The sequence below is a fragment of the Polaromonas sp. YR568 genome, from assembly GCF_943369415.1.
GTDB lineage: Bacteria > Pseudomonadota > Gammaproteobacteria > Burkholderiales > Burkholderiaceae_C > Polaromonas.
Map to the genome: position 1 here is coordinate 1 of NZ_CALRNF020000038.1, position 55,738 is coordinate 55,738.

Annotated in this window: 51 protein-coding genes (1 of these 51 cut by a window edge); 26 read left to right on the forward strand and 25 right to left on the reverse strand. The window is 65.5% G+C overall.

Going from position 1 to position 55,738, the window contains the following annotated elements; genetic code table 11:
• The 7 genes from ACLV74_RS20825 to argS form a co-directional block, all read right to left on the reverse strand.
• Positions 1-963: THUMP domain-containing class I SAM-dependent RNA methyltransferase (locus ACLV74_RS20825; protein ID WP_411881326.1), on the reverse strand; the 963-nt coding region annotated here is incomplete at its 3' end.
• Between the two features lie 8 nt (positions 964-971).
• Entirely contained in the window at positions 972-2,507 is a 1,536-nt protein-coding gene (locus ACLV74_RS20830; protein WP_411881327.1) for an RNA polymerase factor sigma-54, read from the reverse strand.
• A gap of 132 nt (positions 2,508-2,639) precedes the next feature.
• A complete protein-coding gene (gene lptB / locus ACLV74_RS20835) occupies positions 2,640-3,422 on the reverse strand; it encodes an LPS export ABC transporter ATP-binding protein (RefSeq protein ID WP_411881328.1) in 783 nt (260 codons plus the stop codon).
• Positions 3,423-3,437: 15 nt separating this feature from the next.
• Positions 3,438-4,067 (reverse strand): lipopolysaccharide transport periplasmic protein LptA, encoded by a 630-nt coding sequence (lptA, locus tag ACLV74_RS20840; protein WP_411881329.1) that lies wholly within the window; start codon positions 4,065-4,067, stop codon positions 3,438-3,440.
• Between the two features lie 165 nt (positions 4,068-4,232).
• A complete protein-coding gene (locus ACLV74_RS20845) occupies positions 4,233-4,892 on the reverse strand; it encodes a thiol:disulfide interchange protein DsbA/DsbL (RefSeq protein WP_411881330.1) in 660 nt (219 codons plus the stop codon).
• 105 nt (positions 4,893-4,997) lie between these two features.
• Positions 4,998-5,645: an SPOR domain-containing protein gene (locus tag ACLV74_RS20850; protein WP_411881331.1), complete on the reverse strand. Its 648-nt coding sequence runs from the start codon at positions 5,643-5,645 to the stop codon at positions 4,998-5,000.
• Positions 5,646-5,708: 63 nt separating this feature from the next.
• A complete protein-coding gene (gene argS / locus ACLV74_RS20855) occupies positions 5,709-7,394 on the reverse strand; it encodes an arginine--tRNA ligase (RefSeq protein ID WP_411881332.1) in 1,686 nt (561 codons plus the stop codon).
• Positions 7,395-7,539: 145 nt separating this feature from the next.
• Between argS and ACLV74_RS20860 the strand changes: the two genes are divergently transcribed.
• Entirely contained in the window at positions 7,540-7,878 is a 339-nt protein-coding gene (locus ACLV74_RS20860) for a hypothetical protein (RefSeq protein WP_411881333.1), read from the forward strand.
• A gap of 26 nt (positions 7,879-7,904) precedes the next feature.
• Here ACLV74_RS20860 and ACLV74_RS20865 read toward each other — a convergent pair whose 3' ends face one another.
• Positions 7,905-8,828, reverse strand: coding sequence for an HTH-type transcriptional regulator ArgP (locus ACLV74_RS20865; RefSeq protein WP_411881334.1), 924 nt, complete (start codon positions 8,826-8,828; stop codon positions 7,905-7,907).
• Between the two features lie 124 nt (positions 8,829-8,952).
• Here ACLV74_RS20865 and ACLV74_RS20870 point away from each other — a divergent pair, with 124 nt between their 5' ends.
• Together ACLV74_RS20870 and ACLV74_RS20875 are read left to right on the forward strand one after the other, a co-directional pair.
• Positions 8,953-9,585 carry a LysE/ArgO family amino acid transporter gene (locus tag ACLV74_RS20870; RefSeq protein WP_411881335.1) on the forward strand — a complete coding sequence of 211 codons (633 nt, stop codon included), beginning with the start codon at positions 8,953-8,955 and terminating at the stop codon, positions 9,583-9,585.
• A gap of 58 nt (positions 9,586-9,643) precedes the next feature.
• Positions 9,644-11,962 (forward strand): tetratricopeptide repeat protein, encoded by a 2,319-nt coding sequence (locus ACLV74_RS20875; RefSeq protein ID WP_411881336.1) that lies wholly within the window; start codon positions 9,644-9,646, stop codon positions 11,960-11,962.
• Here the strand turns inward: ACLV74_RS20875 and ACLV74_RS20880 are convergent.
• The gene (locus ACLV74_RS20880) at positions 11,959-12,408 is read right to left on the reverse strand and encodes a DUF2214 family protein (RefSeq protein ID WP_411881337.1); all 450 of its coding nucleotides are present in this window, start codon (positions 12,406-12,408) and stop codon (positions 11,959-11,961) included. The two genes, ACLV74_RS20875 and ACLV74_RS20880, sit on opposite strands and share 4 nt — an antisense overlap.
• 39 nt (positions 12,409-12,447) lie before the next feature.
• Positions 12,448-13,368: a LysR family transcriptional regulator gene (locus ACLV74_RS20885; RefSeq protein ID WP_411881338.1), complete on the reverse strand. Its 921-nt coding sequence runs from the start codon at positions 13,366-13,368 to the stop codon at positions 12,448-12,450.
• 230 nt (positions 13,369-13,598) lie between these two features.
• Here ACLV74_RS20885 and ACLV74_RS20890 point away from each other — a divergent pair, with 230 nt between their 5' ends.
• Positions 13,599-14,336, forward strand: a complete 738-nt coding sequence (locus ACLV74_RS20890; RefSeq protein ID WP_411881339.1) for an IclR family transcriptional regulator — start codon at positions 13,599-13,601, stop codon at positions 14,334-14,336.
• A gap of 16 nt (positions 14,337-14,352) precedes the next feature.
• On the opposite strand, the gene ACLV74_RS20895 is transcribed toward ACLV74_RS20890, so the two are convergent.
• Positions 14,353-15,279, reverse strand: a complete 927-nt coding sequence (locus tag ACLV74_RS20895) for an aldose 1-epimerase (protein WP_411881340.1) — start codon at positions 15,277-15,279, stop codon at positions 14,353-14,355.
• A gap of 5 nt (positions 15,280-15,284) precedes the next feature.
• Positions 15,285-16,205: an SMP-30/gluconolactonase/LRE family protein gene (locus ACLV74_RS20900; RefSeq protein ID WP_411881341.1), complete on the reverse strand. Its 921-nt coding sequence runs from the start codon at positions 16,203-16,205 to the stop codon at positions 15,285-15,287.
• A gap of 127 nt (positions 16,206-16,332) precedes the next feature.
• Between ACLV74_RS20900 and ACLV74_RS20905 the strand changes: the two genes are divergently transcribed.
• Entirely contained in the window at positions 16,333-17,145 is an 813-nt protein-coding gene (locus ACLV74_RS20905; protein ID WP_411881342.1) for an SDR family NAD(P)-dependent oxidoreductase, read from the forward strand.
• A gap of 192 nt (positions 17,146-17,337) precedes the next feature.
• On the opposite strand, the gene ACLV74_RS20910 is transcribed toward ACLV74_RS20905, so the two are convergent.
• Positions 17,338-18,297, reverse strand: a complete 960-nt coding sequence (locus tag ACLV74_RS20910; protein ID WP_411881343.1) for a LysR family transcriptional regulator — start codon at positions 18,295-18,297, stop codon at positions 17,338-17,340.
• Between the two features lie 105 nt (positions 18,298-18,402).
• Between ACLV74_RS20910 and ACLV74_RS20915 the strand changes: the two genes are divergently transcribed.
• The 10 genes from ACLV74_RS20915 (at position 18,403) to ACLV74_RS20960 (ending at position 31,253) form a co-directional block, all read left to right on the forward strand.
• Entirely contained in the window at positions 18,403-19,854 is a 1,452-nt protein-coding gene (locus tag ACLV74_RS20915) for an aldehyde dehydrogenase family protein (RefSeq protein WP_411881344.1), read from the forward strand.
• 66 nt (positions 19,855-19,920) lie between these two features.
• Complete coding sequence (locus tag ACLV74_RS20920) at positions 19,921-20,886, forward strand: ABC transporter substrate-binding protein (RefSeq protein ID WP_411881377.1); 966 nt, start codon at positions 19,921-19,923, stop codon at positions 20,884-20,886.
• Between the two features lie 64 nt (positions 20,887-20,950).
• Positions 20,951-22,021, forward strand: coding sequence for a multiple monosaccharide ABC transporter substrate-binding protein (gene chvE, locus ACLV74_RS20925; RefSeq protein ID WP_411881345.1), 1,071 nt, complete (start codon positions 20,951-20,953; stop codon positions 22,019-22,021).
• A 58-nt stretch (positions 22,022-22,079) separates the two neighbouring features.
• Positions 22,080-23,651: a multiple monosaccharide ABC transporter ATP-binding protein gene (gene mmsA, locus ACLV74_RS20930; RefSeq protein WP_411881378.1), complete on the forward strand. Its 1,572-nt coding sequence runs from the start codon at positions 22,080-22,082 to the stop codon at positions 23,649-23,651.
• 1 nt (position 23,652) lies between these two features.
• Positions 23,653-24,882 (forward strand): multiple monosaccharide ABC transporter permease, encoded by a 1,230-nt coding sequence (mmsB, locus tag ACLV74_RS20935; protein WP_411881346.1) that lies wholly within the window; start codon positions 23,653-23,655, stop codon positions 24,880-24,882.
• Complete coding sequence (locus ACLV74_RS20940; protein ID WP_411881347.1) at positions 24,879-26,405, forward strand: sugar ABC transporter ATP-binding protein; 1,527 nt, start codon at positions 24,879-24,881, stop codon at positions 26,403-26,405. Before mmsB ends, ACLV74_RS20940 begins: the two co-directional genes overlap by 4 nt.
• Positions 26,398-27,447, forward strand: coding sequence for an ABC transporter permease (locus ACLV74_RS20945; protein WP_411881348.1), 1,050 nt, complete (start codon positions 26,398-26,400; stop codon positions 27,445-27,447). Before ACLV74_RS20940 ends, ACLV74_RS20945 begins: the two co-directional genes overlap by 8 nt.
• Entirely contained in the window at positions 27,444-28,484 is a 1,041-nt protein-coding gene (gene yjfF / locus ACLV74_RS20950; protein WP_411881349.1) for a galactofuranose ABC transporter, permease protein YjfF, read from the forward strand. The genes ACLV74_RS20945 and yjfF overlap by 4 nt, the downstream gene beginning before the upstream one ends.
• A 21-nt stretch (positions 28,485-28,505) precedes the next feature.
• On the forward strand, positions 28,506-30,242 hold the full coding sequence (locus ACLV74_RS20955) for an IlvD/Edd family dehydratase (protein WP_411881350.1): 1,737 nt from the start codon (positions 28,506-28,508) through the stop codon (positions 30,240-30,242).
• A gap of 81 nt (positions 30,243-30,323) precedes the next feature.
• Entirely contained in the window at positions 30,324-31,253 is a 930-nt protein-coding gene (locus ACLV74_RS20960) for a dihydrodipicolinate synthase family protein (RefSeq protein ID WP_411881351.1), read from the forward strand.
• Between the two features lie 35 nt (positions 31,254-31,288).
• On the opposite strand, the gene ACLV74_RS20965 is transcribed toward ACLV74_RS20960, so the two are convergent.
• The 8 genes from ACLV74_RS20965 to atzF form a co-directional block, all read right to left on the reverse strand.
• The gene (locus ACLV74_RS20965) at positions 31,289-32,011 is read right to left on the reverse strand and encodes a GntR family transcriptional regulator (protein WP_411881352.1); all 723 of its coding nucleotides are present in this window, start codon (positions 32,009-32,011) and stop codon (positions 31,289-31,291) included.
• A complete protein-coding gene (hpxZ, locus tag ACLV74_RS20970) occupies positions 32,008-32,388 on the reverse strand; it encodes an oxalurate catabolism protein HpxZ (protein ID WP_411881353.1) in 381 nt (126 codons plus the stop codon). Before hpxZ ends, ACLV74_RS20965 begins: the two co-directional genes overlap by 4 nt.
• Positions 32,385-33,821: an AtzE family amidohydrolase gene (locus ACLV74_RS20975; RefSeq protein ID WP_411881354.1), complete on the reverse strand. Its 1,437-nt coding sequence runs from the start codon at positions 33,819-33,821 to the stop codon at positions 32,385-32,387. Before ACLV74_RS20975 ends, hpxZ begins: the two co-directional genes overlap by 4 nt.
• On the reverse strand, positions 33,818-34,027 hold the full coding sequence (locus tag ACLV74_RS20980; protein ID WP_411881355.1) for an AtzG-like protein: 210 nt from the start codon (positions 34,025-34,027) through the stop codon (positions 33,818-33,820). The genes ACLV74_RS20975 and ACLV74_RS20980 overlap by 4 nt, the downstream gene beginning before the upstream one ends.
• A 4-nt stretch (positions 34,028-34,031) precedes the next feature.
• Complete coding sequence (locus ACLV74_RS20985; RefSeq protein WP_411881356.1) at positions 34,032-34,853, reverse strand: ABC transporter ATP-binding protein; 822 nt, start codon at positions 34,851-34,853, stop codon at positions 34,032-34,034.
• A 169-nt stretch (positions 34,854-35,022) separates the two neighbouring features.
• Positions 35,023-35,856, reverse strand: a complete 834-nt coding sequence (locus ACLV74_RS20990; protein ID WP_411881357.1) for an ABC transporter permease — start codon at positions 35,854-35,856, stop codon at positions 35,023-35,025.
• Positions 35,857-35,858: 2 nt separating this feature from the next.
• Entirely contained in the window at positions 35,859-36,878 is a 1,020-nt protein-coding gene (locus tag ACLV74_RS20995) for an ABC transporter substrate-binding protein (protein ID WP_411881358.1), read from the reverse strand.
• Positions 36,879-36,929: 51 nt separating this feature from the next.
• Positions 36,930-38,678: an allophanate hydrolase gene (gene atzF, locus ACLV74_RS21000; protein ID WP_411881359.1), complete on the reverse strand. Its 1,749-nt coding sequence runs from the start codon at positions 38,676-38,678 to the stop codon at positions 36,930-36,932.
• Positions 38,679-38,895: 217 nt separating this feature from the next.
• Between atzF and ACLV74_RS21005 the strand changes: the two genes are divergently transcribed.
• Together ACLV74_RS21005 and ACLV74_RS21010 are read left to right on the forward strand one after the other, a co-directional pair.
• Positions 38,896-39,603, forward strand: a complete 708-nt coding sequence (locus ACLV74_RS21005) for a haloacid dehalogenase type II (RefSeq protein ID WP_411881360.1) — start codon at positions 38,896-38,898, stop codon at positions 39,601-39,603.
• A gap of 47 nt (positions 39,604-39,650) precedes the next feature.
• Complete coding sequence (locus ACLV74_RS21010; RefSeq protein WP_411881361.1) at positions 39,651-41,888, forward strand: malate synthase G; 2,238 nt, start codon at positions 39,651-39,653, stop codon at positions 41,886-41,888.
• A gap of 333 nt (positions 41,889-42,221) precedes the next feature.
• On the opposite strand, the gene ACLV74_RS21015 is transcribed toward ACLV74_RS21010, so the two are convergent.
• Positions 42,222-42,719, reverse strand: coding sequence for a hypothetical protein (locus ACLV74_RS21015; protein ID WP_411881362.1), 498 nt, complete (start codon positions 42,717-42,719; stop codon positions 42,222-42,224).
• A gap of 349 nt (positions 42,720-43,068) precedes the next feature.
• Here ACLV74_RS21015 and ACLV74_RS21020 point away from each other — a divergent pair, with 349 nt between their 5' ends.
• The 3 genes from ACLV74_RS21020 (at position 43,069) to ACLV74_RS21030 (ending at position 46,485) form a co-directional block, all read left to right on the forward strand.
• Positions 43,069-45,657, forward strand: a complete 2,589-nt coding sequence (locus ACLV74_RS21020; RefSeq protein WP_411881363.1) for a DUF1631 family protein — start codon at positions 43,069-43,071, stop codon at positions 45,655-45,657.
• Between the two features lie 98 nt (positions 45,658-45,755).
• A complete protein-coding gene (locus tag ACLV74_RS21025) occupies positions 45,756-46,193 on the forward strand; it encodes an OsmC family protein (RefSeq protein ID WP_411881364.1) in 438 nt (145 codons plus the stop codon).
• A gap of 13 nt (positions 46,194-46,206) precedes the next feature.
• A complete protein-coding gene (locus ACLV74_RS21030; protein WP_411881365.1) occupies positions 46,207-46,485 on the forward strand; it encodes a hypothetical protein in 279 nt (92 codons plus the stop codon).
• Between the two features lie 15 nt (positions 46,486-46,500).
• Here the strand turns inward: ACLV74_RS21030 and ACLV74_RS21035 are convergent, their stop codons facing one another.
• On the reverse strand, positions 46,501-46,836 hold the full coding sequence (locus ACLV74_RS21035) for a hypothetical protein (RefSeq protein WP_411881366.1): 336 nt from the start codon (positions 46,834-46,836) through the stop codon (positions 46,501-46,503).
• 213 nt (positions 46,837-47,049) lie between these two features.
• Here ACLV74_RS21035 and ACLV74_RS21040 point away from each other — a divergent pair, with 213 nt between their 5' ends.
• The gene (locus tag ACLV74_RS21040; protein ID WP_411881367.1) at positions 47,050-47,868 is read left to right on the forward strand and encodes a transferase; all 819 of its coding nucleotides are present in this window, start codon (positions 47,050-47,052) and stop codon (positions 47,866-47,868) included.
• A gap of 14 nt (positions 47,869-47,882) precedes the next feature.
• Here ACLV74_RS21040 and ACLV74_RS21045 read toward each other — a convergent pair whose 3' ends face one another.
• A complete protein-coding gene (locus ACLV74_RS21045; protein ID WP_411881368.1) occupies positions 47,883-49,298 on the reverse strand; it encodes a putative zinc-binding metallopeptidase in 1,416 nt (471 codons plus the stop codon).
• Between the two features lie 254 nt (positions 49,299-49,552).
• Here ACLV74_RS21045 and ACLV74_RS21050 point away from each other — a divergent pair, with 254 nt between their 5' ends.
• Genes ACLV74_RS21050 through ACLV74_RS21060 form a run of 3 tightly spaced genes read left to right on the forward strand, consistent with a single transcriptional unit; the run spans position 49,553 to position 52,032 of the window.
• Positions 49,553-49,744 (forward strand): 4-oxalocrotonate tautomerase, encoded by a 192-nt coding sequence (locus tag ACLV74_RS21050; RefSeq protein ID WP_411881369.1) that lies wholly within the window; start codon positions 49,553-49,555, stop codon positions 49,742-49,744.
• A 15-nt stretch (positions 49,745-49,759) separates the two neighbouring features.
• A complete protein-coding gene (locus tag ACLV74_RS21055; protein ID WP_411881370.1) occupies positions 49,760-51,235 on the forward strand; it encodes an MFS transporter in 1,476 nt (491 codons plus the stop codon).
• A 2-nt stretch (positions 51,236-51,237) separates the two neighbouring features.
• Positions 51,238-52,032: a class II glutamine amidotransferase gene (locus ACLV74_RS21060; RefSeq protein ID WP_411881371.1), complete on the forward strand. Its 795-nt coding sequence runs from the start codon at positions 51,238-51,240 to the stop codon at positions 52,030-52,032.
• 3 nt (positions 52,033-52,035) lie between these two features.
• Here ACLV74_RS21060 and ACLV74_RS21065 read toward each other — a convergent pair whose 3' ends face one another.
• Positions 52,036-52,656, reverse strand: coding sequence for a histidine phosphatase family protein (locus tag ACLV74_RS21065; RefSeq protein ID WP_411881372.1), 621 nt, complete (start codon positions 52,654-52,656; stop codon positions 52,036-52,038).
• A 148-nt stretch (positions 52,657-52,804) separates the two neighbouring features.
• On the opposite strand from ACLV74_RS21065, the gene ACLV74_RS21070 reads away from it, so the two are divergent.
• Both ACLV74_RS21070 and ACLV74_RS21075 read left to right on the forward strand, forming a co-directional pair.
• Positions 52,805-55,033 carry a TonB-dependent receptor gene (locus ACLV74_RS21070; RefSeq protein ID WP_411881373.1) on the forward strand — a complete coding sequence of 743 codons (2,229 nt, stop codon included), beginning with the start codon at positions 52,805-52,807 and terminating at the stop codon, positions 55,031-55,033.
• Positions 55,034-55,044: 11 nt separating this feature from the next.
• Positions 55,045-55,738: the 5' portion of a PepSY-associated TM helix domain-containing protein gene (locus tag ACLV74_RS21075; RefSeq protein WP_411881374.1), read on the forward strand. 620 nt of this gene lie beyond the right edge of the window; only the first 694 of its 1,314 coding nucleotides appear in the window; the start codon lies at positions 55,045-55,047; the stop codon falls past the right edge of the window.

The window sequence follows — 55,738 nt, forward strand, 5'->3', positions numbered from 1 at the left end:
GGCCACACCGGCCACGTCGATGCGCTCGCCGTAGGGCGGGTTCACCAGCATCACGCCCGAGGGCGCGGGCGGCATGCGCTGCAAGGCATCGCCGCCGCGGAACTCCACCGCATTGGCCACGCCGGCGCGCTCGGCATTGCGTTCGGCGAAGTCGACCATGCGGAAGGACACGTCGCTGCCGAACACCGGCGCCGTGGACTCGGTGATGGCGGCTTCGGCCTGGTCCAGCAGGCCGTCCCACACATGGGCCTGAAAAGGCAGGTACTTCTGGAAGGCGAAGCGGCGGTTGATACCGGGCGCGATGTTGCAGGCGATCTGGGCCGCCTCGATGGCGATGGTGCCCGAGCCGCAGCAGGGGTCGTACAGCGGCACGCCGTCCTTGCAGAGCTGGTCCCAGCCGCTGGCGGCGATCATCGCGGCGGCCAGCGTTTCCTTCAGAGGCGCGTCGCCCTTGTCTTCGCGCCAGCCGCGCTTGAAGAGCGGCTCGCCCGAGGTGTCGATGTAGATGGTGACGTTGTCGGTCGTCAGGTGCACGTAGACGCGCACGTCGGGCCAGCGCGTGTCGACGCTGGGCCGCACGTCGTCGAACTTGGCGCGGAAACGGTCGGCGATCGCGTCCTTGATTTTCAGCGCCGCGAAGTTCAGGCTTTGCAGCGGGCTGTGCTGGGCGGTGATCTCGACCTTGAAGGTCTGCTTGGGCGTGAACCAGATTTCCCAGGCCACGTTGGCGGCGGCGTTGTAGAGATCCTGCTCGCTGCGGTACTGGTTGTGCTGCAGCTCGATGAGCACGCGCTGCGCCAGGCGGCTGTGCAGGTTGAGCTGCAAGGCGTCGCGCCAGGAGGCCTGCAGTTGCACGCCGGCGCGCCAGGCCTTGCCCTCGATGCCGGTCACGCGCTGCACTTCGGTGGCCAGCAGGGCCTCGACGCCGGCGGCGCACGGTAAAAATAACTGGAGTTGGTTCATGAGGAGATCTAGAGAGACTTGCGCAGGTTGGCGGGGGCAATACGTAGCGCCTCGCGGTACTTGGCCACGGTGCGGCGCGCGCATTCAATGCCCTGCTCCTTGAGCATTTCGGAAATCTGGTTGTCGCTGAGCGGTTTCTTGAGGCTTTCGGACGAGACGAACTGCTTGATCAGCGCGCGCACCGCCGTACTGGAGGCATTGCCGCCGGTTTCGGTGCCCAGCGCGGAGCCGAAGAAGTACTTGAGCTCGAAGGTACCGAAAGGCGTGCCCATGTACTTGGCCGTGGTTACACGCGAAATCGTGGATTCATGCAGGCCCAGCTCGTCGGCGATTTCGCGCAGCACCAGCGGGCGCATGGCGAGCTCGCCGTGCGTGAAGAAGTTTTTCTGCCGCTCGACGATGGCGCTGCTCACGCGCAGGATGGTGTCAAAGCGCTGCTGGATGTTCTTGATGAACCAGCGCGCCTCCTGCAGGCGCTGCTGCAGCGCCTGGCCGCCCTGGCCCTTGTGCTGCTTGAGGGCGTTGGCGTAGATGTCGTGCACGCGCAGGCGCGGCATCACGTCGCCGTTGAGCGAAACCTTGAAGCCCCGGCCCGACTTGATGACGATGACGTCGGGCACGATCAGGTTGCGTTCCACGTTGACGAAGCGGCGCCCGGGCTTGGGGTCCAGCCGGCCTATCACCGCGATGCCGCCCTTGATGGCGGCCTCGGTAAACCCGCACAGGTGCGACAGGCGCTTCACGTCGCGTTTGGCCAGCAGCTCCATGGGTTGCCTGCACATGGCGATGGCGGCGCGGGTTTCCTCGCAGTCCTTGCAGTCCAGCAGCTGCAGGCCCAGGCACTCGGCCAGGTTGCGCGCGCCCACGCCGGCCGGCTCCATGTGGTGCAGCAGCTTGAGCGCCATGGCAAAACGCTGCTCGAGTTCCTCGGCCTGCTCCAGGTCGCTTCCTGCCAGGCCCGCCGAGAGCGAGGCCAGGCTGTCTTCAAGGTAGCCGTCGTCGTTGAGCGACTCGATCAGGAAATGCAGGGCGGCGCGGTCCTCTTCGGACAGGCGCAGGCCCAGCGACTGGCGGTGCAAATGGTCTTGCAGCGACTCGTGGCCGCCCGTCAGGTCGGAGGCCTCGGTGTCGCCCTCGTCGTTGTTGTTCTTGCGCGCCGGCGCATCGCTGCCCCATTCGCTGTCGTCGGGCGTGGTTTCCACCGATCCGTCGCCTTCCCAGCTTTCCTCCAGCTTGGGCTCCGCGCTGACCTCGGCGTCGCTGGCAGGCGAGGTCCCGGTATCTTCCGTGCCGCCGCTACCCGGCTCCGCCGCCGATTCAAACTCGCGGCTGTCCTGGCTCACCGGCGTGTTGACGTGCTCCAGCCCGAACTCCTCGCGCACCGCGGTTTCTTCCGACACCTCGAGGAAAGGATTTTCGTCGAGCATCTGCTCGACCTCCTGGCTCAGCTCGAGCGTCGACAGTTGCAGCAGCCGTATCGACTGCTGCAACTGGGGCGTCAGCGCGAGGTGCTGCGAGACGCGGAGCGAGAGGCCCTGCTTCATGTCAAGGAGCTTTGATCGAAGCGCAGAAAAAGTTCGAGCAGGGGCCGCGGAACTGGCTTTGCCAGGCCGCAGGCGCCGCCCCCTCGGGGGGGGAGGGAGCTACACGAAGTGAGCGACAACAGGGGGAAGCCATCACATCTTGAAGTGTTCGCCGAGATAGACGCGGCGCACATCGGCGTTGTTGACGATCTCGGAGGGCGTGCCCTGGGCCAGCACGTGGCCGTCGCTGATGATGTAGGCATGATCGCAAATGCCCAGCGTTTCGCGTACGTTGTGGTCGGTGATCAGTACGCCGATGCCGCGCGATTTCAGGAAGCCGATGATGCGCTGGATCTCGATCACGGCGATGGGGTCGATACCGGCAAAGGGTTCGTCGAGCAGGATGAAGCGCGGCTGCGTCGCCAGGGCGCGCGCGATCTCGACGCGGCGGCGCTCGCCGCCGGACAGCGCCGGCGCCGGCGAATTGCGCAGGTGGTCCACGCGCAAATCCTGCAGCAGCGAATCCAGGCGCGACTCGATGTCGGCCCGGCCCAGCGGCTTGCCGGTCTCGTCCAGCTGCAATTCGAGGACGGCGCGCACGTTTTCTTCCACCGTGAGCTTGCGGAAGATCGAGGCTTCCTGCGGCAGGTAGCTCAGGCCCAGCCGGGCGCGCAGGTGAATCGGCATGTGTTCCACCGACTCGCCGTCGATGGAGATCTCACCCGCGTCGGCGCGCACCAGGCCGACGATCATGTAGAAAGATGTCGTCTTGCCGGCGCCGTTGGGCCCCAGCAGGCCCACGACCTCGCCTTTTTGCACGGCCAGCGAAACGTCCTGCACGACCTTGCGGCTGCCGTAGGATTTTTGCAGCCCCTGCGCAACGAGGCGGCTGGGCGTTGCGGCCTTGGCCGCCGAAGTGTCAGTCACCACATCCATCTGTGCAGGTTCTTTCTAGTTCTTTTCATTGCCCAGCGTGGTGCTGGGGCGCAGTGTGGTGGGCGGGCCGGCGGGCGCGGCCGGGGTGCCCGGCGCGGACGCGGCGGCGCGCGGCGACAGCATGGCGCGAATGCGCCCGCTCGGGTTGGCGGCGGTGCTGTTTTGGGCGCCGCCGTCCACGGTGAAGACGTCGGTGTTGTTGTCGTAGACGATCACGCCGCCTGTGGTTTCGTCCACCAGCGTGGCGCCGTTGTAGCGGCGCACCACGGCACGCTTGATGAATTTGACGAGGTCGGCGCGGCTGTCGTATTCAATCCGCTCGCCTTCGCCCTCGATGTATTCGTCCACGCCGTCGCGTTTTTTGCGGTAGAAGGCCAGCTTGCCGGGCGCCGCGATGGAGACCGCCTGCTGGTAGCCTTCCGGATCCTGGCTGACGTCGACGCGCGCGCCGCGCACGATGGTCGTGCCCTTGGTGATCACCACGTTGCCGGTGAAGACGCTGGTTTGCTTCAGGTCGTCATAACGCAGGGCGTCGGCCTCGGCGTTCATGGGCTTGTCCCGGTCGGCTTTTTCAGCCCAGGACGGAAACGCCGCCCCCAGCGCCAAAGCGGCCGGCAGGATGAGGGAAATAAGGGGGTGTTTCATAAGGCACGAATCTTGCTGCTTGGGAGTTGGGCCATTGTAGCCATGCAAGCTACGGGAATGGCTTGCATGGAGAATTATTAGGGGCATAAAAAAACCCGCCGGGGAAAGCGGCGGGTTTTTGGCGTGGGGCAAGGGGCACGGCCCATACGGCCGTTCACGCGCTTGTTACTTGGTTTTGCGGGCCTGGGCGATCAGGAAATCCGTGACCTGCAGTGCGCGCGGCATGCTCTGCGCCAGCGAGCCCGAGGTGTAATAACGCCCGGCCACGCCCAGCGCCGGCACGCCGTCGACCTTGTAGAAGTCCTGCAGCTGCGTGGCCTTGCGGGCCTTGGTGGTGACCGAAAAGGAGTTGTACATCTCGACGAACTTGGCCTTGTTGAGGCCTTGCTTTTCGGCCCAGGCCGCCACCAGTTCGGGCGTGTTGAGCGCCTGCTTTTCCATGTGAATCGCGGCAAACACCTTTTTGTGGAGCTCCTCGACCTTGCCCATGGCTTCGAGCACGTAATACAGGCGCTGCTGGGGTTCGAAATCGGGACGGAAGGACACCGGGACGCGCCGCACGCTCACGTCTTTGGGCGCCTGTTTCACCCAGGCTTCGAATTGTGGCTCGAAGGCATTGCAGTGCGGGCAGCTGTACCAGAAGAACTCCACCACCTCCACCTTGCCGGCGGGGGCTTCGGTGGGTGCCGGCTTGTCCAGCGTCAGGTAGTCCTCGCCGTCCTTGAAGGCCTTGGCCTGGGCTTGCGCCAGGTTGGGCAGGGCGCTGCCGCCCAGGGTGGCGACGGCCGCAGAAGCGGCTGAAAACGAAAACTCACGGCGTTGCATCAGATTTTTCTCCTGGAATGACAGAAATAGCGTGGAAACCGCCGCTCCGGACGGCCGCCTCATGGTGCGGGGCACAGGGGTTTGTACACCGGCCTCGTGAAAAGTTCAGCGCTGCACGCGGACCAGCGCGGTTTCAATGGAATTGTTGTCCAGCCGTTCCTTGGCCTTGTCGGCATCTTCTTTTTTGTCGAAAGGCCCGAGGCGCACGCGGTAGACGGTGCGGCCGGCCTGCTCGCGCTCGCTGACCTTGGCCTGCATGCCCAGCAGCAGGAGCTTGGCGCGCTGCTGCTCGGCGTCCTCGGGCGTGCGGAAGGCGCCGGCCTGGATGAAGTAGCTGAAAGGGTCCACACCAGGGCCGGACGACAGGCCTTCAACCTTGGCCTTGGCCAGCTCGCCCAGCGGGTCGGCCGCGGCTGCGGGGGCAAGGGCGGGCCTGGCGGCGGTTTTGGCGGGCGCCGAGGCGGCGGCCTTGGGCCCGGCGGCGGGATCGGGGACGGCTGTGCCGGTCACTTCGGTGGCGGCCGGGGGGACCGCAGGCTTGGGCTGGTTCTTGCCGGCCAGCGGCGCGTTCGGGTTCCAGTCCTTGTTCTTCTTGGCTTCCACGGCATCGCTGTCGGGGTTGCGCGCCTGGCTTTTGTTCATGAAAGGCACCGGCACTTTGGTGATGTAGACCGCCACGGCCAGCGCGGCGCCCAGGCCGATCAGCGCGCCAATGATCAAACCCAGCAGGGTTCCGCCTCGTTGTGTGTTCATACCTTGCCCACGTTCATTGCCTTGTCCTGAAAATCCGGGTGTCTCCGGCGCTTGTCGCATTGTTTACATCTTGCGCGGGGCGCTCACGCCCAGCACCGCCAAGCCATTGTGCAACACCTGCGCGGTCGCCGCGACCAGCGCCAGGCGAGCCCGCTTGACGGCCTCGTCATCGACCAGGATGCGCTCGGCATCGTAGTAGCTGTGGTAGCTCGCGGCCAGCTCGCGCAGGTAAAACGCGACGTCGTGCGGCGCCAGCCCCGCGGCCGCATTGGCGAGCATGTCGGGGTATTTGGCCAGCAGCAGCATCAACGCCTGCGCCTGCGGGCTGTCCAGTGCCGACAGGTCGGCCGACTTCAGGCTGGCTTCGTCGCCGCCTTGGCCGGCCCAGGTGGTGAGGATGGAGCAGATGCGCGCATGCGCGTACTGCACGTAGTAGACCGGGTTCTCGTTGTTCTTGGCCAGCGCGAGGTCGATGTCAAAGATGTATTCGGTGTCGGGCTTGCGGCTGAGCAAAAAGAAACGCACGGCGTCGGCGCTGGTCCACTCGATCAGGTCGCGCAGCGTGACGTAGCTGCCGGCGCGCTTGGAGATCTTGACCTCTTCGCCGTTGCGCATCACGCGCACCATGGTGTGCAGCACGTAGTCGGGGTAGCCCTGGGGAATGCCTTCGCCCACGGCCTGCAGCCCGGCGCGCACGCGGGCGATGGTGCCGTGGTGGTCCATGCCCTGGATGTTGATGGCCTTGCCGAAACCGCGCTCCCATTTGGCCAGGTGGTAGGCCACGTCGGGCACGAAATAGGTGTACGTGCCGTCGCTCTTTTTCATCACGCGGTCTTTGTCGTCGCCGTACTCGGTCGACTTCAGCCACAGCGCGCCGTCCTGCTCGTAAGTCTTGCCGGCGTCTTTCAGTTTTGCCACCGTGGCATCGACGCGGCCCGAGCTGTACAGGCTGGACTCGAGGTAGTAATTGTCGAACTTCACCGAGAAAGCCTTGAGGTCCAGGTCCTGCTCGTGGCGCAGGTAAGCCACGGCGAACTGGCGTATCGAGTCGATGTCTTCCACGTCGCCCGAGGCGGTGAATTCGCGGTCGTCCGATTTGACCGTCTTCTTCGCCAGGAAGTCGGCCGCGATGTCGGCGATGTAGTCGCCGTTGTAGGCCGACTCGGGCCAGCCGGCGTCGCCGGGCTTGATGCCTTTGGCGCGCGCCTGCGTGCTGGTCGCCAAGGTCTGGATCTGCACGCCCGCGTCGTTGTAATAGAACTCGCGCCACACCTGCGCGCCCTGCGTGGCGAACAGGTTGCAGATCGCGTCGCCCAGCGCGGCTTGCCGGCCGTGGCCCACGTGCAGCGGCCCGGTCGGGTTGGCCGAGACGAACTCGACCACCATGCGCTGGCCGCTGTCCGCGGCTTGTGTTCCGTAGGCGGCACCGGCCTGCAGCACCTCGCGCACGGTTTCCTGCTTGGCCGCGGGTTTGAGGCGTATGTTGATGAAGCCGGGGCCGGCGATCTCGATGGCGTCCACCCAGCGCTCGAAAGCCGGGGCTTTCAGAAGGATGGCACGCAGGCTTTCGGCCATCTGGCGCGGGTTGAGCTTGAGCGGCTTGGCCAGCTGCATCGCGGCCGTGCAGGCGAAGTCGCCGTGAGCCGCGACCTTGGGGGATTCAAACGCGGCTTTGTCGCCCGCGCCGGGGGAAAGTTCTTCCAGGCCCGCGGCCAGGGCCGAGAGCAGGTCTTTTTTAATCGAGAGCATCGAGTGATTTTACGGTTAAGCCAGGCGCCGCCTGGTGACCGGGGATGCCCGGCCGTCGAATTTGACGAGCCAAGCCCAGCCTTATGTGTTTGAATTTCGGCGGGAACTCAATTCTGATTTTCCGCGTTTTCCACTGGGATCCATCATGAAACAACTATTGTCCCTGGCCGCTATGGCCTTTGCCCTGTCGATGGGCCTGTCGTCCGTGGCCCATGCGGCGGGCGCCGAAGCCGAGTGCGCGGCCAAGTCCGCCGAGAAAAAGCTGGCGGGCGCCGCCAAGGCCAGCTTCGAGAAGAAATGCATTGCCGACGCCGGCGGTGCGCCCAGCGCCGCGTGCGCGAAATCCGCCGCCGACAAGAAACTCTCCGGCGCCGCCAAAACCTCGCATATCAAGAAGTGCACGGCCGACGAAAAAGCCGCCGCGGCCCCCGTCGCGGCCGCGCCCGCCGCCAAACCGGCTGCCGCCGCTTCCGCCAAAAAATAAGCGGCCCGAGGCCGGCATGGCCGGCCTCAGTCCTGCAGCAACTGCTCCTTCGCCGCCTGCTTGACGGCCTGCGTGAGCCGCTGCGCCGCCAGCGGCTCACGCGCCCAGTGCTGCCAATACAGCCGCACGTCGACCGGGCAGCCCGGCAATACCTCCTGCAAGGGCGGGCGGCTCGCGCGCGCCGCCAGCAGGAGGTCGGGCACCATGCCCCAGCCCATGCCGAGTTCGAGTGCCAGCTCAAAGGCATCGACGGCCGGCACGAAGTGGCGCGGGTACAGCGCGGCTTTGAGCTTGAAGTGCTGGGCCAGGAAGGCGTCCTGCAGCGCGTCCTTGCGGTTGAAGATCACGGCCGGGCTGGCGAGCAGGCGGTGGGCCAGGCGGTTCGGCCCGGCTGCCTTGCCGCCCGGCGCGGGTTCGTTCCACTGCGCGACCAGCGCCGGCGAGGCCATGCAGCGGTAGCGCATCACGCCCAGCGGTTCGGCCACGCAGCCGCGCATGGCTTGCGCCAGCGTGGTGACGCAGCCGGTGACGTCGCCGCTTTTGAGGGCGTCATGGGTGTGGTCCTGGTCGTCCACCACCACGTCCAGCAGCATTCCGTGGCCGTGCAGCACCGGCGCCACGCCGGGCAAAAACCAGCTGCTCAGGGAGTCGGCGTTGACCGCCACGCTGAGGCTTTGCAGCCGCTCGCCCTTGCCGCCGCCCTGCATGCCCGCCAGCAGGTCGGACTCCATCAGCCGCAGCTGCCGCACATGGGTGAGCAAGGCCTGGCCGGCCGGTGTGGCGCGCACCTGTTTGCCCCGCACCAGCAGGCGCTGGCCCAGCGCGCCTTCCAGCGACTTGATGCGCAGGGACACGGCGGCCAGGGTCAGGCTCAGGGCTTTGGCGGCGTCGCCGAAGCTGCCGTGTTCAATCACGGCGGCCAAGGCGTCCAGTTGGCGGGCATCGAGCATGGGCGGTTCGCTGGGGAATAAATCAAGTATTAATTGATAAATACTAGTTTTAGTTAATTTTGTTTAAGCATTATCGGCTTTGCGCGACACTGCAGGCAATCCCACCGTCCTTCAAAGAAGCGCCATGAACCCGATCGCCGCCCCTGCTTTCCTGACCGGCATGGTCCTGAGCCTGTCGCTCATCATGGCCATAGGCCCGCAAAACGCCCACGTGATACGCATGGGCCTGCTGCGCCAGCACTTGTGGCTCACCGTCGCCGTCTGCGTGCTGACCGACGTGGCGTTGATTGCGCTGGGCGTGATGGGGCTGGCGCAACTGGGCGGCCTGTCTGACAAGCTGCTGGGCGCGACGACGGGTGCGGGCGCACTGGTGCTGATCGTCTACGGCGCGCAGGCGATGCGGCGGTTTCTGCAACCGGCGCCCCAGGCTGCCGACGGCGCAACGATCGCGGCCGAAGCCATTCCGCGCCGCAAGGCGATAGGCCTGGCGCTGGCGCTGTCCTGGCTCAATCCGCATGCCTGGCTGGACACGGCCATCGTGATCGGAACCGCGTCGCTCGCCTACGCGCAGCCCGACAACGCGGTGTTCGGCCTGGGGGCGATTGCCGGCTCACTGCTGTGGTTCACCGGCCTGGGCTCGGCCTTGTGGTGCGTGGGGCGCCGGCTCAATTCGCCGGTGGTGTGGCGCGCCATGGATTTGCTGGTGGCGCTGATGATGTGGGGCACTGCTTTTTGGTTGGTGCGCGGCCTGCTTTAAAAAGGCGAAATGGCGCTGCGCAAGATACAGTGTGAGTCCTGGTCACAAAAGGAAGCGCATGGGGGTGTTCAACTGGTTGAGGAAAGCCGTCTCCACCGCAGAGGCGCAAGCCAGCCCTGCTGAAGCGCCGGGAAGTGCGCACGGCACATCGATGGCACTCGACCAAACACCCCGTGGAGATATTCTCAGGCGACGCGGAAATGCCTTTCTTGCTGAAGGGAAGCTGGACGAGGCCTCACGCAGTTACCGTGAAGCCATCGCCGCCAATCGGCAGGACGCCGATGCCTGCCTCAACCTTGGGTTTGTGCTCGGGGAACAACAGCGTTATCAAGAGGCGGAACAGGCGCTCCGGCGGAGCCTGGACATCAACCCGGCGCTGGCTGACGCTTTTTATTTCCTCGGTTTAATGGCCAGGAAGCAGGGCAAGACAGAGGCCGCGATAGAAAACTTCGTTCGGGTGCTCGAACTCAAGCGGGACTTCGAGATTGTTTATGGTGATTTGTGCCAGATGCTGTTGGAAAGCGGGCAAATCGGGCGTGCCAAGGAAATTCTCCTCAAGGGAATTGCCGCATACCCGGAGATGATGGATTTTCACGCGCAGCTCGGAGGCTTGTATGCGTACGAAAACGATCTGGAGCGTGCCATCGATTGCTTTCAGGAAGCGTTGAAACTTCAGCCGGATCATGCGCAGGTTCATAGCCGGCTGGGGGATGTGTTCCGCCGGTCCAACAGGTTTGAGGATGCATTGGCGAGTTATGACAAGCTGGTCGCTCTGAACCCGAACTCCGCGGAGGCTTTCAACGACCGCGGCATTGCGCTTGGCGGGCTGAACCGGCATGAGGATGCGCTGGCTTCCTTTGAGCAGGCGTTGGCGCTGGAGCCCCGGCATGCGAATGCCCTGGGGAACCTTGGCGCAATGCTGGCCTGCTTGCGCCGCCACGATGAGGCTGCGCGTGCCATTGCCCGGCTGATCGACATTGAGCCGGAGTATCCCTATGCCCTTGGCGCCTTGTTTTATTCGAAAAGGTATTCCTGTGACTGGTCGCAGTACGAGACGGACCTGGAGCGATTGAACGCGGCGGTCATGACGGGGGAAAAAGCGATTGAGCCGTTCACATTTCTGGCGGCGACACAGTCAGCGGCCGCGCTGCTGCAGTGTGCGCGGACACACGCCGCCGAGGCATGCCCGCCCTCGGACAAGCCTTTGTGGGGCGGTCAGCGCTACACGCACGACAGGATTCGGGTGGCCTATCTCTCCGCGGATTTTCATGACCATGCAACCGCTTATTTGATGGCCGAACTGTTTGAACTTCATGATCACGAACGGTTTGAGATCGTCGCGCTGTCGTTTGGCCCTGACTCCACAGGAGCCATGCGTCAGCGCCTGCTGCGTTCGTTCGACCGATTTGTTGACGTTCGAACAAAGAGCGACCGGGAAGCGGCCGGTTTGCTCAGGGACATGGAAATCGATATCGCGGTTGACCTGAAAGGTTTCACCACGGACGGCCGGCCGGGAATTCTGGCCCAGAGGCCCGCGCCCGTTCAGGTTAACTATTTGGGCTTTCCCGGAAGCATGGGCATGGACTGTGTCGACTACATCCTTGCGGACCATTGCGTCATTCCCGACGGGCACCAGCATTTCTATGCGGAAAAAATCGTGTGCTTGCCGGACAGCTACCAGCCCAACGATGCGCAGCGGCAGATTGCGGAAGCAATGCTCTCCCGGGAGGAATGCGGTTTGCCCGCGACGGGTTTTGTTTTTTGCTGCTTCAACAACAACTACAAGATCACGCCCGAAGTATTCGACGTCTGGATGCGCCTGCTGACGGAGGTCAGCGGCAGCGTGTTGTGGTTGTTGCAAGACAATGAGGCAGTCTCGCGAAATCTGCGCTCCGAGGCATTGCGGCGCGGTGTCGCAGCGGAGCGATTGGTCTTTGCGCCCCGGTTGGAGCTGGACAAACACCTGGCGCGGCACAAACTGGCGGATTTGTTTTTGGACACGCTCCCTTACAACGCGCACACGACTGCCAGTGATGCCTTGTGGGCTGGTTTACCCGTTCTGACCTGTATGGGTACGACCTTTCCCGGCCGGGTGGCCGCCAGTTTGCTGAGTGCGGTGGGCTTGCCCGAAATGATCACTGAATCCCTGGCGGACTATGAGGCGCTGGCCCTGAAGCTCGCAACGCGTCCCGACTTGCTGTCCGATATTCGCGCCAGGCTATGGCGAAATCGTTCTGAATATCCCCTGTTCGACACAAAACGCTTTTGTTCGCATATTGAGTCCGCGTACACCTTGATGTGGGAAAGACACCAGCGCGGAGACTCACCGGCCAGTTTTACGGTTCCCGCCGTGCCTTCGCGTATTGACAGGCCCTAGCCAAAACCGCGTGCCAGGAACACCGCCACCAGTGGAATAAAGGGCAGGATGTGCGCCTGCACCATCACCAGCCGGCGCGCTTTTTTGATCTCGGCCGCATCGGGCAAGGCCCCGCTGGCGCGCAGCGCCCGCCGCCAGCGCACGAACATCAGGGTCGGCTTGATGGAGACCAGGCCTATCACCAGGAACATGATCAACTTCAGATAGAGCAGGGGGTTGTGGGCATACCAGGCCGCGCCCTTGCTGCCCAGGAACACGCGCGCCAGGCCGGTCAGCAAGACCGTGCCGGCGGCGATGCCGTACACCATGTCGACTTTACCCAGCCGCTCGACCACGGCGGCGTTGAGCCATTCGACGCGGCACAGCGCCGCCTCGCTCGCGAGAAAAACCACCATGGTGAAAATCGCCAGCAGGTGGGCATAGGCCAGCAGGGCTTCGAGTGTCATCGCGAGATCCTTTTTCAGTCTGTGTGTTGGGGAAGGGGCTCAGGACCTGGCCGCCGACGAGCGCCAGAACTCCGGCTGGCTGTAGTGGTGCTTGAGGAAGTCCACCCACAGGCGCACGCGCAGCGGCAGGTGCTTGCGCTGCGGGAACACCGCGTAAATGCCGTTGGGCGGCGCGGCGAAATCTTCCAGCACCGGCGTCAGCCGCCCGGCGGCGATTTCCGATTCGACCTCCCAGGTGCTGCGCCAGGCGATGCCGTAGTCGGCCAGGCACCAGTCATGCAGGACCTGGCCGTCCGAGCAATCGAGCGGGCCGCCCGGCTTGAGGTGCACCAGTTCGCCGCCCACCTGGAAGGCCCAGCCCCGCGTCTGCGAGGCGTCGCTGGACAGCGTGAGGCAGTCAAAGCGCGCCAGCTCGCTGGGGTGTTGCGGCGTGCCGTGGGTCTTGAGGTAGCGCGGCGTGGCGACGCACAGGCGCCGGTTGTCGGCCATGCGCACGCTGACCAGCGAAGAGTCCGGCAGGTCGCCCACGCGCACCGCGCAGTCGAAACCCTCGCCCGCCAGGTCCACCACGCGGTCGCCCAGGTTCAGGGAAATGGTCACGTCGGCATGCTGCTCGCGGAATTTGGTGACCAGCGGCGCGACGTGGCGCCGCCCGAAACCCGCCGGCGCGGTGATGCGCAAATGGCCGCTGGCCTTCACGCCGCCGGCCGACACGCTGGCCTCCGCATTGGCCAGGTCGGCCAGCAGGCGCTGGCAGTCTTCCAGGAAGGCGCTGCCTTCATGCGTGAGCGCGATGCGCCGCGTGGTGCGCACCAGCAGCTTTACGCCCAGCCGTTCTTCCAGCGCGTCCAGCCGCCGGCCCATGATGGCGGGCGCAACCCCCTCGGACTTGGCGGCCGCCGTCAGGCTGCCGCGCGCCACCACCGAGACAAAGGATTCGAGCTGCTTGAGTTTGTCCATGCGCGCTCATTATGGGCATGAATGTCAGCAATCCACAGGTGATTGACCCTTATTCTGTCGCCGATCACGCTCTTGTGCGGCGGATTTGAGACACACGCAGCGCGCGTGCAAGCGGGCTTGCGTTCAAATTCGAAGTTCCATAAGATAGAATGTAGTTCTTTCTTATTAGCTATTGCGCGTGAGCCGCCGGTCCGTCAAGCCGCGCGGCGCGCCAGACTTGAAAGGTGGCCATGCCTCGCAAAGCCCAGATCGAATCCCTTGCCGACAGCCACGCCGCGCCGGGCGGCGCTGCCGCGGTGGACCGCGCGCTGACCCTGTTGTCGGCCTTCCGCGCGGGCGACACCTCGCTGGGCCTGGCGGAGTTGTCCAGCCGCACGCAACTCTATAAAAGCACGGCGCTGCGCCTGCTGGCTTCGCTGGAGCACGCGCGCCTGGTGCAGCGGCTGGAAGACGGCAGCTACGGCCTCGGCAACGAGGTGGCGCGGCTCAACGCAGTGTATGCCGCTTCTTTCTCGCTGGAGCGTGTGGTGCTGCCGGCCCTGCGCGCGTTGGTGGCGGCTACGCGCGAAAGCGCGGCTTACCACGTGGTCCAGGGTGATGCGCGCCTGTGCCTCTACCGGGTGGACTCGCCGCAGCCGGTGCGCGACCACATACGCGCCGGCGACGTGCTGCCGCTGAACCGCGGCACGGGCGGCCGCGTGTTGACGGCTTTCGGCGCCAGGCCCGCCGGCGCCACCGGTTCCACCAGCGCCAAGGACAAAACCCTCTACGCCCGCATCCGCGAGCAGGGGTATTACTCGTCGGTGGGAGACCGCCTGGAGGGTGTGGCCGGTATCTCGGCGCCGGTGTTCAGGGCGGACGGCAGCCTGGCCGCCGCGCTGACGCTGACCATGCCGGCCGAACGCTATGACGAGCGGCATGTGCAGAAATTGCTGGAGGCGGCACGCAAGCTCAGCGGCCTGGTTTAAGGGCGCGTATCGAAATTCAGGCGCGCGCGGCCGCGGTGCCAATGCGCCACCGGATATTCAGCGAAAACGCTTCCCCGTGCCCCAGCACACGCAGGCCGGGCCGGCCGGGCAGGTGAAAGGCATCGATGGGTTGCGTAATGGGCTCAAAACAAAATGCGGGTCCCTGCGGCGGCCGGTAGACCAGGCAGAAGTGCTGCGCCGCGCCGCCGTCGCGTTCAAAGTCCGGCATGCCGGCCATGACCTGCAGGCCCAGTTCGGGCCAGGCGATGCAGGCCCTGCCGCCCCAGCCGGTGTAGCCGTTGTCGATGAGCGGGCCGTTGGCCGGCGCCCCCTCGTTCAGGTTCCAGCCTGCCGGAAATTCCGTCGTGTGCGCAAGCGGCAGCGGGTCATCACCGCAGAGCCAGAGGCCCTGAACCGGCGCGGTAATCCGCGTTTGCGCGGTGCGGGGGAACCAGGGGTGCACGCCCAGGCCGTAGGGCAAGGGCGTGGCGCCCAGGTGACGCACCCGCAGTTGCTGGTCCAGCCCGCCGTCCACCAGCCGGAAGGTCTGCATGGCCTCATAGTCATACGGGTTGCCGTCGAAGCCGTGCGACACCAAGGCCATCACCAGTGTGTCGTTCGCCGGCTGTGAAAGCTGCCAGGCCTGCAGCCAGCCATCGCCATGAATCGGGTAGGGCTCGCCCGCGCGATTCGGGCGCATGGGATGGAACTGCCCCTCGTGCGTGAAGCCGCCACCGCTGATACGGTTGGACCACGGCACCATGGCGAATGAAGCGGTCTGGTAGAGGTCTTCGGTTTTTCCGTCCCACGGCCGCCAAAGATCCAGCAGTCCTTGCGGACGTTCAAGTTGCCAGGCGGCCACGCTGCCGCCCAGCGAAGGCAGCAAGCCCAGGCGCTGGCCGGCGTGACGCAGCCAGGCAACAGGATGCGCGGAATCCGTCATGGGCATCAGCCGCCGAACAAACCAGCAGGCAGGCCGGGGCTGTCCATGGCCACCGCGAACAGTCCGCCGGCCAGCGGCTGGCCGGCGAGCTGTTCCGGCGTGAGCCCGGTTCGCGCGGTGCTGATAAAAAGCGTTCGCATGTCCGCCCCGCCAAAGGCGCAGTTGGTCACATGGCTGGTGGGCAAGGGCACGCGGCACAGTTCACGTGCGGTGACCGGGTCGTGGCAACTGACGCAGGCGCCGCCCCAGTGGGAAATCCACAGGCGGCCTGCGGCGTCCGTGGTCATGCCGTCGGGCACGCCGTCGCCGGGCGCAAAGGCCAGCCAGAGCCGCTTGTTTGACAGTGTGCCGGCCCCTGCTTCGAAGTCATAGGCATAGATGCGGCTGTTGATGGTGTCGTTGAAATACAGGGTGCGCCCGTCGGCCGACCAGGTGGGGCCGTTGGTCACCGCAAAACCTTCGTCATGGCGCGTGCAGCGGCCGTCGGGGTCATAACGGTACAGCGCGCCGCTGGGGGCCACGCAGTCAAAGTCCATGGTTCCCGCCCAGAAACGGCCTTGCGCATCACACTTGCCGTCATTGAAGCGGTTGCCCGGCAAGCCGGCTTCCGGCCGATGCAGGTAACGCGGCGCGGCGTCCGCTCCGGGGTCAAACAGCGCAAAGCCGCGCCGCAGGGTCACGATCAGGCCGGGTGCATTCGCCCGTTCGGCCAGCGTGGAAATTTCTTCGTCAAAAGCCCAGCTGCTGCGCGCGCCGGTGGCTGGGCGGAAGCGGTGCAGGCGGCGCCCCAGGATGTCCACCCAATACAAAACCTGCTCGCGCGGCGACCACAAGGTGCCCTCACCCAACAGCGCCCCGGCCGGGTGAACGCAATGCGCCAGGCCGGGCGCCGGCGTGGCCGCGCGGGTGTCGAGAATCGATGTCACTCATGTCCCCGTGTTGTGCGCCGGGTGCATGGGCACCGCAGGCTCTTGCCCTTGACGCGGTGGATGATATCAATGCATAGTGATGTTGAAAACTTCTTATTTCAATATTCTTGATACATAAATTGCAATGACAAACACTTCAAGCTCCAGCCCCATGCGGGCCGCTCCCGCCACTGACACATTGGCCGTCTTTCCCAGCCTGAAGAACCGGACGGTGTTTGTCACCGGCGGGGGCAGCGGCATAGGCGCGGCCATCGTGACGGCGTTTGCGCAGCAGGGCGCACGCGTTGCCTTCATTGATGTCGCGAAAGAGGCCAGTGAAGCGCTCGCGCAGCAACTCGCCGATGCGGGGCACGCCCGCCCGTGGTGGCGCGCCTGCGACGTGCGGGACGTGGCCGCGCTGCAAGCCGCGATGGCCGAGGCAGCGAGTGTCGTGGGCGATTTTTCAGTGCTGGTCAACAACGTGGCCAGCGATGACCGCCACAGCCTGGAGTCCGTGACGCCCGCCTATTACGACGACCGCATCGCGATCAACGAGCGGCCGGCTTTTTTTGCGATCCAGTCGGTGGTGCCCGGCATGCAGCGGCTGGGCGCCGGCTCCATCATCAACCTGGGTTCCACCGGCTGGCAGGGCAAGGGCTCCGGCTACCCGTGCTACGCCATCGCCAAGTCCTCGGTGAACGGCCTGACGCGCGGGCTCGCAAAAACGCTGGGCCGCGACCGCATCCGCATCAACACCGTATCGCCGGGCTGGGTCATGACCGAGCGGCAGATCAAGCTCTGGCTGAATGCCGAAGGCGAGAAAGAGCTGGAGCGCAACCAGTGCCTGCCCGACAAGCTGCTGCCGCACGACATCGCGCGCATGGTGCTGTTCCTGGCATCCGATGACGCCGCCATGTGCACCGCGCAGGAGTTCACGGTGGATGCCGGCTGGGTTTAGCATGAACCTCCCCCGAAGCGCCTTCGGCGCCCCCACCCTCAAGGGGGCTGAGGACCGCGGCTCCAAGCCTGCCTGCGCAGGCTTGGACGGTACGAAGAGTCAGCGACTCTGACGCTGATGCGGCCTGCAAGGCACACTGGCGGCCCGGCAAAGCCGGTTCCGCGGTGTCTCTGGCCTGAGCCGCGCCGTTTTTTAGTCCGCTTCCAACTTGCGTCCATACAGCGTGAAGCTCACCGTCTTCAGCGCCTTCATCATGACCTTGGCGGCGGGCGAGGGCAGCCGGTCGGTGCGGGTGATGATGCCGAAGGCATCCATGTGGCAGGGCATGTCCAGCGGCAGCACCGAGACGATGCCGTGCGCCGCGTAATACCGCGCCACGTCGGCCGCGACCACCGCCACCATGTCGCTTTGCTGCAGCATGCGCGTGATGAAAAGCAGTGCTGAAGACTCGACCACGTTGATCGGCGGCGCGAGCCCGTCTTCCTGGAACATCAGCTCGAACCGGTGCCGCAGCACACTGCCCGAGGGCGGCACGATCCAGGCGGCCGCCACCACGTCGCGCAAGGTGAGGCCCGACACGCCCAGCAGCGGATGCCCGGGCCTGGCCATGGCGCACACCGGTTCCTCGACCAGGGGCTCGTAGCGCAGGTTCGTCTTGTCGTGCTCGGCAAAAAGGCGCGCCACCAGGATGTCCAGCCTGCCCTGCTCCAGCCGCTCCAGCAGCACCGGGCTGGTTTCGATGTCCAGCGAGATGCGCAGGCTCGGGTGCTCCTGTTTGACCACGGCGACCGCGGACGGCAGCAGGGCCAGTCCCGGCGACGTGATCGCGCCTATGCCGACGTGGCCGAAGTGCCCGGTCTTGAGTGCGGTGAGTTCGTCGTGCGCCTGGTTCAGGCTGGCCAGCGCCATGCGCGCGTGGCGGATCATGGTCTCGCCATACCAGGTCGGCCGCATCCCGCGCGGAAGGCGCTCGAACAGCGGAACCTCCAGCACATCTTCCAGGTCCTTGAGCAGTTTGGACGCGGCCGGCTGCGTCATGCTGAGGACTTGCGCCGCGCGATGGATGTTGCCTTCTTCCGCGAGCGCCACGAGTAGCAGTAATTGCCGCGTTTTGAGCCGCGCGCGTATGAACCAGTGGTTATAAGTACTCATCGGGTTTTCCAGAATGTGTAGAACGATATCTACTTTGTCAAAAAAACGATTAGATCGATATCAAAATGAATCATAGACTGCGGCAGGATGAAAAACGAGGCAGTCATGAAATTCGGCGAACTGCAGCAAAGCGCCCGGCACTACATCAATGGGCGCTGGGAAACCGGCACCACCACGGGCATCAGCCGCAATCCCTCCGACACCCGGCAGGTGGTGAGCGAGTACGCGCGCGCCGACCGCAACCAGACCGAACTCGCCATCCGGGCAGCCTCCGAGGCTTTGCCGCACTGGCGCCACAGCACCCCGCAGCGCCGCGCCGATGTGCTCGACCAGATAGGCAGTGAGATCCTGGCGCGCAAGGATGAGCTGGGCATGCTGCTGGCGCGGGAAGAGGGAAAGACGCTGCCCGAAGGCGTGGGCGAAGCGGCGCGGGCCGGCCAGATCTTCAAGTTTTTCGCGGGGGAAGCGCTGCGCGTCCAGGGAGAGACCATGGCGTCCGTCCGGCCCGGCATCCAGGTTGACGTGACGCGTGAGCCCGTGGGCGTGGTGGGAATCATCGCGCCGTGGAATTTCCCGCTGGCGATCCCGGCCTGGAAGATCGCACCTGCATTGGCCTATGGCAATACGGTGGTCTTCAAACCGGCCGAACTGGCCACCACCTGCGGTTGGGCCCTGGCCGAAATCATCAGCCGCTGCGGCTTGCCCGCGGGCGTGTTCAACCTGGTCATGGGCAGCGGCCGGGAAGTCGGGCAAACGCTGGTCGACCATCCCCTGGTCCATGCGCTGAGCTTTACAGGCTCGGTGGCAACGGGCGAACGCATTCTCCAGTCCGCTGCCGCGCGCCGCGCCAAGGTGCAGCTTGAAATGGGCGGAAAAAATCCGCTGGTGGTGCTGGCCGATGCCGATCTCGACCAGGCCGTCGAATGCGCGGTGCAGGGCTCGTACTTTTCGACCGGCCAGCGCTGCACCGCGTCAAGCCGCCTCATCGTGGAGGCGCCGGTACACGACGCGTTCGTTGCCCGGCTGCGCCACCGCATCGCCGCGCTCAAGGTGGGCCACGCGCTCGAACAAGGCATTGAAATAGGGCCCGTGGTTGACCAGGGCCAGCTTGAGCAGAACCAGGCCTACCTGGACATAGGGCGCGGCGAGGGCGCCGAGCATGTCTGGGGCGGTGAATTGCTCGAACGCCCCACACCCGGGCATTACATGAACCCGGCGCTGTTCCTGGCCCGGCCTGAGCACCGCATCGCGCGCGAAGAAATCTTCGGGCCCGTGGCGTGCGTGCTGCAGGCCGATGATTTCGACCACGCGCTGGCCCTGGCCAACGACACGCCTTTCGGACTGTGCGCGGGCATCTGCACAAGCTCCCTCAAGCACGCCATGCATTTCAAGCGCCACGCCGAAGTCGGCATGACCATGGTGAACCTGCCCACGGCGGGCGTCGACTTCCACGTGCCCTTCGGCGGGCGCAAGGGGTCGAGTTACGGCCCGCGCGAGCAGGGCCGCTACGCCGCGGAGTTTTACACCACCGTCAAGACCGGCTATGTGCTGGCCTGAATCACTGGAAATCACGGGAGATCACCGCAGAGCCATCCGTTTCATTTCAACCAAGGAGACAACATGATGAAGATCCATCGCCGTTCCCTCGCCGCAGCGCTTGCCTGCGCGCCCCTTGCCGGGCTGCTGCCGCTGTCGGCATGGGCGCAAAAACCCATTGTGCTGGGCTTTAGCCAGGTGGGCGCGGAGAGCGAGTGGCGCACCGCCAATACCGAGTCCATCAAATCGGCCGCCAAGGACGCCGGCATCGAACTCAAGTTTTCGGATGCGCAGCAAAAGCAGGAAAACCAGATCAAGGCGATCCGCTCCTTCATTGCGCAAAAAGTGGACGTGATCGCGTTCTCGCCCGTGGTCGAGTCGGGTTGGGAAACCGTTTTGCGCGAGGCCAAGGCCGCGAAGATTCCGGTGGTCCTGACCGATCGCTCCGTCAACGTCAAGGACACCTCGCTCTACGTTTCGTTCATGGGCTCCGACTTCGTGGAGGAGGGCCGCAAGGCGGGCCGATGGCTGGTCGAAAAAATGAAGGGCAGCAGCGGCCCGGTCAACATCGTGGAACTGCAGGGAACCGTGGGCTCCGCACCGGCGATAGATCGCAAAAAAGGGTTTGAAGAAATCATCAAGGCCGACCCGAAGTTCAAGATCATCCGCTCGCAGACGGGCGACTTCACCCGGGCCAAGGGCAAGGAGGTGATGGAGGCCTTCCTCAAGGCCGAAGGCAAAAAGATCAATGTGCTCTATGCGCACAACGACGACATGGCCATAGGCGCGATCCAGGCCATCGAAGAGGCGGGCCTGAAACCGGCCAAGGACATCACCATCATTTCAGTCGACGCGGTCAAAGGCGCTTTTGAAGCCATGATGGCCGGCAAGCTCAATGTGTCGGTGGAGTGCAGCCCTTTGCTCGGGCCGCAACTGATGGCGGCGGTCAAGGACATCAAGGCCGGCAAGCCGGTTCAGAAACGTATCGTTACCGAAGAAGGAATTTTCCCGATGGAGGTGGCGGCCAAGGAGTTCCCCAAGCGTAAGTACTGATGGGTGCGCGCAACAGCGCACGGATACTGGAAGAATTATTCAATAACACACAAGGAGACAATTCATGAAACGCATTTTCCTGAAGACTTTGCTGGCCGGCCTGGCCCTGGGCGCCGTGGGTATCGCGCCGCTTGCGCACGCGCAGGACAAGGGCAGCATCGGCATCTCGATGCCGACCAAATCCTCGGCCCGCTGGATCGCCGACGGCGACAACATGGTCAAGGTGCTCAAGGAGCGCGGCTACAAGACCGACCTGCAATACGCCGACGACGACATCCCGAACCAGCTCGCCCAGATCGAGAACATGATCACCAAGGGCGCGAAGGTCCTGGTGATCGCCTCCATCGACGGCACCACGCTGTCCAAGGCATTGCAGAATGCGGCCGACAAGGGTGTCAAGGTCATCGCCTATGACCGCCTGATCAAGGGTTCGAAAAACGTCGACTACTACGCCACCTTCGACAACTTCCAGGTCGGCGTGCTGCAAGCCACCTCCATCGTCGACAAGCTGGGCCTGAAGCAGGGCAAGGGTCCTTTCAACATCGAACTTTTCGGCGGATCGCCCGACGACAACAACGCCTTCTTCTTTTACGACGGCGCCATGAGCGTGCTCAAGCCCTACATCGACAGCGGCAAACTGGTGGTGCGCAGCAAGCAGCTGGGCATGAACAAGGTCGGAACCTTGCGCTGGGACGGTGCGGTCGCGCAGGCACGCATGGACAACCTGCTCTCGGCCTACTATGGCAAGGAAAAAGTCCACGCGGTCCTGTCGCCTTATGACGGCCTGTCGATCGGCATTCTGTCCTCGCTCAAAGGCGTCGGCTACTGCACGGCGCAGCAGCCTTGCCCGGTGGTCAGCGGGCAGGACGCCGAAATTCCTTCGGTGAAGTCCATCCTGAAAGGCGAGCAATACTCGACCGTCTTCAAGGACACGCGCGAGCTGGCAAAGGTGACGGCCAACATGGTGGACGCCACCCTCTCCGGCAAGCAGCCCGAGATCAATGACACCAAGACCTACAACAACGGCGTGAAGGTGGTGCCCTCCTACCTGCTCAAGCCGGTGGCCGTGGATGCATCCAACTGGAACCAGGTTCTGATCGGCAGCGGTTACTACAAAGAGTCGCAGATCAAATAAACCTGCTTGAAGCTTGAGCGACGGTCTCGTGCCGGAGGGCGCGGGACTGTTTACGCCCATGGGTGCCGGTCACCCCTGGAGCGATTTTTGTACCAAAGGACAGGCATTGGAAACGATTCTGGAGATGCGCGACATCCGCAAGACCTTCCCCGGGGTGGTTGCGCTGAACAAGGTCAACCTGCGCGTGCGCGCCGGGGAGATCCATGCCATCGTCGGTGAAAACGGCGCCGGCAAGTCGACCTTGATGAAGGTGCTCTCCGGCGTCTACCCGCACGGCTCCTACGACGGCGCGATTGTTTATGAAGGGCAGGAGCGCCGGTTTCTCGGCATCCACGACAGCGAACGGCTGGGCGTCATCATCATCCACCAGGAGCTGGCGCTGGTGCCGCTGCTGTCCATTGCCGAAAACATTTTCCTCGGCAACGAGACCGCGCAACACGGCGTGATCGACTGGATGGCAGCGCACAGCAAGACGCAGGCCTTGCTGAAAAAAGTAGGCCTCAAGGAATCGCCCGTCACGCTGGTCACGGACATCGGCGTGGGCAAGCAGCAACTGGTGGAAATCGCCAAGGCCCTGTCCAGGCAGGTCAAGCTGCTCATTCTCGACGAACCCACGGCCAGCCTCAACGAAAGCGACAGCCAGGCGCTGCTGGACCTGCTGCTGGAACTCAAGGGCCAGGGCATCACCTGCATTCTCATCTCGCACAAACTCAACGAAATTTCACGCGTGGCGGACGCCATCACCATCCTGCGCGACGGCAGCACCGTGGAAACCCTGGACTGCCGCGCCGACGCCATCAGCGAGGACCGAGTCATCCGAGGCATGGTCGGCCGCGAGATGGCCGACCGCTACCCGCCGCGCCAGCCGGACATCGGCGAAACCGTCTTTGAAGTGCGCGACTGGAACGTCTACCACCCGTTGCATACCGACAGGCAGTTCATCAAGGACGTCAACCTGCAGGTGCGGCGCGGTGAAATCGTCGGCATTGCCGGGCTGATGGGCGCGGGGCGAACCGAACTCGCCATGAGCATCTTCGGCCGCTCATGGGGGCGTCGTATCAGCGGCCAGGTCCTGCTGAACGGCCGGCCCGTCGACGTTGGCACCGTGGAGAAGGCCGTTCGCCACGGCCTGGCCTATGTGACCGAAGACCGCAAGGGCAACGGCCTGGTCCTTGGCGAAGACATCCAGTTCAACGTTTCGCTGGCCAACCTCAAGGCTGTTTCGACCGCCTCCGTCATCGACACCGGCCGCGAATACCAGGCCGCGCAGCGTTACCGGGAAAAACTCCGCATCCGCTGCTCCGGCGTCGGCCAGAAAGTCCTCAACCTCTCGGGCGGAAACCAGCAAAAAGTGGTGCTGGGGAAATGGCTGTTCACCAACCCCGAAGTGCTCATCCTCGATGAGCCCACGCGCGGCATCGACGTGGGCGCCAAGTACGAGATCTACACCTTGATCGCCCAGCTTGCGGCCGAAGGGAAATGCATCATCGTCATCTCCTCGGAAATGCCTGAACTGCTGGGCATGACGGACCGCATCTACGTCATGAACGAAGGCTGCTTCATCGCCGAGATGCCGACGACCCAGGCCTCCCAGGAAAAGATCATGCGCGCGATCATGAAAGCAAGCTGAAATGAACAACGAGTCCTCCAACGCCGCCGCCAACGCCAACCCGCTCGCGGCAAAACCCGCCGCCGCAAGCGACAAATCGCCGCTCGACTACCTGAAGCACAACTTCCGCGAGTACGGCATGCTGATCACGCTGGTGGCCATCATGGCCTTCTTCCAGTACATGACCGAGGGCACGCTCATGCAGCCCCTCAACCTCACCAACCTGGTCCTGCAGAACAGCTACATCGTCATCATGGCGCTGGGCATGCTGATGGTGATCGTGGCGGGCCATATCGACCTGTCGGTGGGCTCGGTGTGCGGCTTCATAGGCGCGCTGGCCGCCGTGCTGATGGTGGAGTACGGCTGGCATTTCGTGCCGGCCTCGTTGGTGTGCCTGGTCTGCGGCGCGCTGATAGGCGGCATCCAGGGATGGTTTGTCGCCTTCTTCCGCATTCCGTCCTTTATCGTCACGCTGGCGGGCATGCTGGTGTTCAAGGGGCTGGCGCTGGCCCTGCTGCAGGGCCAGTCGGTCGGCCCCTTCCCCGATTCGTTCCAGATGCTGAGTTCGGGTTTCATGCCCGACCTGTTCGGAGGCGATGGCCTGCGCATGACATCGCTGCTGCTGGGCGTGGTGCTGGCTGCCGCGCTTGCCGTGGCGGGCATACGCGCGCGCGCCAAGCAGCTCAGGCACGGCATCCAGGCCGAGCCCGCCACTTTTTTCTTTGTCAAAACGGCGGCGTTCTCGGCGCTCCTGATCTATTTCAGCTATCTGCTGGCGTCGTACAGGGGCCTGCCCAATGTGTTGATCGTGATGGCCCTGCTGATCTTCCTGTTCCATTTCGTCACCGGCCGCACCACCATAGGCCGGCGCGTCTATGCGCTGGGCGGCAACGAAAAAGCCGCCAAACTCTCGGGCATCAAGACCGAGCGCCTGGCCTTCTACACCTTCGTGAACATGGGCGTGCTGGCCGCGCTGGCGGGCCTGGTGTTCGCCGCGCGGCTGAATACCGCCACGCCCAAGGCCGGCCTGGGCTTTGAGCTCGACGTCATCGCCGCCTGCTTCATAGGCGGGGCTTCGGCCTCGGGCGGCGTCGGCAAGGTCATGGGCGCGGTGATAGGCGCGTTCGTGATGGGCGTGATGAACAACGGCATGTCCATCCTGGGCATAGGCATCGATTACCAGCAGGTCATCAAGGGCGTGGTGTTGCTGGCCGCCGTGTTTGTCGACGTCTACAACAAGAACAAGGCATGAATCCCGCCGGCGCCGCGCCCGTGCTGGAACTCGCGGGCATCCATAAACAGTTTGCGGGCATTCCGGCCTTGCACGACGTGCATTTGCGCCTGTACCCCGGTGAAATCCATGCCTTGATGGGGCAAAACGGCGCCGGCAAGTCCACGCTCATCAAGGTCCTGACCGGCGTGCTGGAAGCCAGCGGCGGCCGTATGCAACTGGACGGGAAACCTGTGTGGCCGGACTCCCCCCTGGCCGCGCAGCGCCTGGGCATCAGCACGGTCTACCAGGAAGTCAATCTTTGTCCCAACCTCTCGGTGGCGGAGAACATCTTCGCGGGCCGCTATCCGCGATGCGGAATTGCGCAGGGGTTTCGCATCGACTGGGCCGCATTGGAGCGCCGCGCGCGCGAACTGGTCGCGCGCCTGGGCCTGGACGTCGACGTCACGCGCCTGCTGTCCAGCTACCCGGTCGCCGTGCAGCAACTGGTGGCCATCGCGCGCGCCATCGGCATCGAGTCAAAAGTGCTGATCCTCGACGAGCCGACCTCCAGCCTGGACGACGACGAGGTGCAAAAACTCTTTGGCGTGTTGCGCCGCCTGCGCGATGAGGGGCTGGCCATTGTTTTTGTCACCCACTTCCTGAACCAGGTGTACGCGGTGTCGGACCGCATCACCGTGCTGCGCAACGGCACCTGGGTCGGCGAGTGGCCTGCCGGCGAACTCGGCCCCCAGGCGCTGATCGCGGCCATGCTGGGCCGGGAGCCGGCCGCGCAATCCGCCGGCGTCGCGGTGTCCCCGATCTTTGACGATGCGGTGCCGGCGCTTGTGCAAGCCGAGGGCCTGGGCCAGGCCGGCCAGTTGCAGGCCGTGGACTTGCGCGTGCGCGCCGGCGAGGTCGTGGGCCTGGCCGGGCTGCTGGGCGCGGGCCGCACGGAACTGGCGCGCCTGCTGTTCGGCCTGGAGAAACCGGATCGCGGCGTGCTCAAGGTCAACGGTGAAACGGTCGCTTTCTCCAGCCCCGGCGACGCGATCCGGCATGGCCTGGCGCTATGCCCCGAGGAGCGCAAGACCGACGGCGTCGTGGCCGAGCTGTCGGTGCGGGAAAACATCGCGCTGGCGCTGCAGGCCCGCATGGGCATGCGGCGTTCCCTGTCGCGTGCCGAACAGGCCGCATTGGCCGAACGTTTTGTCCGGGCGCTGGACATCAAGACCCCGAGTGTGGACACCCCCATAGGCCTGCTGTCGGGCGGCAACCAGCAAAAGGCCATGATCGCGCGCTGGCTCGCGACCGAGCCGCGCCTGCTGATCCTGGACGAGCCTACGCGCGGCATCGACGTGGCCGCGAAACAGGAAATCATGGCGCAGATCCTGCGCCTGGCCCAGGCCGGCATGGCCGTGATTTTCATCTCTTCCGAAATGAGCGAGGTGGTGCGCGTGGCGCACCGCATCGTGGTGCTGCGGGACCGGCGCAAGGTGGGGGAGTTGCCCGCCGGCAGCAGCGAAGACGCCGTCTACGAGTTGATTGCGGCTGAACATGTCTGAAGCAGCTTCCTCTTTTTGGACCCTCTGGCTACGGCACCGCCTGGCCTGGCCGGTCATCACGCTGGTCCTGCTGCTGGCCGTGAATACGGTTTTTAATGCCAGCTTCCTGCACATCGAGTGGCGCGACGGCCATCTGTACGGCAGCCTGATCGACATCCTCAACCGCGCCGCGCCGCTGGTGCTGGTGTCGCTGGGCATGACGATGGTCATCGCCACTCGCGGCATCGACATTTCCGTGGGGGCGGTGGTGGCCATCGCGGCGGCGCTGGCCGCGTGGATGATTGGCGGGTCGGTGGCGGGAAGCGTGAGCCGCTTTCCCATGCCGCTGGCGATTCTTGCGGCGCTGGGTATCGCGTTGCTGTGCGGGCTGTGGAACGGTCTGCTGGTTGCGAAGGTGGGGATGCAGCCGATCATCGCCACGCTGATCCTCATGGTGGCCGGCCGCGGCATCGCGCAACTGATCACCGGCGGGCAGATCATCACGATTTACTACGCGCCGTTTTTCTTCCTCGGCAGCGGTTACCTGCTGGGCCTGCCGTTTTCGCTGTTCATCGTGGCGGGGGTGTTCGCCCTGTTGTACCTGGCGGTGACGCGAACCGCCCTCGGGCTGTTCATCCAGGCGGTCGGCATCAACCCGGCCGCGGCGCGCGTCGCCGGTGTGCAGGCCCGGCGCCTGATCGTTGCGGTCTACGCCTTCTGTGGTGTGTGTGCGGGCATGGCGGGCTTGCTGATCAGCTCCAACGTCAAAAGCGCCGACGGCAACAACGCGGGCCAGTTGCTGGAGCTGGACGCGATCCTGGCGGTCACACTGGGCGGCACGGCGCTCACGGGTGGTCGCTTCAGCCTGGTGGGCAGCGCCATAGGCGCGCTGATCATCCAGGCCCTGACGTATGCCATCTATTCGCTGGGCGTGCCGCCCGAGATCAACCTGGTCGTCAAGGCCGTGGTGGTGTTTGCCGTGATGTTGATGCAGTCGGCTGAGTTCCGGGCCGAGGTCGGCATCTGGATGCGGCGGCCGGCCGCCCGAGGGATGCGGCCATGAACCGGACGCTGGCCAGGCCTCTCGGATCAGCCGCACCTGCGCCGGCGGCAGCTGCAGCGGCAGTGCCGGGCCCGCGCTTCAATCCGAAATACCTGCCGCTGGCGGCCACCATCTCGCTCTTCGTCGCCATGGCGGCGCTGGGCTCGGTGCTTTACAGCGGTTTTTTCTCGGCGCAGGTTTTTCTCAACCTGCTGGTGGACAACGCCTTCCTGATCATCGTTGCGGTGGGCATGACATTCGTCATTCTGTCGGGCGGCATCGACCTGTCGGTTGGGTCCGTGGTGGCGCTGACCACCATGGTGTCGGCCGCGCTGGTGGAGCACCACGGCTGGAGCCCGGCCGCGGTGATTCCGCTGGTGCTGCTCATGGGCACGGCTTTCGGCGCCTTTATGGGATTGCTGATTGAGCGCTTTCGCCTGCAGCCCTTCATCGTGACGCTGGCCGGGATGTTTCTCGCGCGCGGCCTGTGCTACCTCATCAGCGTCGATTCCATCAGCATCACCAACGATTTTTATTCGGAAATCTCGCAGCTGCGCATTCCCTTATGGGAAGACGCCTCGCTGTCCGTCGGCGCCGTGATCGCCGTCGTGGTGCTGCTCGCCGCGGTGTTCATCGCGCACTGCACGCCTTTCGGCCGCGCCGTCTATGCGGTCGGCGGCAACGAGCAGTCGACCCTGCTGATGGGCTTGCCGGTGCGCCGCACGCTGGTGGCGGTCTACACGCTTTCGGGATTTTGTTCGGCGCTGGCCGGGGTGGTGTTCACCTTCTACATGCTCTCGGGTTACGGCTTGCACGCCACCGGCATGGAGCTTGACGCCATCGCCGCCGTGGTCATAGGCGGCACGCTGCTCAGCGGCGGCGTGGGTTACGTGGCCGGCACCCTGTTCGGGGTGTTGATGCTCGGGATCATCCAGACCCTGATCTCTTTTGACGGCAGCCTGAGTTCCTGGTGGACGCGCATTGTCGTCGGCGTGCTGTTGTTTGTTTTTTGCCTGCTGCAGAGGCTGCTGGCAAAGCGCGCCCCCAGATCTTCCTGAATTCATTCACCAGACTTTCCCATGACAAACTCCACGCGAAAATTGCGCTCCACCGAATGGTTCGGTTCGGCCGACAAAAACGGTTTCATGTACCGCAGCTGGATGAAGAACCAGGGCATTCCCGACCATGAGTTCGACGGCCGGCCCATCATCGGCATCTGCAACACCTGGTCGGAACTCACGCCCTGCAACGCCCACTTCCGCAAAATCGCCGAGCATGTCAAGCGCGGCATCTCCGAAGCCGGCGGTTTCCCGGTGGAATTCCCGGTGTTCTCCAACGGCGAGTCCAACCTGCGGCCCACCGCCATGCTCACGCGCAACCTCGCCAGCATGGACGTGGAAGAGGCGATCCGCGGCAACCCCATTGACGCCGTGGTGCTGCTCACCGGTTGCGACAAGACCACGCCCGCGCTGCTCATGGGCGCGGCCAGCTGCGACATCCCGGCCATCGTGGTGACCGGCGGGCCCATGCTCAACGGCAAGCTCGAGGGGAAAAACATCGGCTCGGGCACGGCGGTGTGGCAACTGCACGAGTCGTTGAAGGCCGGTGAAATCCAGCTGCACCAGTTCCTGGCCGCCGAGGGCGGCATGTCGCGCTCCGCCGGCACCTGCAACACCATGGGCACGGCCTCCACCATGGCCTGCATGGCCGAGGCGCTGGGCACTTCCTTGCCGCACAACGCGGCGATTCCGGCGGTGGATGCGCGGCGTTATGTGCTGGCGCAGATGTCGGGCGCGCGTGCCGTCGAGATGGCACGCGAAGGCCTCACGCTGTCGAAAATCCTCACGCGCGAAGCCTTCGAAAACGCCATTCGCGTCAATGCCGCCATTGGCGGCTCCACCAATGCGGTGATCCACCTCAAGGCCATTGCCGGCCGCATGGGTGTGCAGCTGGACCTGGAGGACTGGACGCGTATTGGCCGCAACACGCCCACCATCGTCGACCTGCAGCCTTCCGGCCGTTTCCTGATGGAAGAGTTTTACTACGCCGGCGGCCTGCCCGCCGTGCTGCGCCGCCTGGGCGAAAACGGCCTGCTGCCGCACCCTGGTGCGCTCACCGCCAACGGCCGGTCGCTCTGGGACAACGTGCGCGAGGCCCCGCAGTACAACGACGAGGTGATACGCCCGCTCGACAATCCGCTGATCGCCGACGGCGGCATCTGCATCCTGCGCGGCAACCTGGCGCCGCGCGGCGCGGTGCTCAAGCCCTCCGCCGCCTCGCCCGAACTGCTCAAGCACCGCGGCCGCGCGGTGGTGTTCGAGAACCTGGAGCACTACAAGGAACGCATCGTCGACGAAGACCTGGACATCGATGCCAGCTGCGTCATGGTCATGAAAAACTGCGGCCCCAAGGGCTACCCCGGCATGGCCGAGGTCGGCAACATGGGCCTGCCGCCCAAGCTGTTGCGCCAGGGTATCAAGGACATGGTGCGTATCTCGGATGCCCGCATGAGCGGCACCGCTTACGGCACCGTGGTGCTGCACGTGGCGCCTGAAGCCGCGGCCGGCGGACCGCTGGCCGCCGTGCGCGACGGTGACTGGATCGAACTCGATTGTGAGGGCGGCCGCCTGCACCTGGACATCAGCGATGCCGAACTGGCTGAACGCCTCGCAAGCCTGGAGGGAAAAACACCCGCGGGCATGCGGGGCGGCTACCAGCGCCTGTATGTGGACCACGTGCTGCAAGCCGACGAGGGCTGCGATTTTGATTTTCTCGTCGGCTGCCGCGGCGCCGAAGTTCCCCGCCACTCGCACTGAACCCTCCAGGCAGTGAACCTCTGAACCTCTGAACCTCTGAACCTCTACACCGGTAAAGCATCCTCCAACAGAGCCGCACACATGACCACCTCCCGCCGGCCGCGCTACCGCGGCATCTTCCCCGTTGCCCCCACCACCTTCACCGAGGCCGGCGAGCTGGACCTGGAAAGCCAGAAGCGCTGCATCGATTTCATGATAGCCGCCGGCTCCGACGGCGTTTGCATCCTGGCCAACTTCTCCGAGCAGTTCGTGCTGTCGGACGAGGAGCGCGAAACCCTGACCCGCACCATTCTTGAACACGTGGCAGGGCGTGTGCCGGTGATCGTGACCACCACGCATTACGGCACCAGGGTCTGCGCCGAACGCAGCCGCCGCGCGCAGGACATGGGCGCGGCCATGCTGATGGTCATGCCGCCGTACCACGGCGCCACCTTTCGCGTCAGCGAACCGCAGATCTACGATTTTTATGCATCCCTGTCGGATGCGGTGGACATCCCCATCATGATCCAGGACGCGCCGGCCAGCGGCACGGTGCTTTCGGCCTGCTTTCTCGCGCGCATGGCCCGCGAGATCGAGCACGTCGCCTATTTCAAGATCGAAACCGCCGGCGCGGCGGCCAAGCTGCGCGAAATCATCCGCCTGGGCGGCGACGCGGTGGAAGGACCGTGGGACGGCGAGGAAGCCATCACCCTGCTGCCCGACCTCGATGCCGGCGCGACCGGTTCCATGACCGGCGGCGGCTACCCGGACGGCATACGCCCCATCATCGAGGCGCACCGCGAGGGTGATCACGACAAGGCTTACGCGCTTTACCAGCAGTGGCTGCCCTTGATCAATTACGAAAACCGCCAGGCCGGCCTGCTGGCCGCCAAGGCCTTGATGAAGGAGGGCGGCGTGATTGCCTGCGAGGCGCCGCGCCATCCTTTCCCGTCCATGCATCCGGACACGCGCGCCGGCCTGCTGGCGACCGCCAGGCGGCTGGACCCGCTGGTGCTGCGCTGGGGGCGCTAGCGCCCCAGACTGCCGGTTACGGGTCTACGAGGCTTTCAACGCGGCGTTGTGGCGCCGGCCTGGCGCGCCAGGTGCACCTGGTGCAGCGTGATCTTGCGCACCTCGGCCTGGCTGGTTTCGATGTGGGCGCGCAGCAGCATGGCGGCCTGGTCGCCGCGCTTGGCCTGCACCGCCTTGAGGATCTTGGCGTGTTCCTCGTAGGTCGCGTCGACGCGCGGCTGCTTGATGAAGTCGAGCCGGCGGATGATGCGGATGCGGTCGGTCACGTCGCGGTGAACGCGGGCCATCTCGGCATTGCCGGCGGCCGCCACCAGCGCGCAATGAAACGCCTCGTCCCACTGGGCCACCTGCACGTGGTCGGTGCTGCGCTGGGCCGGCGGCACCAGCCAGATGGCGTTCAGTTCAGCGAGCAGCGCCGTGTCCACCGCCTGGCTGCCGGCGCACAGGCGCTGCACGGCCGTGGTTTCCAGCACCATGCGCAGGTCGTAGAGCTGCTCGAACTTGTCGAAGTCAAAGGGCAGCACGCGCCAGCCGCTGCGAAACAGCACCTCGACGAAGCCTTCCTGCTGCAGGCGGAACAGCGCCTGGCGCACCGGCGTGCGCGAGACGCCCAGGCGCTCGCTGATTTCGGTTTCGGTGAAGCGGTCGCCCGGCACCAGCTTGAACTCGGCGATGTCGCGCTTGAGTTCGGCATAGGCCTCGTCGGCGCGCGAATGGAAGGCGGCGCCGGAAACCGGCAGTGCGGGTGCGCCGCTCATGCCAGCAGGCTCACGTGGGCGGCCACCACGCGCCAGCCGTGCGGCGTGCGCAGCCAGGTCTGGCTCTGGCGCCCGGTTTTGTCGCTGCCGGCGCGCGCGAATTCGGTGTTCGCCGTGGCGAAGTCTCGGCCGTAGGTGGTGATCACGGTGTTCATCAGGGTGCGGGCCAGCCCCTGCGACGGCCGGCCGGCGCGGAAGGCGCGTATCGCGTCGTAGCCGTGGAGGTTCTCGGTGGCGCCGTAGCGCAGCGTGTGTTCGCTGTTCCAGAACAACTCGTCGAGCACCTCCACGTTGTTGCTGACCAGCGCTTTTTCATAACGGGCAAACACCGCCGCCACTTCGGCATGAACGTCGGGCAGGTTGATGGCGTGGGTCATGATTCCCCGATTGTCAGCGAAGCCAGCGGCGCGCGGGCGATGCCGGCGGCCTCCAGTACCGCCGCCACGCGCAGCGCGCGGTCTTCGCGCCAGGGCGCCGTGATCACTTGCACGCCTATCGGCAGGCCCTCATCGGGCCACACCGGCACCGCGCAGACCGGCAGGCCTATGCAGGAAAAGGGCTGGGTCAGCAGGCCCATGCTGGGGCGCAGCGGCAGGCGTTTGCCGTTCAGCGCCAGCCACTCGGTGCCTATGGGCGTGGCGGCGCAGGGAGTGGCGGCGGCCAGCAGCACGTCGAAATGTTCGAACAGCCCAGCCACGGCCTGCGCATACAGGCGGCGTACGCGCTGGGCGCGGTCTATCCAGGCGGCCGGCAGCAGGGCGCCGGCCAGGAAGCGGTCGCGCGACAAGGGTTCAAAGTCAGCGGCGCGGCGACGCAAATCATCGATGTGCAAGGCCCCGCCCTCGGCGTTGGTGATCAGGAAGGCGGCGGCGCGGCCGGCCTCGACCATGGGCAGCTCCACCGTTTCGCGCGCGTGCAGCGCCTGGGCCACGCGCTGCACGGCGGCCCAGGCCTCGGCCTGCGCATGGTCCTGGAAGTAGCCGCCCAGCACGCCTACGCGCAGGCCGTCCATGCCTTGCGCCAGTGACGGCAACACCGGGTCGGCGCCGCGTTGCGCGCAGCCGGGGTCGCGGCGGCCGCCGCTTTCGGGCCCCTGCATGAGGTCGTACGACAGGGCCAGGTCGCGCACGGACCGCGCAAACGGCCCCAGGTGGTCCAGGCCGGAAATAAAGGGGTAGCTGCCGGTGCGCGGCAGGCGCCCGAAGGTGGGCTTGAGGCCGAACACGCCGCACAGCGAGGCCGGCACGCGGATGGAGCCGTTGGTGTCCGAACCCAGCGCCAGCGGCACCTGGCCCGCGGCCACCGCGGCGCCCGAGCCGCCCGAGGAGCCGCCGGCAATGCGCGTGAGGTCGTGCGGGTTGCGCACCGGGCCGGCATGGCTGTTTTCGGTGGTGAAGCCGTAGGCGTATTCGTCCATGTTGAGCGCGCCCACCAGCACCGCGCCGGCCGCTTCGAGTCGCTGCACCAGCAGCGCGTCGGCGGTGGCGGGCGCCCGCTCACGCTCGATGGCGGAACCCGCCAGCGTGGCCAGGCCTTCGATGTCGAACAGGTTCTTCACGGCGAAGGGCACGCCCAGCAAGGGTTGCGCAGCGAGGCCGGGTGCATCGCCCGCGAGCTGGTTGTCCAGCAAGGCCGCGCGTTGCCGCGCCCGCGAGGCCGTGACTTCGGTGAACGCGTTGACGCGGCCGTTGGTGGCGCTGATATGCGCCAGGCTGGCTTCGACCAGTGCGCCGGCGCTGACCTCGCGCGTGCGCACGGCCCGGGCCATGGCGGTGGCGTCGCCGCGCAGGCATTCAGCGGCGCCGCTCATGCGGCGGCCCCGGCGGAAGGCTCGACAGGCACAAACACCGGCGCCGGGTCGTCATGCGCCTGTAGCGGCACGGCCTGCAGCTGCGCGGCAAAGCCGGCCGCCAGCGCGAAGAACTGCAGCACGCCGGGCCGGTGCTGCGGGCTCAGCGGCAAATCCAGCGCCGCCGCGGCGGCATCGACATAGGCTTCAGTTTGGGCGGGCGTCATGCGGTCAGCGCCTGACTTCGCGCTGGAAGATTTCCAGGCTCAGTTTTTTGGTGCGTATGAAGCTGGCCTCGGACAGCGTCTCCACCGTGCGCGGCCGTGCATCGCCGTAGGGCAGGATTTCCGCCACGCGCGTCGGGCGCTTGGTCAGCAGCAGCACCTGGTCGGCCAGGTAGACGGCCTCTTCCAGGTCGTGCGAGACCAGCAGCATGGTGGTGCCGGTCTGCATGAAGACCTCCTGCAGCTTTTCGCGGATGAACAGCGTCATCTCGAAGTCCAGCGCGGAGAACGGCTCGTCCAGGAACAGCACCTCGGGATTCGGCGCCAGCGCCCGCATGATGGAGGCCGTCTGCTGCTGCCCGCCCGAGAGTTCATAGGGGTAGCGGTTCAGGTCGAACTTCACGTCGAACGACGCCACAAGCTCGGCCATGCGCCTGTCGACCTCGGCCTTGGATTTGCCTTCGAGCTTGAGCGGGTAGGCGATGTTGTCGATGGTGCGCATCCACGGGAACATGGCCTCGCGGTAGTTCTGGAAGACGTAGCCGATCTTGGTGTCCTTGAGAGACTTGCCGTCGAACAGGATCTCGCCCGCGTCTATGGGGATCAGGCCCGCAATCATGTTGATCAGCGTGGACTTGCCGCAGCCGTTGGGCCCGAACACCGAGACGATCTTGTGCTTGGGGATGTCCAGGTTGAAGTCTTCATACAGCGGCCAGCCGGCGAAGTACTTGGTCAGGCCGCGTATGGTGATGTGCGTGCCGGCCGGGCCGGGCTGGAACTCGCGCACCGGGACGTCGGCGAATACGGGGGCGTTAATTACAGCGGACATGTCGTACTCCGGTGGGTCCATCGGCAAACAGAGCAGTGAGCGACCACGGGCCTCCCACCGTCAAGCAGGGGCCGCGGAACCGGCTTTGCCGGGCCGCAGGCGCAGCGGCCCCATACGTGGAGAAAGGGGCAGCGCGCCGCAGGCTCGAAGTGAAAAGCGTGGGGGCCATTTATCTTCCACTCCAATGCACGATGCGGCGCTCAAGCACCAGGAAAAGAATGTTGAGTGCATATCCCAGCGCGCCTGCAGCCAGGATGGACGCGTACATGTCCTTCACATTCATGACCTGCTGCGAATTGATGATGCGGTTGCCCAGGCCGGTGTCGGCGCCTATGAACATTTCGGCGACGATCACGATGACCAGCGCCATGGACACCGCCGAACGCAGGCCGACAAAACTCGGCTGCAGGCTTTCCCAGATCAGCACGTCCTTGAAGACCTGCCAGCGCGAGGCGCCCATGACTTTGGCCGCCATCACGCGCTGCTTGCGCGCGTTGATCACGCCGTAGGCGCTGTTGAAGACCACGATCAGCAGCGCGCCGAAGGCGGCAATCGCCACCTTGTTGATGTCCGACACGCCGAAAATCATCAGGAACAGCGGGATCAGCGCCGAGGACGGCGTGGAGCGGAAGAAGTCGATCAGGAACTCCACGCTGCGGTAGGCCTTTTCATTGCTGCCCAGCAGCACGCCCAGCGGCATACCGACAGCCGCGGCGATCAGGAAGGCCTGCACGGTGCGCCACACGGTGACCGCAAAGTCCTTGAGCAGCGGCCCGCCGGCCAGGCCGCTGAGCAGCGCGCCCAGCGCGTCGATGGGCGGCGGCAGCAGGATGGCCTTGATGAAGCCCAGTCGCACCGCCAGGTCCCAGATGATGAAGAGCACCACCGGGCCGATGAAGGGCAGGGCCTTGTCCAGCGCCGGCTTGCGCTGCACGGCGGCCGCCGGCGCGGCCGGCGGCGTCCAGGGCTTGGCGGGTGCGGCTGTTGCGGAGGGGGTTTCCATGTTCAGCCCTTGTAGAGCATGGTGTCCACGATCAGGCGCGAGCTGAAGATGCCTTTTTCGGAGAACAGGTCGAAGAACTTCTGGAAGTGCGCCACGTCGGCCGGGGTGAACTCGTTGTACATGGTGTAGGCGGCCAGCGGCACCTCGCCGGTGAGCGGGCCTTCGATGGCGGTGTAGCCCTTGAGGTACTGGCGCGCCTCGACCGACTTGCTGCGCACGTACGCCACGCCCTTGCCGTAGGCGGCGACGAATTTTTTCGCGGCGTCGGGGTTCTTCTTGATGAAGTCCGAGGACAGCGAGGCCGAACCGCCGAACCATGGCGCCATCGGGTCGCCCAGCACGTAGCGCGCAATCACGCCGGCTTCGAGCACGCGCGTGGTGCCGTTCATGCGGCCTATGGTGCCGGTGGGCTCCAGTGTGTAAGCGCCGTCGATCTGGCCGGCGGCGAGCGCGGCCACATGCTGGCCTATGGGCAACTCGACGACCGTTGCGCCGGTGGCGCCGCCGCGCTCCAGCACGGTCTTGGCCAGCGTGACGTTCTGGATGCCGGGGCCGGAGCCGACGCGTTTGCCTTTCAGGTCGGCCATCACCTTGGCGGGGCTGGCCGCCGGCACGATGACCTCGTCGAGCACGTTCTTCACGTTGCTGGGGTTGGAGCAAAAGATCTTGAAGGTGCCGGGCTGGGCGATCTCGCCGATGGCGATGTTGGCCGAACCGGTGCCGTTGGCGGTGCCGTCGGCGCGGCCCGAGAGTACCGCCTCCATCACCTGCTGCGCACCGGCGAATTTGAGCGCCTCCACGTCCAGGCCGGCTTCCTTGAAGTAGCCCAGCTCGATCGCAGAATAAAAGGGCAGGCCGGCCGCGATGGGCCAGTAGCCGATGCGGATTTTCGGCCCGGTCTGCGCGCGCAGGAGGGCGGGCATGCCCAGCAGCCCCAGCGCCGCGCCTGCGGCCGTGGCCTTGATCAGCGAGCGGCGTGCCGGGCCGGAAGTGGCGGATGTCGGTGTGGGAACGGGCTTCATGGAATGCTCCTGCAGTGATGGATAAGCGGTGGATGAAAGTGAGCGGGACGTTCAGGCCGGCGCCGGTGCGGACGGCGCGAGTGACGAGACAGATGCGAGGTAGGCGCGCCAGCCGCCCAGGTGCGTGATGTCCTCGGCGCCCTGCACGGCATGCGCCTCGCAGACAAAACCCTGAACGCTGCCGCCGCCTTCGAGCGCCAGCGTGCCTATGCCCAGCGGCGCGGGAATCAGCGCCACGAAGGAGCCGTAGTGCTGCAGCGGCATCTCCCAGATTTCCAGCGCGATGCCCGCACCTTCGCCGGCCGCCACGCGCAGCAGCCCCGGCTTGGGCGGCACGGTGCCCGGCAGGGCATAAAAGCGGTAGTCCGGCGCGGTGCGTGCCTGGCTGATCAAGGTGGCGCCGCGCGAAGTCAGCTGGCTGTTCAGCGGCATGCCCGACAGGTGCGCGCCCACGACAGCCAGCTTCACGGTGGCCGGCGCCTGTATGCCTGGCAAGGCCACGGGTGCGGGCAGTGCTTCATTCAAGGCGCCCTGCGGCAAGCCGGTGGCGTGGTGGTAGCGCTGGCCGAGTTCGGCCAGTTGCCAGTCGCTGCCCGCCAGGCCCACCAGCGTGATGCCGAAAGGCAGGCCGTCGGGCCGCAGGCTGCTGGGCACGGACAGCGCCGCATAGTCCAGCAGGTTGACGAAGTTGGTGTAGGTGCCCAGGTGGCGGTTCAGCGTGACGGGGTCGCTCTGCATGGCCTCAAGCGTGTAGTGCGTGGGCGCGGTCGGCAGCAGCAGCACGTCGATGTCTTGCCACATCGCCGCCGCCTGCTGGCCCAGCGCGCGCAATTTCGTCTGGGCCGTGTAGAGGTCGGCGGCGCTGTACTGTTTGCCCGCGGCGATGATGCCGCGCACCGGCTCGATCACCGCGTCTTCATGCGCATCGAAAAAATCGCGCACGGCGGTGTAGCGCTCGGCCACCAGCGCGCTTTCATAGAGCAGCGCGGCCGCCTCGGCCAGCGGCGCGAAGTTGATGGGCACCGGCACGCCGCCCAGCGCCCGCATGCGCAGGGCGGCTTCGCCAAAAGCCTGCTCGGCCAGCGCGTCGCCGCAGAAGCTCAATGTTGAAGGCACACCGAAGCGAAAGCCGGCCGGCAAGGCCGTGCCGTTCATCGCCAGCACACGCGAGTACGGGTCCAGCGCGTCATAGCCCATGGCCGCTTCGAGCACGCGGGCGGCCGTGGCCACGGTGCGCGCGAAGATGGACACGCAGTCCACGCTCTGCGCGGCCGGCACCACGCCGCGCGCGCTGATCAGGCCCTTGGAGGGTTTCAGGCCCACTATGTTGTTCAGGCCCGCCGGCACGCGGCCCGAGCCCGCCGTGTCGGTACCCAGCGCGAAGTCCGCCTGCCCGGTCGCCACCACGTAGGCCGAGCCGGAACTGGACCCGCCTGATATATAGGCCGGGTTGATCGCATTGGGCACGGCGCCATAAGGTGAGCGCGTGCCGTTCAGGCCGCAGGCGAACTGGTCCAGGTTGGTCTTGCCCAGCAGTTGCGCACCCGCATCGAGCAGCTTTTGCACCACGGCGGCGTTCGCCATCGGCGTGTAGGCGAAGGCGGGGCAGGCGGCGGTGGTGGGCACGCCGGCGACGTCGATGTTGTCTTTGGCCGCGAAGGACAGGCCGGCGAGGGCGCCAGTGCCGCCGGGCGGGAAGGCCGGTGTCCGGGTGATCCAGGCCTGCGGCGCGAGTGCTGTGTCCGCGCCTGCATACGGCGCCGCCGGCCCAAGCGCGGCGGGGTTTGCGGAGGGATTCAATGTTGAGGAAATGTGCACCACTTGAAAGCATCCATACTTGTGTACAAGACGAGATGCAAGAGCTGTGCCAATCCGGACTGCCTCGTTGCAGGCCCGCTTTGCGCGCAGAGACGATGGCTGCAATCGCAGCACGGATTCCATTGTGTTGGTTTAAGTCATTAATAAAACTATTTCGCGGCGATTAATCGGTCGGGTTGTATCTAATACAGTAGAGAGCATGGAAAAAACGCGCTCAAGCAACCCGGCTCCCCTGCGCGCCGTGCTGTTTGACGCCTACGGCACGCTGTTCGACGTCTACAGCGTGGGCCTGCTGGCTGAGCAGCTGTTCCCCGGAAAAGGCGAAGCGCTGGGCGTGCTCTGGCGCGACAAGCAGATCGAATACACGCGGCTGGTGACTATCAGCAACGGCGGCGCGCACTACCGGCCTTTCTGGGACCTCACGCGCGCCGGCCTGCGGTATGCCTGCAAGCGCCTGGCGCTGGACCTGGCCCCGGGGCAGGAAGAGCAGCTCATGAACCAGTACCGCCACCTGTCGGCCTTCCCGGAGAACCGCGAGGTGTTGCAGGCGCTGAAGGCGCGCGGCGTGGTCACCGGCATCCTGTCCAACGGCGACCCGTCCATGCTGGGTGTGGCGGTACGTTCGGCCGGGCTTGAAGACCTGCTGGACCACGTGATCAGCGTGGATGCCATCCGCAAATACAAGACGGCCCCCGAGGCCTATGCGCTGGGGCTTGAAGCCACCGGCCTGGAAGCCGCGCAAATCGCCTTTGTGAGCTGCAATGGTTGGGACGCACTGGCCGCCACCTGGTACGGCTACCAGACGCTGTGGGTCAACCGTTACCAGCTACCCTTTGAAGAACTTGGCACACAGCCCGTCTACACCGGCAGCAGCCTGCGCGACGTGCTCGCGCTGCCTTTCCAGTAATCCGCTTTCATTTTCTATCTTTGGTTTTCTGAAAAAGGGACAACACCATGAGCACCAGCACCGCGAACAACACCGCACGCACAACAAGCCACCGCCTCCAGGTGGCCACCGGCCTGTACCGCTTCATCGAAGACGAGGTGCTGCCCGGCACCGGCGTGGCCGCCGGCGCGTTCTGGAAGGGCTTTGACGCCATCGTCGCCGAGCTGGCCCCGAAGAACATCGCCCTGCTGGCCGAGCGCGACCGCCTGCAAACCGAACTCGACACCTGGCACAAAGCCAACCCCGGCCCCATCGCCGACATGAAGGCCTACCGCGGCTTCCTCGAAAGCATCGGCTACCTGGTGCCGCACCCGAAAAAGGTCGGCATCACCACCGCCAACGTTGACGCCGAACTGGCCAGGCAGGCCGGCCCGCAACTCGTGGTGCCCATCCTCAACGCGCGCTACGCGCTCAACGCCGCCAACGCGCGCTGGGGCAGCCTGTATGACGCGCTCTACGGCACCGACGTGATCGCCGAAACCGACGGCGCCGAAAAAGGCAAGGGCTACAACCCGGTGCGCGGCGCCAAGGTGATTGAGTACGCGCGCTACGTGCTGGACCGCACCGCACCGCTCAAGAAGGGCTCGCACATTGACTCGACCGGCTACGCCGTCAAGGGCGGCAAGCTGGTCGTCACCCTCAAGGGCAAGAAGGGCGCGGAGACCACCACGCTGGAAGACGCCGCCCAGCTCATCGGCTACCAGGGCAAAGCATCGGCGCCCTCGTCGGTGCTGCTGCAGCACAACGGCCTGCACCTGGACATCCGCATGGACCGCGCAACGCCCATCGGCAAGACCGATGCGGCCGGCGTCAGCGACCTGGTCGTCGAAGCGGCGCTCTCGACCATCCTGGACCTGGAAGATTCAGTGGCCGTGGTCGATGCCGAAGACAAGGTGCTGGCCTACCGCAACTGGCTGGGCATCTTGCAGGGCACGCTGACCGAAAGCGTGACCAAGGACGGCAAGACTTTCACGCGCGGCCTGAACCCGGACCGCGAATACACCTCGCCGCAAGGCAAGCCGGTCGCGCTGCATGGCCGCTCGCTGATGTTCGTGCGCAATGTCGGCCACCTGATGACCAACCCGGCCGTGTTGTACACAGCGGCCGACGGCAACACGCTTGAAATCCCCGAAGGCATCCTGGACGCCGTGGTTACGACCACGATCGCCATCCATGATTTGAAGCGCAAAGGAAAAGCCGGCATCAGGAACTCCCGCAAGGGCTCGGTCTACATCGTCAAGCCCAAGATGCACGGTCCGGCCGAGGTGGCCTTTGCCGCCGAGCTGTTCAGCCGCGTCGAAAAAATGCTGGGCCTGCCTGACAGCACCGTCAAGCTCGGCATCATGGACGAAGAGCGCCGCACCAGCGTCAACCTGAAAGCCTGCATCGCCGCCGCCTCCAGCCGAGTGGCCTTCATCAACACCGGTTTCCTGGACCGCACCGGCGATGAAATGCACACGGCCATGCACGCCGGCCCCATGATCCGCAAGGGCGACATGAAGGCCAGCGCCTGGATCGCCGCCTATGAAAAGAACAACGTGCTGGTGGGCCTGTCCTGCGGCCTGCGCGGCAAGGCGCAGATCGGCAAGGGCATGTGGGCCATGCCTGACCTCATGAAAGCCATGATGGAGCAGAAGATCGCGCACCCGAAAGCCGGCGCCAACACCGCCTGGGTGCCCAGCCCCACCGGCGCCACGCTGCATGCGCTGCACTACCACCAGGTCAAGGTCAGCAAGGTGCAGAAAGAGCTCGAGAAAATCGACGCCAACAAGGAGCGCAACGCCCTGCTCAACGGCCTGCTGCAAATCCCCGTGACGCGCACGCCGGCTTGGAGTGCGGAAGCGAAACAGCAGGAGCTCGACAACAACGCCCAGGGCATCCTCGGCTACGTGGTGCGCTGGATAGACCAGGGTGTGGGCTGCTCCAAGGTGCCCGACATCCACAACGTCGGCCTGATGGAAGACCGCGCCACGCTGCGCATCAGCAGCCAGCACATGGCCAACTGGCTGCTGCACGGCGTGGTGACCAAGGCGCAGGTCACGGAAACCTTTGAGCGCATGGCCGCCGTGGTCGACAAGCAGAACGCCGGTGATCCGCTCTACAAACCCATGGCCGGCAACTTCGAAACTTCCGCCGCCTACAAGGCCGCGCGCGATCTGGTGTTCAAGGGGCTGGAGCAGCCCAGCGGCTATACCGAGCCGCTGCTGCACGCCTGGCGTTTGAAGGTGAAAGCGGGAACTGCTTAGAACCTGTTCACGGCCTTAACGGGGCCGCGTTGGGGTGCAATCGGGATGAGTGGGCCGACCGGGCACGCCGCATGGGCTAATGCCCATGCAAGGGCTCGGGTGGCTCAATCGCCCGACCGCCCAGCCGGCCGGCTGGGCGTCGTGCAGCTGCCCCAACGGGGATGCAAACGCGACCGCGTTTGCGTCACCCCAACCCGGAGGGCAAGCCCCTTCTCGGGCGGTCTGCGGCGTTGCGGCGCTGGCCCATAGCGGTGCTATGGGCTGGCGCACCGCGCCTTGCATCCCATCCCGAGAAGGGGCTTGCGCGGCCCCGTTTAGGCCGTGAACAGGTTCTTAAAGCTCGCCGGCATCCACCAGTTGCCGCTGCTTGATCACGACGCGCAGGCTGGGGTGGTCCGGCCTGCCCGTGCGGAACAGCATCACGTCGGCGTCCGCGCTGACCCAGGAGGCGCTGTCGCCCGCCGCGAGTTCGGGGCCCAGCCTGGCGCGCAGTGATTGCAGCAAATCCGCCTGAATCCGCGCCATGGCTGCCTCAGCGCCCGGGCCGGAAGCGGGATTGAGCAGCACCAGGTCCATCTGAGCGAGCTTCTCGTGGGTAAAAAACAGGGTCTGCTCGAAATGCGCGCTTTCGCACAGCGCATCGGGCACGCGCAGCGATCCCAATGCGCCTGATGACAGGCGCCGCGGCGACCTGACCGGCTGGGCATCCGCAAGGCTTGCGGCGACCTGCTCGTGGCTCATGCCCAGCAAGGCGGCGTTTTCGAGCACGGTGCGGGACCAGGCGCTGGAGCAAAGGCACAGCGCGCCGGCCAGCAGCCAGGAAGATAGCAAAGAACCAAGCCGAGGTGAGGCCAAAACATGCTCCGCGAGAAATGAGGGGTATTAAGGCAGTGTTGCGCCCACCCGACCCTTGCAAAGAAACGCCGATCTTACAAAAACCCCCTGCAAGCGTGCATTCGGGGGATTTAAGCGGCAGCTTGCGCTGAATTGCCTGGAGAGTGCGGCATTCGCGCGCACCCATCATATGTATGCAGTCGAAACCAAGTGAAACACTTTGCAAGCATCTCAATGGAAACACAGTTGGCCTTTACGCTAGACATCTCACTCGCCCGGCCCATGACGGTTGCAAGCTGGCTGGTTGAGCGTTATCCCTTCATTTTTCCGGAAATCCTGGCTCCAGATGGCTTCGCAACCTGACGTTCTTCAATCCTGTCTCCAGGCGGCGGCCGCAGCGGCCCGGCCCGCTCTGGAGAAGTGCATGGAAGACGCGGTCGCCGGCCTGCAGGTGGCCGAGACCCAGAGCATGAAAGCAGTGGAGCGTGACGAAATCGGCACGGCCTGGCGCGAACTGCTCAAAAACAAATCCAGCTGGAGCGCGCAGTACCCGGCCAACCTGCTGGTCCACTTCAAGACCCATGCGGCCGCCGCGGCGCAGGCCGCGCGCAGCCCCGAAGCCTCCCAGGAACAGCTCACGGCCGCAGCCGCGGCTTCGTCGAGCGCCTTTGCGTCCCTGACGCAAGCCAGCTTTTCCCTGGTCGACGACAAGGACGTGTCGCAGGCGATTGAATCTTCGCGGCTGCTCCAGCAGGTCTTGCCGGCCGTCGACCACGTGCTGGCCGAACTCAACAAGCTGATCAGCACGGTGCAGGGCCTGCCCAACGTGCGGGCCGAGCTCAATCCGCTGCGCCCGGAAGTCTTTGCGCAAACCCTGCGCGAGATGATAGAGGCGGCCAATACCGCGCCGGCCAATGCGTCGCTGTGGCTCAAATACATGGCCGAGCCGCTGGGACGCGAACTCACGCGGCTCTATGAACGGCTGGTGAACCAGCTCGAACTCGCCAATGTCCAGGGCGCCAGCTACCGCGTGCTGCCGACACCCGCCAGCGTGGGCCGGGCGCGGGGCCGGGGCGGCAACGGCTCGAGCGGCAGCGGCACCGGATCAGGCGGCGTCGAGGGTGGCGGCGCGATCGCCGGCAGTGGCGAGGAAGCCGGCGCCAAACCGGCGCCGGAATACGCCGACCTGTCCAACTACGAAATCCGCGACGAGCTGTTCCAGGACTTCCTGTTCCACGGCGGCAGCAACGCGCACCACGGGCTGACGCCCTCTTATTACGAAACCGTTGAGGAAGAGCTGGCCGCCTTGCAGTCCGCGCCCGACTCCGGTTCCGCGCCGCTGGCTGAGTCGCGCCCCGGCTACCTGTCCGACTACGAGGACATGCCGGCCGTGGACCGGCCGCAGCGTCTGGTCGACGAGCGCAGCCAGCTCAGCCCCAAGGTATGGGGCTCGTACGCCAAGCCCCGGGAACGCGCCATCGTGCGCACCCAGCTCAAGAAGGAAGCTCGCCAGGTCGGCCAGGTGCTGGGCCTGGAAGTGGTGCGCAAGCTGGTCAACCAGGTGGCACAGGACCCGCGCCTGCTGGTGCCGGTGCGCGAAGCCATCGTGGCGCTGGAGCCTTCGCTGCTGCGGCTGGCGATGGTGGACCCGCGCTTTTTCAGCGACGAAGGCCATGCCGGGCGCCGCGTCATGGAGCGTGTTGCCCAGCGCAGCTTCAAGTACAACGACGAATTCAGCCCCGAGTTCCTGGCCTTTTTCGAGCCCGTCACGCGCGCTTTCAATGAGCTCAACGGCCTCACGATCGAGGACGCGCAGCCTTTCGCCATGGCGCTGGCCACGCTGGAATACGGCTGGGACGAGCAGGACCAGCTCGAATCGGAAAACCGCAACAACGTGCTGCAGGCGCTGCGCTTTGCCGAAGAGCGGCAGACGCAGGCCGACCAGATCGCCTTTGAACTGAGCACGCGCGCCGACCTGGACAAGGTTCCCGGCCTGGTGCTCGACTTCCTGTTCGGCCCCTGGGCGCTGGCCATGGCGCATGCCAGACTTGCCGACACGCGCAACCAGGTCGATCCCATGGGTTTCGGCTCGGTGGTGCCCGACCTGCTGTGGAGCGTCAAGCGGGAAGTCACCCTCAAGCGCCCGGCCAAGCTGATCGAGATGATCCCCAGCCTGCTGGGCAAGCTGCACGAAGGTCTGGCCTTGCTGGGGCAGGACCCGCGCGAGAGCGAGCCCTTTTTTGAAGGCCTGATGAAATTGCACCGGCCGGTGCTCAAGTTGCGCCGCCTGAAAAGCCAGCGCGATGCCGAAGAGTCGGGTCTGACGTCGCTGGACTCGGGCTCCATGCCGCTGGAGGCCGAAGAGCTTCCGGCCACGCCGGAGCAGCGCCGCGCCAAGGCGGCCGCCCATCCCTGGCTGGCGCGCGACGACCTCGACGCCGCCGGCTTTGAAGACACGCTGCCCACAGCGCCCGGCGAGCTCATGCCGCTGGAAGAAGAGCACGAAAAACCCGCTGCGGTGCAGGCCGTAAAAGCCGCAAGGGCCGCACTGGCCGCCGCGGAGGAAATCGACTCCTCCCATGCCGAACTCCTCGCCGAGCAGCAAGCCTGCGCCGTGCCGGCGCTGGCCCAGGGCGATGCCGAGCGCCTGCTGATGAGCCTGCGCTCGGGTCATTGGGTAGATCTCTATTCACGCCGCCGCTGGCTGCGCGCCCAGCTGATATGGGCCAGCACCAAGGGCACGCTGTTCATGTTCGTGAGCCACGGCGGCCAGCCGCACTCCATGACCAAACGCAGTTGTGAGCGCCTGATCCGGGAACGCCTGCTCAGGCCGGTGGACAACCAGGGCGTGGTGGCGCAGGCGCTGGACGCGGTCGCCTCGGAAGTCGCTTCCCAAACCACGCCGGCCGCCCAGGCCGAGCCGGAAACCGCATAAAGCGGCAGGCCGGGCGCGCGCACGCGGCGCTGTCTGACGCTGCCGGGCAAGGCAGGCGCGCACACTGATGGATTCCTTTTTATCTTTAAGGGCAAGCCATGATTGAAAAAAACGCCTCCGTCCAATGGGAAGGCTCCGGCAAAAAAGGCCAGGGCCGCATCAGCACCGAAACCGGCGCGCTCACCGCTTATCCCTACGGCTTCGGCAGCCGCTTTGAAGACGACCGCAGCGGCACCAACCCCGAAGAGCTGCTGGGCGCGGCCCACGCGGCCTGTTTCACCATGGCGTTTTCTTTCGCCTGCGACAAGGCCGGCTTTCCCACGGCCTCGGTCAAGACCACTGCCAAGGTCAGGTTGACGCCGCAGGGCGACGGCTTCCTGATCGACCGCATCGCACTGACGCTGGAGGCCGTCATCCCCGGCATTGACGAAGCGAAATTCCAGGAGCTGGCCGATGGCGCCAAGAAGGCCTGCCCGCTTTCCAAGGCGCTGGCCAGCGTGCCGGAAATCACCCTCGCGGCCACGCTGCGCGCATAAGAAATCCACACCCATGAGCCAAAAAACCAATTTTTCGTTTGAAGTGCAATACGCCGAGACAAGCGCCGCCGCCAAGGACGAGCGCGACGGCGTGATGGCCTCGTTGGGGCCTTCGCTGCAGAAGCTGTTCGCGGCGAACGATCCTTCGGCTACTGTGACCGTGAGCGACAGCCACAAAGGCAGCGACAACAAGCTCATCGAATTGGTCACCACGCTGCAGGACGGCGAGATCGCCGGCATTTTGCAGGCGTTTTCCGGCCAGCACGGCGTGACGGTGAGCGCGCTGGAATAAACGCCCGGGCCGCGCTCAGGCCTGCCAGACCCCGTAGCCTGCTTCGCGCAGGCCAATGCCCAGTTCGACTTCCATGTCGCGGGCCGCGTCGTAAGGCATGGGGTTGTACATCTCGTAAAGGCGGGGTAGCAGGCGCACACCGAAATCGCGCGCGAAGCGGTTGGACTGGATGCCGGCCTTGTGCTTGTCAAAGCGCACGTCGGGATCCAGCCCGGTCATGCCCACATAGACAAAGGGCTTGCCCAGCTGGTAGTCCGGGTTGGCGCGGCGAAAGCGCGCCACGTCCCACACTTCGGGGCCCAGCTCGATCACGTAGACGCTGTAATGGTGGCCGCGTTGCCTGCTTGCCATGGCTGTTCCTTTACCGCGACTGGCGCAGCGGCGCAATCGCAGGTGCCGGCCGGTGCGTGTGGGGAGGCGCTATTGAAACCATAGCTGATTGTGCCCGAGCCCGCCAATACAATGAAGGCCTTGCGGTGTCCCCCTTGAGCCGTCCACTGGAATCCGCCGCATGCCTTCTGTCTTGAGTCCTCCCTGCCAGTTCGACCTCCGCCTGGCGCTCGCATGACGCCCTTTCCAAGCCTGCCCGCCGTCGCGCCCGACGGGGCCGATGCAGCGGCAGGAAGTGTTCCGGCGCAGCGTTGCCTCAAGCCATTTGTACGCGATGACGGCATGGCCCGCTCGCTGCATTTCACGATGGGCGAGCTGCAAAGCCGTATGAACCTGCTCAGTCCCTGGCAGCTGGACGTGGACTACACCCGCACCATGATGGGCTTTCTGCTTTTCAAGCCCGCGCCGGCCCGTATGGCCATGGTGGGGCTGGGCGGCGGCTCATTGGCCAAGTTTTGTTATCGCCAGTTGCCGGGCTGCCTGATCTCGGTGGTGGAAATCAACCCGCACGTGATTGCGTTGCGCAGTGACTTCCAGGTGCCCGATGACGACGCGCGCTTTCGGGTGATTGAGGGCGACGGCGCGGCGTTTGTGGCCACGCATGCGGGGGCTTTCGACACCTTGCTGGTCGACGGCTTTGACCATGAGGGCCAGCCCGCCCAGCTCTGCTCGCAAAACTTTTATGACGACTGCTTCGCGGCGCTCGCGCCCGGCGGCATCCTGGCCGTCAACCTGCATTACGACGACCCGGACTACGCGGTGTGGGTCGGGCGCATCCAGCGCAGTTTTGGCGGCAATGTGGTGGAGATCTGCGCGCTGGAAAAAAGCAACTGCATTGTGTTTGCCTCACGCGGTGCGGCAATTTCGCCGCGCCGCATCAATCAGGCCGCCGGCCTTCGCGGCCTGGATCACGATGCGCGCCTGCAGCTCAGGCCGGAGTTCGCGCGCATCGTCTGGGGCATGAAGGACCTGGAAGGCGCGCAAGACCTGTAAGCGGCCGGGTGCTTTCAGCCTGAAACGACGGCGCCTGCGTCCTGCTGCGTGCCGGCATTGCCGTCGGTGCTTTCCGGCGCCTGTGTCTGTATTTGCGACTGCGACTGTGACTGAGCCTGCGGGGCATTTTGTTCAGGCTGCAGCCAGCTGCGCGAACTCACCAGCAGATGGATGAAGTGCAGCTTGCCCACCGCATCGCGCGGCAAGACAAAGGGATAGAAGTCGGGCTGGCCCATGCTGCGCGACATCTCGTTGAGCATGGTGGTCAGGCGGGTCCAGTGGTTGAGGAAGGCCAGGAATTGCTCGGCTTCCGGGTGGTCCGGCTCGTGCAGCGCGTCCAGCGTGAAGGGCGTGAATTCGAGGTCGAAACGGTCCACGCTCAGCCCGAAGCTCAGCGCGGTGTCTATCGCGTCGCGCATGTGCAGGTAGTGCGCCCAGCACTCGGCCCAGTCTTCCCACGGATGGGTGCTGGCGTAGGCGCTCACGAAGTGCAGCGGCCAGTCCGCGGGCGGGCCTTCTTCGTAGTTGCGCTGCAGGCTGGCCTTGTAGTCAAGGGTCTCGTCGCCGAAGAGTTGGTGAAAACCGTCCAGCCATGGCGTGCCGGCGACCAGACGGTCCCAGTAGTAGTGGCCCACCTCGTGGCGGAAATGCCCGAGCAGCGTGCGGTAGGGCTCGCGCATGGCCTTGCGCACCGCTTCGCGCTTGGCGTCGTCGGCCTCATCCACGTTGAGCGTGATCAGGCCGGTGTTGTGCCCGGTCATGATGTGCGGGCCGTTGACCGGCGAGCGCAGGAAGTCGAACATCATGCCGCGTTGCGGGTCCTCACTCATGCGCGAGGCCACCGGCAGCCCGAGCAGGATCAGCGAGGACACCAGCCGGCGTTTTGCCAGCTCGATCAGGCCCCACAGGTAGCCGTTGTCGGGTTGCTCCGGGTTGGTCAGGTCGGGAATCGTGCGGTTCAGACGGCAGGCCCGGCACATGTCCGCCGGGTCGTGCACGGGAATCAGCCAGTTGCACGAGGCGGGGGTGGAGAGGTTGAGGCAGCGCTTGTAGGTCGGCACGCCATCGGTATCACCGCCGTTGCCGCCATCGCCTGATTCCGGTTCAGCCGACGGGACCTGCGCTGCCGACCCGGCTCCGGGCGCCGATTCCTGGCCGGGAATCTCGTCGAGCGAAGGCGGCTGCGTGTCGTCGGGTGGCGGCGCGTCCGGCGCGGCGGATGCCTGCCACTCCCGCCAGGTGCCTTCCCTCGGGCCCGGCATCAGGGGCAACAACAGGCCGTTTTCGCAGTCGTAGCCCAGCGGCGTGCCGCACGCCAAGCATTTGCTGTTGCGAAAGAACACCGGCTGTCCGCAATGGCAGCGGTAATTGCGGCCCGCCAGCAGGGGCAGGGGCGGTTCGGCGGAGTTGGTTGGCGTGGTGGAAAACAAAGGCGTGCCCGGATGAAGCCTGCGGGATGGTGCAGGATGCTCAGCAGAAAAATCAAGGGTGCAGGAACGAGGAGGCCTGGCCCCTTGCCCGAAAAATGCAGTGTCCCATGGTTGGGCTTGCGCGCCTCTGGGGGCAATACCCGTCAGCCTGTCAGCGCAGGCCGACAAAACAGCCATCGCCGCTTGCTTTTATCATCGGGTATTCACGCACTTTTGCGGCAATCCCGCCGCAGGCACTTCATCCAGAGGAAACCATGCCCACTTACCACGTCGAAATGATGGAAGGCCGGACCATCGAGCAGAAGAAAAAGCTCGTCGAAGCCATCACCCGCGTCAGCGTCGAAATCCTGGGCGGCCAGCCCGACTCGGTGGACATCCTGATCACCGACATCAAGCGCGAGAACTGGGCCACCGGCGGCAAGCTCTGGTCCGAGCCGAGGGACTGAGGCCGGACCCGCCGCATGCCCGCCTCCCTTGCCGGCCTGCAGGCCCGCCACGGTTCGCGCTACCGCTGGCTGTTGCTGCTGTCGGTCATGATAGGCACGATGGCCTCCATCATGTCGTCGACCATCGTCAACGTGGCGATTCCCGACATGAGCCACCACTTCACGCTGGGGCAGGAGCGCGCGCAATGGGTGAGTTCGGGCTTCATGGTGGCCATGACGGTTTCCATGCTGACCACGCCCTGGCTGCTGGCGCGCTACGGCTACCGCCGCACCTACGTGGGCACCATGCTGCTGCTGATGGCCGGCGGCATCGTCGGGGGCCTGGCCAACCATTTCAGCCTCGTGCTGGGCGCGCGCGTGGCCGAGGGGCTGGCGGCCGGCGTCGTGCAGCCGATTCCCGCCATCATCATCATGCGCGCCTTCGGGCCGCATGAGCAGGGGCGCGCCAGCGGTCTTTTCGGCATGGGCGTGGTGCTGGCGCCGGCCGTGGGCCCCAGCATAGGCGGCATCCTGGTCGATCTGTTCGGCTGGCGCTCCATCTTCTTCATGGTCATCCCGCTGTGCCTGGTGTCGCTGTGGATGGCCTACCGTTATGTGCCCGACACCGCGCCGGGCGGCGTGGCGGCCAACCGCGGCACGGCCATGATCGACTGGCGCGGCCTGCTGCTGGGCGCGGCCGGCACGCTGTGCCTGCTCAACGGCATGGTCGAGCTGCGCGGCGCCGGTGGCGCGCAGGCTTTGGTTTTGCTGGGCGGCGCGGCGGCCGCGCTGGCGGCCTTTGTCTGGTGGCAGCGCCGCCTGGCCGCCACGGGTGGTGCGCCGCTGATGAACCTGGCACTCTTTGGCTACCGGCCCTTCGCCATGGGCAGCATCGTGGCCTTCATCTACGGAACGGCCCTGTTCGGCTCGACTTACCTGCTGCCGGTGTATTTGCAGCTGGGTTTGAATCTCTCGGCCTCGCACGTCGGCACCATCCTGCTGCCCGCCGGGCTGGTGCTCGCGGCGACGATTGCCGGCGTGGGGCGCCTGGCCGACAAACACCCGACCTGGCTGCTCGTCAGCACCGGCCTGGCCTTGCTGGCAGCCTCGTTCGCGCTGATGCTGACCGTCAGCCTGGCGTCGGGTTTGTGGATGCTGGTGGCATGGGCCACGCTGGGCCGCATAGGCCTGGGTTTTATCCTGCCTTCGCTCAACCTCGGATCGCTGCGGCCGCTGCATGAGCATCTGCTGTCGCAGGGCGCCAGCGCCATCAACTTTTTGCGCATGCTGGGCGGCGCGATAGGCGTGAGCCTGTGCGGCATCGTGCTGGAATGGCGGCTCGCCGCCCACGGCGATTCATTGGCCAACGGCACCAGCAGCCCGGCGCGGCTGGCCGCGTTCAACGAGGCGTTTTTGATGCTGGCCGCGCTGTGTGTGCTGGCCATGGTGGCGGCGTGGCAGCTTCGTGTGCCCGTGCCCGCCGCCCCCAATGAAGAACAGAAAGCAGGCTGACCATGTGTCAACTCCTGGGCATGAACTGCAACGCCCCCACCGACGTGACTTTCAGCTTCCGCGGTTTCGCGCAGCGCGGCGGCCACACCGACCACCATGCCGACGGCTGGGGCATTGCTTTTTTCGAGGGAGATGACAGTGTGGGCGGCGCCAGCGACAAGGGTTTGCGCCACTTCGTCGACCACCAGCCCGCCTGCAGCTCCCCGGTGGCCGAACTGATCAGCCGCTACCCGATCAAAAGCCGCAACGTGATCTCGCACATCCGCAAGGCCACGCAGGGCCGCGTCGCGCTGGAAAACTGCCATCCCTTTGTGCGCGAACTGTGGGGTCGCTACTGGGTGTTCGCGCACAACGGTGACCTGAAGGATTTTTCACCGCGTCTGCACGGCAGCTTCCGGCCTGTCGGCACCACCGACAGCGAACGCGCTTTTTGCTGGATCATGCAGGAAATGGCCAAGTCGCACGCCGGCGTGCCCAGCGTGCGGGAACTGAGCATCACGCTGCGCGAGCTGGCCGCGCAGATCGCCAGCCACGGCACCTTCAATTTTTTGCTGAGCAACGGCCAGGCGCTGTGGGCGCATGCCTCCACGAATCTGTATTACGTGGAACGCAAGCACCCCTTTGCGCATGCCACGCTGAGCGACGAGGACGTCAGCGTGAATTTCGCCGAACACACCCGGCCCACCGACAGGGTGGCCGTGGTGGTCACGGCGCCGTTGACCACCAACGAGCACTGGACGGCCTTCGCGCCGGGCGAGCTCAAGGTGTTTGAGGACGGCGCGCTGGCCGCGGCATAAGTTTCAGGGTTTTGCCGCCGGGGCGGGGCAGCTTGCGGCCTGGCCATTGAGTTGCTGGTGCTCCAGTGCAAAACTCGCGCCAATCCGGCCCTCGCGCCGTTCAATCCGCACCACGTAGATGCTGTCGAAGTCGCTGCCGCGCCAATGCGGTACGGCGGATGCATCGGCGCCCAGTTGCCGCAGCAAGGCCTTCACCACGTCTTCGAGCTTTTTGTGCTCCCAGGCCACCAGCGTCAGCGCGTTCTGGTACTTGGGCGCCAGCAACTCGCGCTGCAGGCCCTCGATGTCGTCGAACCCGAAGGAGGCATTGATGGGCAGGCCCAGTTGCACGGCCGTGGGCGCGACGGTGAGCAGCGGCCGCACATAGTTGTAGGGCTGGCCGTTGTCGGGCTTCTGCTCGTGCGGGTCGGAGGCGAAAACAAAGTCCGGCTTGCCGAATTTCGCCAGCAGCACCGCCGGCAAGGCCAGCGCCCGGTTCAGGCCCTGGCAGTTGAGTTGGCCCAGCCCGGCGGCCGGTTTTTCGGCGTGGCGGATGAACACCAGGGTCTGCACGGTCGCGGCGGGTTGCGCGGGTTGGGCCCAAACCGTCCACGGCAACGCCACCAGGAATGCCGCTGCCAGCAAGCCGGCGCGGCGAAGGGGGTATTCACATACCGTTGCAGCGCGACAACGAAGTGCGGCCCAAAGATGACGCAGGGATACCGGTAGCAAGGGGAAATGCGTGTGTGATGTAATAATAATCATTCTCATTTAAAAACACCTCCAGTCCAACATGTCCTCATCGCGTTTTCTCCTCACCCCCATCGCAGCCGCCGCCACCCTGGCCCTCTGGCTGCCGCTGGTCCATGCGCAAACCGCCCCCGCGACCGAGGCAAGTCCACCCACATTGTCTACCGTGACGGTCAACGCCAGCGCCGACGCTTCGGCCGAAGGCCTGACCAGGCCCTTTGCCGGCGGCCAGGTTGCGCGCGGCGGGCGCGTCGGGATCCTGGGCAACCAGGACATCATGGAAACGCCGTTTTCCAGCACCAGCTACACCAACGAGCTGATCCAGGACCAGCAGGCCAAAAGCGTCGCCGATGTGTTGCTGAACGACCCGTCGGTGCGCACCGCCCGCGGCTTCGGCAATTTCCAGGAGCTCTACATGGTGCGCGGCTTTCCCGTGTATTCCGATGACGTGGCCTACAACGGCTTGTACGGCATGCTGCCGCGCCAGTACATCGCCGCCGAATTCCTCGAGCGCGTGGAAGTCTTTCGCGGCGCCAACAGTTTCCTCAACGGCGCGGCGCCGGGCGGCAGCGGCATAGGCGGCAGCATCAACCTGCTGCCCAAGCGCGCGCCCAACGAGCCGCTGACCCGTGCAGGCCTGAGCTACCAGAGCGGCGGGCAGGCTTCCGTCTCGACCGACATCGCGCGCCGCTTCGGCCCCGACCAGGCCACGGGCCTGCGCCTGAACGCGGTGCAGCGCGACGGCGGCACCGGCGTCGACAATGAAAAAATGAAGCTCACGGCCGTCGGCATCGGCCTGGACTGGCGCAGCAGCAACGTGCGCGTCTCGGCCGACATCGGCCACCAGGACTACACGCTGACCGCCGGCCGCCCGAACGTGACGCCGTCGGCCACGCTGCCGATTCCCGCCGCGCCGGATGCGAAAAGCAATTTCGCCCAGCCCTGGACATTTGCCAAGGAGCGCGACACCTTCGCCACCGTGCGCGCCGAAGTCGACTTCAACAGCGCCATCACCGGTTGGGTCGCCGGCGGCCTGCGCAACAGCTGGGAAGGCAACGACCTGGCCAACCCGACCATCACCAATGCCGCGGGCGCCACGACCGCCACGCGCTTCAGCAACACGCGTGAAGACAAGATCGCCACGCTGGAAGCAGGCCTGCGCGCGAAGTTCGCCACGGGGAGCGTCGGCCACACCGTGGTCGCCTCCGCCACGACCTACAAGAACGATCGCAACAACGCCTTCGCGTTTTCCGCGGCAAGTGTCGTCAGCAATATCTACACGCCGCTGGCGTCGGCCTTCCCGGTGGCGAACAGCACCGCGGCCGGTTTTGTCGGCAACAACCTGGCCAGCCCCGCGCTGCAGTCAAAGACCGACACCTCCAGCGTCGCGATCGCCGACACGCTCTCGTTCGCCAAGGACACCGTGCTGCTCACGCTGGGCGCGCGCAACCAGACCATCAAGCAGCAGACCTTTGCCTACAACACCGGCGTCGCCGCCGCGCCCATCGAAAGCAGCCGCACCACGCCGGTCGCCGGCATCGTGTTCAAGGTCAACAGCAATTTGTCGGTCTACGGCAACTACATCGAAGGCCTGGTGCCGGGCAAGATCGCCCCGGCTACCGTCACCATCGGTGGTGTCGTGACGCCGGTCACGAACGCCAATACGGTGTTCAAGCCCTTCAACGCCAAGCAGACCGAAATCGGCGCCAAGTACGACGCCGGCACCTTCGGCAGCAGCGTGGCCCTGTTTGAAACCAACCGACCGCTCGACGGCACGGTGGGCACCACCTACGGCGCTTTCGGCGAACAGCGCAACCAGGGCCTGGAGTTCTCGATTTACGGCGAGCCGGTGCGCGGCTTGCGCCTGCTCGGCGGCCTGACGCTGCTCGATGCCAAACAAAGCAAGACGCTGACCGGCGCCACCGACGGCAAGGACGCCATCGGCGTGCCGCGCGAGCAACTCAACATCGGCGCCGAATGGGACGTGACCGTCGTGCGCGGCCTGGCGCTCAATGCGCGCGTGATCCACACCGGCAAGCAGTACGCCAACGCGGCCAACACCCAGCAACTGCCGGCCTGGACCCGCCTGGACGTGGGCGGGCGCTACATCATGGACATCGGCAGCGGCCGCGTCCTCACGCTGCGTGGGCGCGTCGACAACCTGCTCAACAAGTCCTACTGGGCCTCGGCCGGCGGCGCGTCGCCGAGCGACAACTACCTGGTCATGGGCGCGCCGCGCGCCTTCGTCGTGAGCGGCAGCATCGACTTCTGAGGACTGCCCCCATGCGAACCCTCTGGACAGTCCTTCATCGCTGGATGGGGCTGTCCACCGCGCTGTTCCTCATCGTCTCGGGCCTGACAGGCGCCGTCATCTCGTGGGACCACGAGATCGACGGCTGGCTGAACAGCAAGCTCTACGACACCGAGGCGCGCGGCCCCTTCCGCAACCCCTTCGAGCTGGCCGCCGCCGTCGAGGCCCACGACCCGCGCGCGCGGGTTGCTTACCTTCCGCTGGGCTTCGAGGAAGGCCATGCCGCGGGTTACTTCGTGCAGCCGCGCAAGGACCCGGCCACCGGCCGGCCCTACAAGCTGGGCTACAACCAGGTCTTCGTCGACCCGGTCACGGCCCAGGTGCGTGGCCAGCGCGACTCCACCGCGGTCTCGTTCAAACCCGAAACGTTGATGCCCTTTTTGCGCAAGCTGCACTACACGCTGCACGTGCCGGCGATGTGGGGCAGCGACCGCGTCGGCCAATGGATCATGGGCGGCATCGCGCTGGTGTGGCTGCTCGACAGTTTTATCGGCTTCTACCTCTCCATGCCGCGCCGCCTGCGCAAGCGCACCGGTGCCGACACAGTGCCGCACCGCGACCCGGCCGGCTGGTGGTCGCGCTGGAAGCCCTCGTGGCTGCTGCGCTGGAAAGCCGGGGGCTACAAGCTCAACTTCGACCTGCACCGCGCCGGTGGGCTGTGGGTAT

Excerpts from the sequence above, each read along its gene's own strand:
- ACLV74_RS21020 (WP_411881363.1), top strand. The coding sequence starts at position 43,069 with ATGGCTTCGCAACCTGACGTTCTTCAATCCTGTCTCCAGGCGGCGGCC.
- ACLV74_RS20895 (WP_411881340.1), bottom strand. The coding sequence starts at position 15,279 with ATGACGGATTCCGCGCATCCTGTTGCCTGGCTGCGTCACGCCGGCCAG.
- ACLV74_RS20865 (WP_411881334.1), bottom strand. The coding sequence starts at position 8,828 with ATGCTCGATGCCCGCCAACTGGACGCCTTGGCCGCCGTGATTGAACAC.
- ACLV74_RS20830 (WP_411881327.1), bottom strand. The coding sequence starts at position 2,507 with ATGAAGCAGGGCCTCTCGCTCCGCGTCTCGCAGCACCTCGCGCTGACG.
- ACLV74_RS20920 (WP_411881377.1), top strand. The coding sequence starts at position 19,921 with ATGAAGATCCATCGCCGTTCCCTCGCCGCAGCGCTTGCCTGCGCGCCC.
- ACLV74_RS20885 (WP_411881338.1), bottom strand. The coding sequence starts at position 13,368 with ATGGACAAACTCAAGCAGCTCGAATCCTTTGTCTCGGTGGTGGCGCGC.
- ACLV74_RS21010 (WP_411881361.1), top strand. The coding sequence starts at position 39,651 with ATGAGCACCAGCACCGCGAACAACACCGCACGCACAACAAGCCACCGC.
- ACLV74_RS20955 (WP_411881350.1), top strand. The coding sequence starts at position 28,506 with ATGACAAACTCCACGCGAAAATTGCGCTCCACCGAATGGTTCGGTTCG.
- ACLV74_RS21060 (WP_411881371.1), top strand. The coding sequence starts at position 51,238 with ATGTGTCAACTCCTGGGCATGAACTGCAACGCCCCCACCGACGTGACT.
- ACLV74_RS21055 (WP_411881370.1), top strand. The coding sequence starts at position 49,760 with ATGCCCGCCTCCCTTGCCGGCCTGCAGGCCCGCCACGGTTCGCGCTAC.
- ACLV74_RS20985 (WP_411881356.1), bottom strand. The coding sequence starts at position 34,853 with ATGTCCGCTGTAATTAACGCCCCCGTATTCGCCGACGTCCCGGTGCGC.
- ACLV74_RS20995 (WP_411881358.1), bottom strand. The coding sequence starts at position 36,878 with ATGAAGCCCGTTCCCACACCGACATCCGCCACTTCCGGCCCGGCACGC.
- ACLV74_RS20860 (WP_411881333.1), top strand. The coding sequence starts at position 7,540 with ATGAAACAACTATTGTCCCTGGCCGCTATGGCCTTTGCCCTGTCGATG.
- ACLV74_RS20850 (WP_411881331.1), bottom strand. The coding sequence starts at position 5,645 with ATGAACACACAACGAGGCGGAACCCTGCTGGGTTTGATCATTGGCGCG.
- ACLV74_RS20960 (WP_411881351.1), top strand. The coding sequence starts at position 30,324 with ATGACCACCTCCCGCCGGCCGCGCTACCGCGGCATCTTCCCCGTTGCC.
- mmsA (WP_411881378.1), top strand. The coding sequence starts at position 22,080 with ATGGGTGCCGGTCACCCCTGGAGCGATTTTTGTACCAAAGGACAGGCA.
- chvE (WP_411881345.1), top strand. The coding sequence starts at position 20,951 with ATGAAACGCATTTTCCTGAAGACTTTGCTGGCCGGCCTGGCCCTGGGC.
- ACLV74_RS20910 (WP_411881343.1), bottom strand. The coding sequence starts at position 18,297 with ATGAGTACTTATAACCACTGGTTCATACGCGCGCGGCTCAAAACGCGG.
- ACLV74_RS20845 (WP_411881330.1), bottom strand. The coding sequence starts at position 4,892 with ATGCAACGCCGTGAGTTTTCGTTTTCAGCCGCTTCTGCGGCCGTCGCC.
- argS (WP_411881332.1), bottom strand. The coding sequence starts at position 7,394 with ATGCTCTCGATTAAAAAAGACCTGCTCTCGGCCCTGGCCGCGGGCCTG.
- hpxZ (WP_411881353.1), bottom strand. The coding sequence starts at position 32,388 with ATGACCCACGCCATCAACCTGCCCGACGTTCATGCCGAAGTGGCGGCG.
- ACLV74_RS20990 (WP_411881357.1), bottom strand. The coding sequence starts at position 35,856 with ATGGAAACCCCCTCCGCAACAGCCGCACCCGCCAAGCCCTGGACGCCG.
- ACLV74_RS21040 (WP_411881367.1), top strand. The coding sequence starts at position 47,050 with ATGACGCCCTTTCCAAGCCTGCCCGCCGTCGCGCCCGACGGGGCCGAT.
- ACLV74_RS21025 (WP_411881364.1), top strand. The coding sequence starts at position 45,756 with ATGATTGAAAAAAACGCCTCCGTCCAATGGGAAGGCTCCGGCAAAAAA.
- ACLV74_RS20945 (WP_411881348.1), top strand. The coding sequence starts at position 26,398 with ATGTCTGAAGCAGCTTCCTCTTTTTGGACCCTCTGGCTACGGCACCGC.
- lptA (WP_411881329.1), bottom strand. The coding sequence starts at position 4,067 with ATGAAACACCCCCTTATTTCCCTCATCCTGCCGGCCGCTTTGGCGCTG.
- ACLV74_RS20890 (WP_411881339.1), top strand. The coding sequence starts at position 13,599 with ATGCCTCGCAAAGCCCAGATCGAATCCCTTGCCGACAGCCACGCCGCG.
- ACLV74_RS21050 (WP_411881369.1), top strand. The coding sequence starts at position 49,553 with ATGCCCACTTACCACGTCGAAATGATGGAAGGCCGGACCATCGAGCAG.
- lptB (WP_411881328.1), bottom strand. The coding sequence starts at position 3,422 with ATGGATGTGGTGACTGACACTTCGGCGGCCAAGGCCGCAACGCCCAGC.
- ACLV74_RS20965 (WP_411881352.1), bottom strand. The coding sequence starts at position 32,011 with ATGAGCGGCGCACCCGCACTGCCGGTTTCCGGCGCCGCCTTCCATTCG.
- ACLV74_RS20880 (WP_411881337.1), bottom strand. The coding sequence starts at position 12,408 with ATGACACTCGAAGCCCTGCTGGCCTATGCCCACCTGCTGGCGATTTTC.
- ACLV74_RS21030 (WP_411881365.1), top strand. The coding sequence starts at position 46,207 with ATGAGCCAAAAAACCAATTTTTCGTTTGAAGTGCAATACGCCGAGACA.
- ACLV74_RS20980 (WP_411881355.1), bottom strand. The coding sequence starts at position 34,027 with ATGACGCCCGCCCAAACTGAAGCCTATGTCGATGCCGCCGCGGCGGCG.
- yjfF (WP_411881349.1), top strand. The coding sequence starts at position 27,444 with ATGAACCGGACGCTGGCCAGGCCTCTCGGATCAGCCGCACCTGCGCCG.
- mmsB (WP_411881346.1), top strand. The coding sequence starts at position 23,653 with ATGAACAACGAGTCCTCCAACGCCGCCGCCAACGCCAACCCGCTCGCG.
- ACLV74_RS20940 (WP_411881347.1), top strand. The coding sequence starts at position 24,879 with ATGAATCCCGCCGGCGCCGCGCCCGTGCTGGAACTCGCGGGCATCCAT.
- ACLV74_RS21070 (WP_411881373.1), top strand. The coding sequence starts at position 52,805 with ATGTCCTCATCGCGTTTTCTCCTCACCCCCATCGCAGCCGCCGCCACC.
- ACLV74_RS21035 (WP_411881366.1), bottom strand. The coding sequence starts at position 46,836 with ATGGCAAGCAGGCAACGCGGCCACCATTACAGCGTCTACGTGATCGAG.
- ACLV74_RS21005 (WP_411881360.1), top strand. The coding sequence starts at position 38,896 with ATGGAAAAAACGCGCTCAAGCAACCCGGCTCCCCTGCGCGCCGTGCTG.
- ACLV74_RS20870 (WP_411881335.1), top strand. The coding sequence starts at position 8,953 with ATGAACCCGATCGCCGCCCCTGCTTTCCTGACCGGCATGGTCCTGAGC.
- ACLV74_RS20905 (WP_411881342.1), top strand. The coding sequence starts at position 16,333 with ATGACAAACACTTCAAGCTCCAGCCCCATGCGGGCCGCTCCCGCCACT.
- ACLV74_RS20915 (WP_411881344.1), top strand. The coding sequence starts at position 18,403 with ATGAAATTCGGCGAACTGCAGCAAAGCGCCCGGCACTACATCAATGGG.
- ACLV74_RS20975 (WP_411881354.1), bottom strand. The coding sequence starts at position 33,821 with ATGAGCGGCGCCGCTGAATGCCTGCGCGGCGACGCCACCGCCATGGCC.
- ACLV74_RS20875 (WP_411881336.1), top strand. The coding sequence starts at position 9,644 with ATGGGGGTGTTCAACTGGTTGAGGAAAGCCGTCTCCACCGCAGAGGCG.